Genomic DNA, 57386 nt, shown 5'->3' on the forward strand with positions numbered 1-57386 from the left:
AGCAGCGTCGAGCGGCCGGTGATGAACTGCGGAAGGCTCCCGGGATGCGCCTTCGTGATCTCGATCGAGGCGTCCTGGCCGTCCGAGAAGTGCAGCAGCGTCGAGCGGCCGCCCAGGGCGGCCGACTGCTGGCGGAGCCGGTCGCGCTCGGACTCGGCGACGTGCACCACGGTGACGTCCGGATCGGCGAGACCCAGATCACCCGGGGTCACGTCGTACCCGCGCTCGGCGTCTTCTGAGCCCAGCACGGCGCTCCGTTCTGCTCGCCACACACGTGCCACCCTAAAGGCGGGGACTGCCGGGTACTTGCAATGGACCTGAGTTTCGCGGTATTGGACCCGGCTCCGACCGGACCTCCTCCGCCGGTTCCTCCCCAACACGTGACCGCGCGAGGGTTCCCACAGATCGTCACGAGCACCCGCCGCTGCGTCGGCGCCGCGCGCCAGGATGGTCGCATGACACCCGAGGACTCCCCCCGTTATCGCGTCCACCCGTCGCCGATCGGCGACATCCTCATCGTCACGACCGCCGACGGCATCGTGACCCTCCATCCCTTCGACGGCCCCCTGCACGCCGAGGTCGAGCGCGTCGCGCTGCGGCTGCGCGCGCTGCCGATTCCGGACGAGGAGGTGGATGCCGCGGCTGCCGGCTCTGCGGCCGGTGCAAGCGTCGACGCCACCGGCGTGTTCGACGTGGCGACCGCCCAGCTCGACGAGTACTTCGACGGCGATCGCCACGAGTTCGACCTGCCGCTGGACTGGCGGCTGGTGCGAGGTTTCACGCGAGCGGCACTCGAGGCCGTGTGCGACATCCCGTACGGCGAGACCGCGAGCTACGGCGAGGTGGCGATCTCGGCCGGCATCCCGCGCGCCGCCCGCGCCGTGGGCACCGCGTGCGCGACCACACCGTTCTCGGTGGTGGTCCCGGTGCACCGCGTCGTGCGCGCGGACGGCTCACTCGGCGAGTACGGCGGGCGGCCCGAGATGAAGCGGTTCCTCATCGACCTGGAGCAGGGGCCCAGCTTTCCGCCGGCGCCGAGCTCTGTCGACGCGGCGGAAGCGGGCTCGGTCGGTCCCGGGCGGCCGGTCGACGCCGAGCTGGCGGCGGGCGTGTAGGCCGCCCGCACGCCGCGAGGCCCGGGGAACGCACACCGGGCCTCGCACTCCCCAGTGGTAAAGTCGGGGGCCTACGAATGGCGGCGAGGACGCCGTCACCCCGGAAGCAGGTACTCGTGGGCGCGTCCCTCCCACATCGTTCGCCGAACCCCGATCGCACTCGCGCGGGCGCCGGCCCGGCCGTCGATGCCTTCGGCAGCGACGCCGGCGATATCCGGGCGCTCGACCACGCCGTCGCCGAGCTCGTGCGCCGTACGCGATTCCCCGTCGGGTTCGGCGGACTCGCGCAGGGCGATGCGATCCACATCACCTCGATCCACGGCGCCCACACGCGGGCGCTGGAGGGCCTCGTCGTCGAGGCCTCGCGCGGCCTGGGCGGGCGCGCATTCGTCGAGAAGCGCCCGCGCCTCGCCGTGGACTATGGATCGTCGCGCAGCATCACGCACGACTACGACCGCGCCGTGCTCGGAGAGGGCATCTCCACCCTGTTCGCGGTTCCTGTGATGGTGGGCAATCGCGCGCGCGGCATCATCTACTGCGGATCCTGGGCCGAGTCGCCGGTCGGCGACGTGGTCGCCCGGCCGGCGTTCGCCGTCGCTGAAGAGCTCTCGAGCGAACTGCGCATCCGTGAAGAGGTGCAGCGCCGACTCACCCTCTCGCCCGCACCTGCGGGGCAGGCCGCGATGCCCGCCACCACGCGCGAAGAGCTGCGCGAGACCTATGCCGAGCTGCGCAGCATCGCCGCGGTCGTGGACGACCCTGCGCTGCGCGCACGACTCGCGCGCCTCGAGAAGCGCCTGGCCGCACTCTCGCACGACACGTCGGAGCCGTCCCTCGAGCTCGATGTGCGCCTCTCGCCACGCGAGGTCGACGTGCTCGCGTGCGCAGCGCTCGGCGCCACCAACGCCGAGATCGCGACGACCCTCGACCTGAAAGAGGGCACCGTCAAGTCGTACCTGCAGTCGGCGATGGCGAAATTGGATGCCTCGACCCGCCACGCCGCCGTCGTCACCGCCCGTCGCGCCGGCCTCCTCCCCTGAACGACCTCGCCCCCCCGGTCGCCTCTGCTGTCCGGTCGTTGAGCGAAGGGCGCCCCCGCGCCCGAGACGAAACGCCCCGAGTGTCCGAGAAGGCTCAAGGCGTTTCGTCTCGCTCGTTCCTCGCTCGCTCAACGACCGGGACCACTCTGCTGTCCGGTCGTTGAGCGAAGGGCCCTCTGGCGCCCGAGACGAAACGGCCCCGGACCAGCGCAAATCGTGCGAATTCGACGGCCCTTTGGAATTATGCGAGGCCGGCATTTCTCCGCATAGCTGAATTCTCGAATGGTCGACGGCGACAATTCGGGTTATTGTTCCAGCATGGCCCGAAGAATCGTTCACCAGCTCGTCGATGACATCGACGGTACCCTTTTGGAAGTCGGCGAAGGCGAGACAGTGCTGTTCTCTCTCGACGGCGTCGCATACGAGATCGACCTCACCGACGAGAATGCCGCGGCACTGCGCAGCAGTCTCGAGCGGTACACCAAGGCGGCCCGCTCCGTCTCCTCATCCCGCGCGACATCCAGCGCCGCGTCGGCCGGCCGCAAACGCCGCCGCAGCGGGCAGCAGGATTTCAGCGCCGTCCGCGAATGGGCGAAGCAGAACGGCTATCAGGTTTCGGAGCGGGGCCGGGTTCCGGCATCCGTTCTCGAAGCCTACGAGGCGGCGCACTGACGCACGCCGCCTCGCGGCTTTTCACGACGACTCAGCGCAGTTCTGACGTGCGTGAGAGCTGGAAGAGAATCTCGTCCACTTTCTCTTTCGCATCTCCGAACAGCATCTGAGTATTGTCGCGGTAGAAGAGCGGATTCTGCACGCCCGCATACCCGGATGCCATCGACCTCTTGAAGACGATGACATTCTGGGCTTCCCAGACCCGCAGCACCGGCATTCCGGCAATCGGGCTGCTCGGATCCTCCGCCGCGGCCGGATTGACCGTGTCGTTCGCCCCGATGACGAGCACGACGTCGGCGGCCGAGAGGTCGTCGTTGATCTCGTCCATCTCGAGGACGATGTCGTAGGGCACCTTTGCCTCCGCGAGGAGCACGTTCATGTGCCCCGGAAGACGGCCGGCGACCGGATGGATGCCGAACCGCACGTCGACGCCGCGCTCGCGCAGCCGCTGCACCAGGTCGGCGACGCCGTGTTGGGCCTGCGCGACGGCCATGCCGTAGCCCGGCGTGATCACGACGGTCGAGGCGCCGGCGAGCATGTCGGCCGCGCTCTCGGCGTCGATCTCGCGGTGCTCGCCGTAGTCCTCGTCGCTCGAGCGCGGCGCCTCGATGCCGAAGCCGCCGGCGATCACCGACAGGAACGAGCGGTTCATCGCCTTGCACATGATGTAGCTCAGGTAGGCACCCGAAGATCCGACGAGCGCACCCGTGACGATGAGCAGGTCGTTGTTCAGCAGGAAGCCCGCGGCCGCTGCGGCCCAGCCGGAGTAGCTGTTGAGCATCGAGACGACGACAGGCATGTCGCCGCCGCCGATCGAGGCGACGAGGTGCCAGCCGAGCGCCAGCGCCAGCAGCGTCACCGCGATGAGGAGCCACAGCTCGGGCGTGATGACGAACCAGACGGTCAGAACAAGGAATGCGACGAGCGCGCCGATGTTGAGCGCGTTCTTGCCGGGCAGCATGAGCGGCTTCGACGAGATACGCGCCGACAGTTTCAGGAACGCGACGATCGATCCGGTGAAGGTGACGCCGCCGATGAACACGCCGATGAACACCTCGGCGTGGTGGATGTCGGCGAGCGCGCCTTCCAGACCGGTGTCGTACAGCGCGCCGTTCCAGCCGACGAGCACGGCGGCGAGACCCACGAAGGAGTGCAGCAGGGCGATGAGCTCCGGCATCCCGGTCATCTCCACCACCCGTGCCCGCCAGAGGCCGATCGCACCGCCGACGACCACCGCGACGACGAGCAGCACGAGCCCGGTCGTGGCCTGCACGTCGCCCCACGCGCCCGCGGCCGTGACCCAGACGGTCGCGACCAGCGCGATGGCCATGCCGAGGATGCCGAACGTGACGCCGCGGCGGCTGGTCTCGTGCTTGCTGAGTCCCGCGAGGCTGAGGATGAACAGCAGGGCGGCGACGATGTAGGCGGCGCCTGCCACCTGGCCGGCGACGGCGGTCATCGGGTCTCCCCCTTCTGGAACATCGCGAGCATGCGCCGCGTGACGGCGAACCCGCCGAAGATGTTGATGCTCGCGAGCAGCACCGCGATCGCGGCGAGAATCTGGACGGTCAGATCGGGCAGCGTGATCTGCACCATCGCGCCGACGACGATGATCCCCGAGATCGCGTTCGTGACGCTCATCAGCGGCGTGTGCAGCGCGTGGGCCACGTGGCCGATGACGTAGAAGCCGACCACGATCGCGAGCGTCAGCACGAGGAAGTGCTGCGGCAGCGGAGGCGGCGCGAACGCGCAGATCGCGAACAGCGCCGCGATGCCTGCGATGATGAGTCCGGTGCGAGCGCCTGCCGACATCGGCTTCTTGGCAGGGACCATCGGTGCCGCCGCGGTCGCTGAGCCCGTTCCGGTGCGTGAGTTCGTTCCGGTCCCTGAGCTTGTCGAAGGGCCGGCCGCCGACACCTGAACCGGAGGCGGCGGCCACCTCACGGCGCCGTCCTGTACGACGGTGACCGTGCGCTGCACGACGTCTTCGAAGTCCAGCGTCAGTTCGCCGTCCTTGCCCGGGGTCAGGAGCTTCAGCAGGTTGACGAGATTCGTCGCGAACAGCTGGGATGCCTGCTGGGGCAGCCGGCCGGGCAGATCCGTGTAGCCGAGGATCACGACGCCGTTCTCGGTCACGACCCTCTCCCCCGCGACGGATCCCTCGACGTTGCCGCCCTGCCCCGCGGCCATGTCGACGATCACGCTGCCCGGTCGCATCGAGGCCACGTCGGCGGCGGTGATGAGCCGCGGCGCCAAGCGGCCCGGGATGAGCGCCGTCGTGATGATGATGTCGACGTCGGCGGCCTGCTCCGAGTAGATCTCGGCCGCCCGACGGTCGTAGGCCTCACTGGTCGCCTTGGCGTAGCCGTCGGCCGAGACCTGCTTCGCCTCGTCGGGCACGACGACCTCGAGGAACTGACCGCCGATCGAGGCGACCTGGTCGGCCACCTCCGGCCGCGGGTCGGTCGCACGCACGATCGCGCCGAGGCTCGACGCCGCGCCGATCGCGGCGAGTCCCGCCACACCCGCCCCGGCGACGAGCACCTTCGCCGGCGGCACCTTGCCCGCCGCGGTCACCTGCCCGGTGAAGAACCGGCCGAACTCGTGTGCCGCCTCGACCACGGCGCGATAGCCGGCGATGTTGGCCATGGAGCTCAGCACGTCCATCGACTGTGCGCGCGAGATCCGCGGCACCGCATCGAGGGCGATCGCGGTGATCCCGCGCGTGGCGAGCGCCTCGACGAGGTCGGGACGCAGCGCCGGGCTCAGCGTCGCGATGATCGTCGCTCCGTCGGCGAGCCGCTCGATCTCGTCCGGCGTCGGCGCGACGACCTTGAGCACGATCGGTGACGCCCAGGCGGTGGCGCCGTCGACCACGGTTGCTCCGGCCTGCGCGAACGCGGCGTCGGGGAACGACGACGCGGCTCCGGCTCCGGCTTCGACGACCACGTCGTAGCCGAGGGCGATGAGTTTGGGGACGGTGATCGGAGTCGCCGACACCCGGTTCTCTCCGGGCGCTTCGGCGACGATGCCAATGCGGGTCATGCGTTCCTCTGGGTCGTGTGGCAGCGCGCTGCTGCCGAGGCAAGGGGCTCGCGAGCACCACGTTCCGCGCTCGCGACGACGCCTCCACCATGTCAGACCGTCGCGCGGTTCCACCTCACGTTGCGCCCGACACGATGTCAAGAATCACAGATCTTGCTCTCCGCGCACCACATCCATCGTTCTTCCGCGGCAGTCGCACCGCCGGCTTCCTCGCCCCATCTCTCGCCCGAACCGCGCGCGCAGTTCGGGCGAGGCATCCGCCTCCAACCCAACGTGGGAACTCCCTCCGAATGCGCGGCTCTCGGCGCGTAGGGGTTGCATCCGCGGTGGGATCTCGGAATCGTGGCCGACTCGGAACCGCACGAGGAAAGGAAAAGCATGCTTACGCTGACCCAGACCGCCGCCGAGGCCGTCGAAGAACTCATCGCCCGCGTCCCGCTCGCCGAAGACGGAGGTGTGCGTATCCGCGACACGGGAAGCTCCGAAGGATTCGAACTGAGTGTCGTACCGGCTCCCGAGGCGACCGACACCGTCGTGCGAGAAGGTGGCGCCCGCGTCTTCCTCGACGAGACGGCGGCTGCGATCCTCGAGAACCGTGTTCTCGACGCCGAGCTGTCGAACGACGGCGCCGTGCGCTTCGCCCTCGGCGACAAGGGCTGACGATCTGACGAAAGGCCCCGGCATCCGTTCCTGGATGCCGGGGCCCTTCGCCTGTCATCCCGGCTCGGGCCTGCTGTTGCGCGGCGTACAGCGGTGAGCGCTCTCAGCGGACATCGCGGGGTGAGGGTACACAGCGCACCCAGCGGGGCTAGGTAGACTCGACAGGCCAGCCTCTGTAGCTCAATGGAAGAGCAGTTCCGTCCTAAGGAAACGGTTGGGGGTTCGAGTCCCTCCAGGGGCACAGTCTTTTTTTGCCTCTGACCAGGTTTTTCTTCTGTGGTCAGACCACTCAGAATGCGTTTTTGGCCGCTTTTTGGCCGCATTTGAGAAAGCTATGAGCCGAAACCGACGCAGATTCGACGCCCTTCACGGAGCCTCGTTCGATGCCTCAGAACGACGAAATCGAGCATTTCTGGCGTCCCGAGCCTCGTCGAAAAGTTGAGCAGTCTGCTCTCCGGCGTTACGTCGGTCGGGCGTAGCGGGTCTGCGGACCCGCCGGCAGCGCCACGAGCGGCATGGCCTCGTTGAGGCGCGATGCGACGGCATCCAGATCGTCGTCGAAGAGGTCGGCGTAGGTGTCGAGCGTCATGGCCGCCGACGCGTGCCCCAGCATCCGCTGCACGGCCTTCACGTTGGCGCCGGAGCTGATCGCGAGCGATGCGGCGGTGTGGCGGAGGTCGTGAGGCGTCAGCCGCGGGATCGATGGGTCCACAGCCTGCGCGCGGCGGACCGCGTTCGCGAACCACCCCTGTGCGCCTGAGTTGCGCATGTGGTTGACGCCGTCGCCGAACAGCAGCCCTTCCGGGCCCTTGCCAGCGCAGGCCTGTTCGATCATCGGAGCGAGCCGCTCGGGGTAGGGCACCGAGCGCTTCTCGTGCGTCTTGGGCGTGCCGACGTGGATCTCGTAGGCGATCATCACCGCGTTCTCCTCGATCACGAAGCGTCGACGCAGTCGATTCACACTCCGCACGCGCAGCCCGGTCGCCTCGCCCCAACGCAGCCCGGTGTAGGCCAAGGTCAGGACCATTGTCGGATGCGCCGAGCATGCCGCCAACGTCGCCACCTGGTCGTGCGAGAGATAGACGCGGCGCTTGCCTGGTCCGCTCCGAGGGAGATTGCGGATGTGTCGCGCCGGATTGTTCGCAAGGCGACGATCATCGATGGCGACATCGAGGATGCCTGCGAGGACTCCCAGCGCGCGAAGAACGACCGTGCGCGACTTCTCGGTCGCGAGCTCTGAGACCCAGTCCTGAACCTCAGACCGCCGGATCGACCAGATCTCCCTGTCTGCCCAGACGGGAGCGACGTGGTTCTTCCACGCCCGCTCGAGCGTCATGTAGTACGACGGCTTCGACATAGGCGGCTGCTTCGAGCGCAGCCAGCTGTCGGCGAACATCCGGACCGGCACCCGCGACGCCGCGGGATCGATGTACTCCCCCTTCGACTTCGACACGGTGACCATCGACAGGTACAGCTTCGCCTCGCGCATCGTCGTGAAGCCGCGCTTCTGCGCCTCGGTGCGATCAGGCTTGCGGTAGCGCACGCGGTAGCGGCGGCCCTTCGCCGTTTCGTATGGGGTGATCGTGCCCATCTCGACCTCCGCTCATGCCGGTTCGACGGTCAGTATCGGGCCAGTGTCGAACACTGGTCGGATGCCGTCAATGCCGTCGATGACAGATGTGGATAGATGAAGGAAGACGTCGTCAACTGCCGTTTGGGATGAAGGGGCGCCTCCCTCCGACGCCTAGAGTGTAGCGATCGGTCGCACCTCCGTTCTCGTCGCTCACTCCTTGCAGACTCCGCGCTGGCGCGCGTCGCTTAGCAGCCGTTCGACGACGAGCACTCCGCCCCGCCCGATCGCTGGTTTTGCCATCTGTCGAAGGAAGGGCTGCGATGGCGACGAAATTCCGGTGCATCCACCTCACCTCTGTCACGCCCTGGCATAAACCTCAGAGGTCACCCACATCGGTAGTCTGACCGAGTGCCTGCCTGACGCTGACGCTTCGCCCTGACCATCGCATCCATCACCTGCAAAGGAGCCCATCGAGTGAAGACCGAGGTCGTGAAGCCGCAGGACGTGTTCTACAACCCGACACGCTTAACGGTTCCGTTGTTTCAGCGCCCATACGTGTGGTCGCAGCAGGAACAGTGGGAGCCACTCTGGGAGGACATCGTTCGACTGATCGACGTCATTGAGGGCCACAACCAGGATGCGACCCATTTTCTTGGCGCGATTGTGATCCAGCAGGTTCCGTCTCGGCTAGGTGCTTTGCCGTCCTGGAACGTCATCGATGGTCAGCAGCGCCTGACCACGATCCAACTGCTCCTTGATGCTCTACATGCGCAATTGGAACGACGTGGACTTGGCGATTATGCAGACCAGGTGCTCCCGCTCGTCGAGAATCCGAAAAGCTTCCGAAAGGCCGAAGAGGATCGCTTCAAACTCTGGCCGACGAACCGCGACCGGGCGTCGTTTGGCGCTGTCATGTCGGCGCCGGCGCCAATCTCCTATTCGGCCCTTCCGGCATCCCGTCTGCGCGACGCGCACCACTATTTCTCCGAGGCGATCGACGTATGGCTCGGTGAGGATGACGCCGAGCAGAGAGCATCGCTTCTGGTTGGTGCCGTCACCGGCCGGCTGGAGATTGCGAGCATCCGCCTGGACGTCAACGAGGATGCTCAAGCGATCTTCGAGACCCTCAACGCACGCGGCACACCCTTGTCGGCCGCTGACCTCATCAAGAACTTCATCTTCCAGCAGGTTGATGCTGCCGGGGCTGAAAGGGACTACCTCGCCTACTGGGCCGACTTTGAGACGCCTTGGTGGGAGACCGAGGTCACATCGGGTCGCATCAAGAACCCGCGCGCTTCTCTCTTCCTCTGGCAGTGGCTCGTCGCGCGAACACTGACGGACTTCCCAATTCGCGAGGTCTTTACTCAGTTCAAGCACTACGTCAACACGGTCGAGAAAGACGTCTCAGCGCTGCTTCCCCGAATCAAGGTGGCCGCAGACAGGTACCGAGCGATCATCGAGGGTTCCGAGAATCCGAATGGCCCGCTCGATCGAGCGCAGCTATTCAGCTATCGCGTCGGAACACTCGATTCGGAGATCAGCCGTCCACTCCTGATCTGGTTGGATGAGCCGGAGCAGGCTGACGTTTCGGATGCGGACCGCGCGCGGATCCTGGACCTCCTCGAAAGCTGGTTCGTGCGTCGCGCCCTCGTCAAGGCACCCTCACAAGGATCCAATAGGTTCCTCGTCGACATGCTGCGTTTGATCAGCCGTCGATCCAAGAACGAGCTCGCTGATGCCGTCGAGGACTTTCTCGTTTCCAACCACACTGCAGTCGGATACTGGCCAGGTGATGACGAGGTGCGAGTGGCGCTCACTGACGCGAACATCTACGGCCAGTATCGGCGCAGTCGAGTGCGAATGGTATTGGAGGCGCTCGAGGACGCGAAACGCGGGTACCCCGGCGCGAACCCGCTAGCCATGGGGCCGATCGTGCGCAACAAAGCGACGATCGAGCATCTTATGCCGCAGAAGTGGCGAGCCCACTGGGCCGCCGAGCTTAGCGAGGATGAAGAGCGTGACCGGGACCGGCGAGTGCAGCAACTCGGCAATCTGACGATCGTCACTCAGGCCCTCAATAGCCGAGTATCGAACGGTGCCTGGGCGCAGAAACGCGCCCACTTCCTGGCATCGGATGACGTCCTCATCACGAAACAAGCGCTGGCGCTCGCAGTCGATCGCACATGGGACGAGCGGGTGATCGCGACGCGTACGAAGCAGATGATCGGGCAGATCCTCACAGTGTGGCCAGCGCCGCCCGGCCACGTGGGGATGGAGGTCGCACCCCCGCCGCCCGTCACACGGGCAAGTGTCGACATCGCACAGCTCGTGGATGCTGGCTGGTTGACGACCGGAACTGAGTTGGTCCCTCGGCCGCAGGCCCATGCTGGAATGAGCGCGGTGATCTCGAAAGACGGACGTCTCTACATTGGCGACACGGCCTACGACACGCCTTCAGCTGCAGCCGGTGTCGTGTATTCGGGCAAGGGAGCGGTTAACGGGTGGTGGTTTTGGGGCGTCGCGGGCACGGATCGCCGCCTGACGGACGTGCGTGCTGACTATCTAGCGAGCCTCGGAGACGACCAAGAGAATGTGGACGCCGACGAGACCGTTGGGGACCAGAGTCAGCATCCGTGATGCAGGCTCATAGCTGAACCCTGGCGCGCCCCAAGGCGTGTCCGCTAGTGATTGGAGACTGATGGCACGTGTAGAGCGAATCGAACTTGGTGATCTCGACTCCCGAGTGCATCCCACTCGAGTTGTGTGCTCAGCGCAACTTGTCGAGGACGGAGAGGGCTCCTATCTGGTGCAGCTCGCGTCATTTGGATCGACCGATTCGGTGTCGAGTGGAAATCGCCACGTTACCCAGACCTATCAGTTCGACCGGGAAACCGCCGCGGAGCTCGTCACTTATTTCGTTCGTGCCTTCGGGGGGGAGCTCTTCAGCTCGATCCCTTGATCGTGCCGGCGACACCCTTGGGGGCGTGCGAACAGGCGCCAATCGTTCGGACCGATGTCCGATCAGGTTGCCACGGAGGGAGCTCATGGGCCCGATTACGACCGGGAGGCCGATGGCGTTGTCACGTCGAAAGGAGCGCGCGTCAGTGGAATTGATTGACAGCCGGGTGCTTTGTTTCCTAGGTCGCCATCAGTAGTACTCGCGGATGTACTGGTAAGCCTTCTGGTACACGTCCTCGTCGCGCATTTGGTAAGTCAGCCACAGGATCTTGCGAAGCGCCTGGCGGACGTCGCGGTCGCCAGAGGCGGTGGTCTGCCAGCCCGGGAACCGCACGACAGTCACGACCTCGTCGATATCGGCGACCACGCGCGACACGATGATCGGTGTCGCCTCTGATCGCACCGATTCAAACAGCTCAGTGAGCGCTGCCCTACCGCGCTCTTCGCGCGGAATGAGCTGTGCATCACGCTCAGCCTGCAGCGTGTCGCGAGCGACAGCGAGCAGGCTCCGCAGGAACTCAAGGGACTCTAGCTGTCCCGCGGCGTATCGGTCGCGCAGCTCTTGAAGCCGCTCAGACAGGGCGACGAAGACAGGATCGTTGCCGTGTCGAGCGAGGCGTGCCGTGATGATCTTCACGATATCTTGCGGTTTCCAGGTCGGATCGGGATCCTTCGAGAGATCCTCGATGACGTCGGCGTCGAGCACGATCGTCTCGAGATCGGAGCGGGGCACCTCGACGGCGATGTGCTCGTTGATGATGTCGAGCGTCTTCGCGCCCAGTGCGTGCCAGACGAGCCGCCCGGTGTGGTCCACGGGCTTGATCGACTGATACACGGCCGTGAGCCACTGGAAGTCCGCCAGGTGCGCATGAAGGAGCGGGTCGGGCGAAAGCGCCTCCCACAGCTGTGCAACGATCGAGTATGCGGCTCCGAATGCATCTTTCGTCGGCTCGTCCGGAAGCCGGTTCTGGGCGGCTAGCAACCCTTCCCACCCGCCGACCGTGCGGTCGACTCCGTTGAAGAAAGAAATTGCCGCCGCGACAGCTGCCGGCAGCTGCGCCGCGAGCTCGGCGATATTCGTGATCACGGTCTTGACGACCTCTTCGTCGAACGCGAGCGAGCGTGCGATGTCGTCGAAGATCCCGAGATAGTCGACGATCAGGCCGTGCGTCTTGCCCGCGTACGTGCGGTTCGTGCGGCAGATCGCCTGCAGCAGCGTGTGGTTGCGCAGCGGCTTGTCGAGGTACTGGGTCTGCAAGATGGGTGCGTCGAACCCAGTGAGCAGCTTTGCGGTGACAATGAGGATCTTCAGCGGATCAGCCGGGTCGCGGAAGCGGTCGAGCAGCTTGGCCTCCGCATCCCGGTCGAGCGCGAAGCGCTCCTTCCAGTCCTGCGGGTCGTCGCGTGACATCGACATGACGACAGCGGATGCCTCGGGTCCGAGGTGCACATCGAGCGCGTCCTTATAGGCGACGCACGCGGCCTTGTCGTAGACGACGACCTGCGCCTTGAACCCCGACGGCTCGACCTTCTCGCGGAAGTGCTGGGCGATGTCGGCCGATACCTTCTGGACGCGCTCGGGACTCTTGATGAGGTACTCGATCGAGGCGGCCTTCTGCGACAGGTTGGACCGCTGCCGGTCGGTGAGCGCGCCTCGCTCGACCATCGCGTCGAACGCCGCATCGAGACCCGCCTCGTCGAGGCTGATCTCGGAGAGCCGCGGCTCGAAGTGCAGCCGCAGGGTGGCGCCGTCGCGGATGGAGTCCTGGAACGAGTACTTCGACAGGTATCCGCCGGCATCCTTATCGGAGCCGAACGCCCAGAACGTGTTGCGGTCGACCTGGTTGATCGGGGTGCCGGTCATGCCGAACAGGAAAGCGTTCGGCAGAGCCTCGCGCATCTTGCGGCCGTAGTCGCCCTCCTGGGAGCGGTGAGCTTCGTCGACGAGCGCGATGATGTTGGCGCGCTCGTCGAGCACACCCGGCGCTTCGGCGAACTTGTGCACCGTCGTGATGATGACCTTGCGCGCGCCGTCAAGCAGCAGCTGCTGCAGCTCGGCGCGCGACTCGGTCGAGACGAGGTTCGGCACATCGGCGGCCGAGAAGGTGCCGGTGATCTGCGTGTCGAGGTCGATGCGGTCGACGACGATGAGCACGGTCGGCGACGCGAGCTCGGGCGCCACGCGCAGCATCTGTGCGGCGAACACCATGAGCAGTGACTTCCCGGAGCCCTGGAAGTGCCAGATGAGGCCTTTCTTGTCCTCACCGGTCAAGACCCGGTGCAGGATCGCGCGTGCTGCCTGCACCTGCTGATAGCGCGCCACGACCTTGATCTTGCGGTGCTTCGCGTCGGTCGCGTAGAGCGTGAACCACCGGAGGAAGTCGAGAACGGATGCCGGTGACGACACGCCCAGCGCGGCCTCGCCCACGCGCTGCAGGCCCAGCGCGGTCCCGCCCTCGTTACGCCACGGCCCCCACATGTTCGCCGGCATCCCGACGGACCCGTAGCGCAAGTCTTTGCCCTCGGTGGCGTACACGAGCACGTTCGGCACGAAGAACTGCCGAACATTGACTACGTAATCGTCGTTCACCTGCACGGCGCCGTCGAGCCACGAGATCGCAGGCCGCAGCGGTGTCTTGGCTTCACCGACGACGAGCGGGATGCCGTTGCACCACAGCACGAGATCGAACCGCCGCGCGACCTTGCCCTGCCGAAATGTGACCTCGGTCGATTGGATCCAGTCGTTCGCGTCGGGCGCGGGGTCGTCGAAGTTGATGAGTCGGACCGTCGTGTGGGATCCGCCGGCGCCGAAGGGCATCGAGCGATCGCCCTTGAGCCACGCGGCGAACTCCTCGTTCGCAGGCACGAGGCCGGAGGTGTGCGCCGACAGCACGATCGCTCGGAGGCGATGAATGACTTCGTCCGCGCGCGACGGCTCCTCCTCGATCTCGGGGTTCAGGCGGATGAGTGCTTCGCGGAGGCGTGACTCCAGGAGCACCTGGTCGATGGTGCGGTCGAGGTTGGGACCGTGGATCATCTGCACCGCCCAGCCGCCGATCGTGTCGCGCACGAAGTCGCGGACCGAGTTGCCCTCGTTGAAAGCGGGAGCGTTCATCCGAAGACCTCCTCGAGGATCGCGTTCGAAACCCGCCGGGACTGGTCGAGACTTTCGGTCGAAGTCTCGCGCGAGCGTGTCACGCGCTGCCATTCGGCTACGCGACGGCGCTGCTCCGTTTCGTCTGGAACTGCCACCTCGATGTTCATCAGTTCGCTGATCCGAAGATTCGAGATGTTCGTGGTCTTTCCGGTGACCGACGCAAAGCCACCAGTCAGCCAAAGCCCTCGCAGGATCAAGAAGAGGTACTCACTCATGACCACGCTCGTGTTCGTTTGAATCCGAACGCAGAAGTTGCTGCAGATGCTGGGCTCCGTGTCGTCTAGTACGAGACCTACCTTGCCAACGGGCTGGGTCGGGCTTCCACCCGACTTCTCGAGAACGATGTCGCCCGCAGAGAGCACTCGACTCGACAGTTCGCGGTCCGAGACAGACCGCGTAGGAGCAGAGGAGAGGTGCGGCACCCCAAACTCGTCGATGTCCGTGCCACGGAGCACCTTGATGTCGTTTGTGTTCTCGCCACGCGCAACCCCCCACAAGCCGCCCACCTGGCCCGCGACCAGCGCCTTGAGTGGGTGTCGCCGCTCCGACTGCCCAATCCATGTGCGGAGCAATACCCGTTCTACTTCAGCCGTAGCCTCCAGAGTCTGACGGAGCGCGCGGCGGTGATGCTCGGCGGCCCAGAGGAGCTCGTCAAGGCGTTGCTGCTCGGCGAGGGGTGGCAGGGCGAACTCGAACCTCGCAAGGTCCGAGAAGTTGATATATGGGTTGACGGAGCCTTTCGACTCCTGAATTGCGAACGCGTGGAACGACTCAGCGCTCATGATCCACGGCAGAAAGTCCTGAAGGAGCGTGGAATTATCTCGGGTTTCGAGCACGAACGTCGTGTTCGCGGTGACGCCATCGAACTCCGCGACGGCAACCTTACGCAGATAGGTGCGGCGGGAGCCGTATAGGACCTGTCCGGCGACGAACTTGCGATGGAACGCCGGGCCGAGATATCCATCGCCGACGGCACCCCATCCGCGAATCTGCAGGTCATCGGTCTCCATGTGCTCTCCGGCAACATAACGCTCGACGCTGCCGTCGGTCGGATCGACCGTTGCCTTCGACGCTGCGACTATAGCGCCGAAGCGCACCCGCGGCCACGTCGACCTATCGAGGTCGAGGTTCACTTTGCGACCTCCGCGCGCAGGAGGGCGAGCACCGACGCTATCGATTCGTCGGCGGCGGACGCGGCATCACGCCATGAAGTCACCACAGACGCGACAGTCGTCTCTTCGTTTCGCTGTGCTCGCGTCGCGACCGACTCCACATACAGCGGGATCGCGAGCGACCAATCCTTCCCCTCGATCTCGGCGAGCGTGGCGACCGCTGCGAAGCCGGGCTCAGCATTCCACGACTCGTACGCGCGCAGAATGCGCTGCTGGTGTGAGTCGCGCAAGAACGACTGGGCCTGCTCGCGCGCGTACTCGGTCACCGCGTTTATGAAGAGCACCGATCCACAATGACCATCGGGCTTGCGCGTGCGCAGCGTGACAACGACTGCTTCCATTGGCGAGTTATAGAACAGGCCAGGGCCGAGTCCGATGACCGCCTCGATGAGGTCGGATTTCACGAGCGCCTCGCGGAGCGTCTTCTCTTCCTTGCGAAACAGTACCCCGTGCGGGAAGAGAATCGCCGCACGACCCGTGACCGGGTCGAGCGAGGCGGCGATGTGCTGGAAGAAGGCGTAGTCGGCCCGACCCTGCGGCGGCACTCCCCACGCGTTGCGGCCGTACGGGTCGGCGGCAAACGCGTTGCGGTTCCAGGACTTGATCGAGTACGGCGGGTTGGCGAGCACGATGTCGAACTTCTTGAGCTTGCCCTGGTCGAGGAAGGCGGGGTCGCTGAGCGTCGAGGTGCCACCCGCGATATGCCCATCCTCGATACCGTGCAGCACGAGGTTCATGCGCGCGATCGCGGACGTGCCGTGGTTGAGCTCCTGACCGTACAGCTTGAGGCCTCGGAACTCCTTGCCCTGGCGCTTGATCTCTGCCGCCGTCGAGATCAGCATGCCGCCCGTGCCGCACGTCGGGTCGTACACCGACTCCCCCGGCTCGGGCTTGAGCATCAGGGTCATGAGGTGCACGAGCGTGCGGTTGGTGTAGAACTCCTGCGCGGTGTGCCCGGAATCGTCGGCGAACTTCTTGATGAGGAACTCGTAGCCGTTGCCGAGCTCGTCTTCGGGGAGCGCCTTGGTGGTCAGGGTGCGGCTCGAGAAATGCTCGACGAGGTCGCGGAGCGTGGCATCCGGGAGGAAGTCTTTGTTGCCCCAATCGCCCTCGCCGAACACGCCGTACAAAGTGTCCTGATTAGCCGACTCGATCGACCGCATTGCTTGCAGGATCTTCGCGCCGACGTTCGTCGACGTCGCGCGCAAGTCCTCCCAGTGCCCGCCGTCGGGGATGACGAAGCGGTGGTTCTCCGGGAGGTCGGCGCCCGCTTCGCCGAACAGCGCAGCGGCATCCGCGTGCTCTTCGTCGTAAACGTCGGACAGGCGCTTGAGGAACAGGAGCGGGAAGATGAACTGCTTGTAGTCGCCCGCGTCTATGAGGCCGCGCAGCAACATCGCCGCGCCCCACAGGTAGGACTCCAGCTCATGCTGGGTGATTTTCTTCGTCGTCATGCGCTGAGGCCCCACTGCGCTAGCTCTTGTTCGAGCGCATGTTGTGTCGTTCTAGCGCGTGTGTGCGCCTTCTCGAGGCGGTTGAGCGCCTCAGTGAGCGTCGGCTCCGCGGCATCCTGAATCGCTGCGACATAAAGAGGGATGTTGAGGTTGAAACCGTTCGCCTCGACCTCCGCGCGGTCAGCCACATGCGCGAGGCCCTCGATGTCTTCGAAGCGCTCGAAGGCATCGAGAATGGCCCGTGCGTGCTCGGGCTCGAGGGTGTTCTGGTTGCGCCCCCTACGAAAGAGCCAGCTTCCGTCGACGAACAGCACCTTGCCGCTGCGTTCGTCGCTCTTGCGGCGGCGTAGGACGACGATGGATGCCGCGAGCCCCGTGCCATAGAAGAGGTTCGGGCTGAGGCCGATCACCGCCTCGATCGCGTCGTGGTTCAAGAAATTGGTGCGTATGCGACCCTCTGCGGCGCCTCGGAAGAGTGCGCCCTGGGGTAGCACGACCGCGACCCGACCCGTCACGGGCATGGCCGACGTCCACATGTGCTCGACCCACGCCCAGTCGGCGTAACTCGCGGGAGGGACGCCGAACGTGTGCCGCCCGTAGCGATCCGTCGCCCAGTCGACCTCGCCCCACTTCTTGAGACTGAACGGCGGGTTGGCGATTACGCAATCGAACGCGGCGAGCCTGTCGCCCGAGAAGAATGCCGGGCTGCGCAACGTGTCTTCACGGACCACGGTGAAGTCCTCGATGCCGTGCAGCAGCAGGTTCATCCGTGCGATCGCTGACGTTGCGAGCACCTTCTCCTGACCGAAGAGCTTCCCGTAGAGCAGCTCAGGGCGCTCGCCAGCCGCCTTCACATGCTCGATCACCTCGATGAGCATGCCGCCCGTGCCGCAGGCAGGGTCGTAGACCGATTCACCGGCTTGCGGATCGAGGATGTTCACCATCAGTCGCACGACGGAACGCGGCGTGTAGTACTCGCCCGCCTTCTTATTGGACTGGTCGGCGAACCGCTTGATGAGGTACTCGTAGGCGTTGCCGAAGACATCGGGTGCGACGGCGGAGTTCGTCAGCGGCCTGCGGCTGAACTGCTCGATGAGGTCGAGCAGCTTACGGTCCGGCAGCTTCTCTTTGTTAGTCCACGGGGCGTTACCGAAAATGCCATACAGCGTGTCAGGGTTTGACTGCTCGATGCCACGGAACGCCGTCACCAGCGCCTGACCGACGTTTTCCGTGCGCTCGCGCACGTCGTGCCACAGTGCGCCGTCGGGAATCGTGAAGCGGTGGTTCTCGGCAAAGGCAGCAAACTCGTGGTCGCCACCTGACTCGTCGAGTGCCCGTGCGTACTCTTCGAGATACACGTCGCTGATCCGCTTGAAGAACATCAGCGGAAAAATGAACTGCTTGAAATCGGCCTGGTCGATCGAACCGCGGAGTAGGTCGGCAGCCTTCCCGAGGTGTTGCTCGAGCTCGGACAGCGTCATCGCCGAGGTGTTCGCTGCAGCGAGCGCGCGCGCGGCAGCGCGCGCTTCATCTTCGGTCATGCGCCATACCGCCCTGTAGTGAGTTTCGTCGTCCCCAGTCAGTCCCCACCCTATTGGCCACGACGGACATCGTGAGCGCGAGCACTTCGGCGAGCCGCGGTTGCCGCCTTGATTACGGCGCGTGCACATCCGAGCCAAGCCAGAATAAAGGCAATGCACGCAGGCACCGTGGGTGAGCGACACCCTTTAGAACCACTCCCCTACAGTTACCTGCAACGCAGAAAAAACCCTGGATAAGGGCAAAAACCTAGCTTACTCTGGCACCATGCGGGGAGGCCTCGAGCGATGGAAGCGAGGTGTCGAATCCCGAGGGGTTCGACAGGCGATCGGTTACGCGCTTGAGGGCACCTGCGATGCTCACCTGCAGCACTCCCCCGGCGTTGAGGCCCTCGAAGCGTACGGTGCCGCATCCGATTCGAGCGTCTCACGATTCATCGTGGCGAACGGCGTCATCACCTCCGACGAGCTCACCGCGGGGGGCCTTCGTGTCTGGCTCACAGGACACGACCCGGTCACCGGGGAAGAGCGTGGCCATCAGCGGCTGAGCCCCGACGCGGACCTACTGCTCGACGGGACGCTCAACCACCCGAAGTCGTACAGCATCGCCGCGCTGCTGCATCCCGAACTCGCCGCCGAGTTCGAGGCTCTCCAGGACCGGCTACGTGACCGCATCCTGCTCACATGGCAGACGGAGCTCAACGCGCGGCGCGGGCATGGAGGGCTCATCCGCGAGGAGATCACCCGCATCGAGGTGGTCGAGTTGCAGCATCGGCGCTCGCGCGCGCTCGACCCGCACATCCACCGTCATCTGTGGCTGAACATCAAGGTGCTCGGCGCCGACGACAAGTGGTCGAACCTCGACTCGCGCATCGCGATGAAACTGCACACCGTCGTCAACGCCGAGGGCGAGCTCGCCGCCCGCACCGATCCCGCCTGGATCACCGCGCTCGCCCGACACGGCTACACACTCGACGACACTGGCGAGATCGCCGAACTCGCCGGCGCCGTCCGACCCCTCTCGCGTCGGTCGGCGCAGATCGAAGGCAACCGCGCGCGCCTGATCGCGGAGTGGTCAGCGGCGCACGGAGGATCTGCGCCGAGCGTGGAGGTGCTGCAGCAGATCGATCGGCGCGCGTGGGCGGTGTCACGTCCGAACAAGCCAGCCGATCTCGATGAGGCGTCGTGGGAGGCGCGCATCCGTGACGAGATCGCAGCGATCGATCCGAGTCTGACGACCCCGCGCGCATCCATTCCAGTTGCCGCGACCGACCTGCATGTCGTCGACCTCGATCTGCTTGCCGCACAGGCGATCGTCGATGCGGACGAGCGGTCCACCTCATGCGGCGGGCGGTTCAGCATCTTCGACATCCGCGCGGGCGCAATCCGCGCGCTCTCGCGCACGGGCGTCGTTGCAGAACGCGATCGGCTCGATGGCGTGATCGCCGAGATCACGGAGCGTGCCACGCGTTCCGTCTATCGGCTCGTTGCCGAGCCGCCAGCGCACGTCAAGGCGTTCATGGCGACCGAAACCGTACGCGCCAAGGTGCGTCTCGCCGGCCGCTTGGACGTGCTCGCCCAACCGGGCCGCTCCCTCTTGCCGGGCGAGCTGCACAGGCTCGCACCGCACCACGATCTGTCGGCACTGGATGCGTCGCAAAGCGTTGCCGCGTGCGCCATCGCCGGCACGGACGGGCTCGTGACGGTGGCTGGCCCCGCCGGGACGGGCAAGACGACGATGCTGCGCGCTACGTTCGCGGCGCTCACGTCGCAACGGCGGCGGATGCTCGTTGTTGCTCCCACGCGAAAGGCGGCATCGGTGGCGGCTCGCGAGGTCGGGGCCGCGGCATCCAGTATTCATGCCCTGCTCTCGGATCACGGCTATCGATGGGGCACCGATGAGGCCGGCGCGAAGGTGTGGACCAGGCTTCGAGTGGGAGAAGTGGATCCCAGCACGGGCGCCGTCTACGGCGGACCAACGCAGTACGCATTGCGTTCTCGCGATCGGATCGTCGTCGACGAAGCCGGCATGGTCGACCTGCAGACGGCGAACGTGCTCGTCGAGCTCGTGCTCGAGCAGGGTGTCGGGCTGGCCTTCGTGGGTGACACGCATCAGGCATTGCCGGTCGGACATGCGGGCGCGATGGGCTCCGCGATCCGGCACGCGAACGCTGCGGTCGAGCTCGACACGGTGCACCGGTTCCGCGATCCCGACTACGCGGCGCTCACACTGCGGCTCCGGGATGCGGGTGATCGCGAGCGTGCACTGGTGGTGGCGGGCGAGCTTGCCGAACACGGTCACGTCGACCGTGTCGATCATCACGACGCGGCGCGTGGGCGGATGATCGACGCTTACTTCGAGTGGCACGCGCGCGGCAAGCGGGTGACGCTAGTATCCGGGACGAATGCTGAGGCGGATGCGATCAACGACGCCATCCAGCAGCGGCGAGTCGATCAGGGCGAGCTTGACGCCCGCGTCGTCGCGTGGGGAATGGAAGAGCAGCGGATCCTCGTCGGCGACACCGTCCAGACCCGTCGCAACGACCGGCTTACGGGGGTCGAGAATCGCGCGCAGTGGATCGTGCGCGGCATCCGCGACGAGTACCTGTCTCTTGTGTCCGTGGGCGACAGCGGCGAGGTGAGGCGTGTGTCCACCGAGTATGCGCGCGAGCACCTGCAGCTCGCGTACGCGTCCACCGTTCACGGTGTGCAGGGCGACACCGCCGACGCGTCGGTGGTCGGGCCCGATGCGGATGCGGCAGGGATCTATGTTGGCCTCACGCGCGGTCGGCTGAGCAACGTCGCGATCGTCATCGCGCGGACGGATGCCGCGGCCCGCGAGTGTCTCGCCGAGTCGATGCTGCGAGGCACACCGGAGTTGACGATGCAGGATGCTGCGCGCGCGGCCCAGGCGGAGATGCGACGGGCGGCGCGGAACCGCGAGGCGGCGTCGGCGCCGATGGTTGCGGCGCCGAGTGCGGGGCGCGGGATGGGGATGTAGAGCCCACCTAGTGCGACGGAGCGTCCCCGATCGTTCGGCCAAGTGTTAGTTGTGTGGCTCTCGCCACCGCTCTCGCCTCAAACACTGATCAACAAAAGTGTTGGCATCAGCGACCGCCGCTCGGGCCGGTGTAACAAGTCAGTTCATCGGCTGCACAACTGCTCGCTCTCTCGATAGTCGGCGTCTAATTGCGTCGGCGCCCACGAACGGGCTGATCTCTTCCCAGGCATCAGCGTCCTCCACGGCCCACCGCCTGCCGAACTCGTCGTGAAATCGCACGACGTTCTCCGCGATTTCGGTCACATTCCACGACAGAGCCTCAGCAGCGTCCCGTCGCGACCTGCCCCGGGTAGCTGCGCCCCACCGGGACATAGGGCTGTCGAGCTCGTTCGAGGGGAGTAGGTACGTGCGAAACACATTGCGAGACCGCTGCAAAGCCCATATCAGGGCGAAGTATGCAGCGATGGCATCGAGTCGAGACGGAAGGTCTCTCCTGTGCGATGAATACAGCAACGTGCCTATAGTGTTTCGCGCCGCAGCGGTCTCCCCGCTTGTGAGGGACACATGGAGATCCGTCAACGCCTGCCGGCGTTCGCGGCGGCGTAGCCCAACGAAGACGACTGCCGCGATGACGGCTGTCACGAGAGAGAGCAAGACTCCAGCCCACGTTGCGAGGTCGCCAAGCTCGAGACCCATCCCCCCGTCAATTGCATACATGTGGTTCAAGTTATCTGACTCGCCTATCGCGATCCCAGATCGGGTGTGCGTTGACCGACCGGTCTGCCCGCGATCGGGCCTGGTCGGCTATGGTCCTGGCCGGGAGCCACTTTGTTGTCACCGGCATATCCGGGACGGGGCAAGTCGCCGGCGTCGTTTTACACGGATGTGCTCGGCTTCGAGGAGGTGTGCGGCAAAACGGCGAACGTTCCGCGGGGCGCGGATGCGGGGAGGGGGCACTCAGGTGTTGCTGTCCACCTCGGCAAGCACAAGAACGACCCAGACGTGTCACCACCACATGCTCTTTTCCACCGGGCCAGTTCTTCGCCGACTGCAGGATCCCCGACGAGTGACGTGTCGAATTTGGAGCAGCGGCGCACCTCCGGTGGCCCTGGCGGCGGTAATGCTCCAAGGCACGATCCAGGAGTGCAGGCTGTGGCGCGCTAGATTGCCCCCATGCCGCCGACGCCAAGCCCAACGCCAATCTTGATCCAGGTAGTAGGAGGAGGAGGCGACGCAGCGCCGTGGTACGGCGTCCCGCTCATAGCCGGAGTCTTCCTGGTTGTCGGCGCCGTGCTTGGCTTCCTGTTCAACTGGCTCGCGGATCGCAGGAAAGCTCGCCGCGAGGACATTCGCAAGTGGGATGACCGGGTTCTTGAGCTCTCCGCGAAGGTGATCGCACTGGCCGCGCAGGTTGAGAGCGAGATCGTCACCGATCCTACGAAGCAAGACGAGGCGCAGCCCCTTATCCAGTGGGACGAGACCGGCGAAATGACCGTCACGATGCCCCAGGCGTGGATAACGTTCCAGATGCTTACCCAAGATTGCGCTGCGCTCGGGATGGTCGCACCACAGAACGTGAAGGACGCCGCGGACACGCTTCACTCGGCAACGAAGTCGCTACTCTTCGGGTCAAAGAAACACCTCGGGTTTGGCCGAGCGCAAGCGGTCTTCGACGCATCTGATGCACTGCGGCAAGCCATCCGAACGAGCTTCGGACTAGAAGAGCGCCCCTCTCGGAGCGCTCAATCTAATAGGCCTTGAAGTGACGAGCTCTTCGCTGGCTTGGCGAGACATCACGGGTCGGGCACACCCGCCAGCCGGTTCGTCGCGGTGATGTGCATTGATCAAGCACCGGCGTCGGCTTGGGACCGTTTGCGTTTTGGTACCTGATCTGTGGACACCGCGAGGTGGGCGGCCGCTTCCGTCGGACTGAGCGAGATGAGCATCTCGTCGCCTAGCTCCATGCGACCGCGATCACTCGATCGCGGTTGAGCGCCGATCGCGGCGAGAAGCGATTCAGCGGCGGCTCGCGCCAGGAGCGGCGGGACCGCGTTTCCGATCTGGCGGTGAGCGTGCCAATTGGTGGTGTGAAACCTAAACCAGTCAGGGAATGAGTGAAGCCGCGCTGCTTCGCGCACGGTTATCACGCGCGGTGATGTCGGGTGAAGGGGCCGTGCCGCACTAAATGCGCCGCGTTCGCGTCCGGTCCCGGCGCGCAGGGTCAGCGCCTGAGTGTCGAGAGAGAGCCTGTAGTAGCGGCTAACTGGCTCCTTGTTACCCGGCTTGGTGGCGTCGAATCGGTCGGTCGACATCTTGGAGTGTCGAGTCCTCCGGCATCCCGTGAGGATGGTGTGGTCGACGACGCGAGCGTGTCCACGATGGTCGCCGCCGTCAGCAAGGATGCCGGCAACGCGCACGTAATCGCCGGCAGCAGACCTTCGTCGCGTCTGCGCGGTTGACGTCAGTCTGATGACATCGGTGGTGTCGAGGCTCGGGTACCGCCACAAATCTGGCAGGCCTTCGAAGGCATCGGCAACCGTGAACGCGGCCCCGGGTAGCTTCGCCGGCGCGGCCGGGGGGAGCTCAGCATCGAGGACGCCCAGAATGACGACGCGGCGACGCTTCTGAGGCACACCGTAGTCCTCGGCCTTCAGAACGACGTCTTGGCCGCTGACCTTGTAACCTGCCTGGCGGAGCTCACCGAGCGCTCGGCTGCGGATTCGGTCGAAGCGCGCGTCGAGGAGGCCGGGAACATTCTCCATGCAGAAAGCGCGGGGCCTGATTTCGCAGACAAGGCGAACGAACTCATGAATAAGTTGATTCCGTTCGTCGTCTGCGTCTTGGTTGCCCATCGTCGAGAAGCCTTGGCAAGATGGACCGCCAATGATCGCATCGACCACCCCGTCCCATTCGACCCCTGGATAGTGTGCCTCCCAGCCACGGCGAGCAGACGCCAACAGGTCCTCCTTTGAGACACTGGTGACATCGGCGCACAGGACATCGGTGAGAGGGAAGTTGTACAGGTGTGTGGCTGCGTGGACGGGATCGTACTCGACGGCCGACAGCACATCGAATCCGGCGGACTCGAAACCTAGGCTAAGTCCGCCAGCGCCCGAAAAGAGGTCGATGGCCACGGGCCGTCGGGGGGAGGTGAACGACGTTTCGTCGTCGACGACGCGGTCCGGGCCGGTGTCTCCGTCGAAGGGCCTCACTTGAGTATCGGGGCTTGCCACAAGAGAACGATCGCAGATGGAGGGCGCCTGGACAAACTTGACATGCCGAAGGTCGCATTGGCCAGAGCGACGTCTGTGGTCTGTTTGGACGCGTGCGCGTCAAGCCTCGAACGCGCACGAGGCTTACCGGATCCAGGCTTCACCGTCTCAGTGTCCTTGCAACCCACGACATCGAGATGTTCGAGCGGGTGTGCCCGTTGGTCCGTCCAGGTTCGATACGTGCGGAGGCCGTCGGCGCCCGTGCTAGTCGCGCGCCTCGGGATCGACGGACCTTCGCAGGCCGTCATCCCTGCAAACCGGCGTGGTGGAAGTACCGATAGACCCTCCGATAGGCCTCAAGCTCCTGCGGCGGAATACCCCTCAGCTTGAGGGGTTGCTTCGACAGCTTCGGCAACTGCAGATCGAGCGCGGCCCGTTCGCGCGGCGTGATCACAGGCACTCTGAGGTCGAAGACGTCGGCACCCGCCGAATAGAAGTCCATGCCAGAGAACCAGCCGGTGACATCGGCCGCTTTTGTAGCCGGAGGCGCAAGCAGCCCGCCGATTGTTTGCATCGGCGCGTTGTCACGGTACTTGAAGTTGACGAGCTGGAACCATGCGGCAGGGTCACGGCGCTCGTCGGCTGCACTCCGGATGACCGAGTCCACGATCCGCCATTGCTCGCTCCGCAGTCCGTCGCCGCCGAGGCGGGCGTCGGTCAGCCCACTGCTCAACTGATTCCGACCCACGGCGTCAGCTAGACGGTCAACGCGACCCTCGAGTAATCCGGGATGGCAGTTGATGGTCACGAAGAACAGGCTTGGAGCGTGCAGGTTGCGAGCGACATCCTTCAAGTCCGACACGATCGACTCGCTGAGTGCCGCCGTGTAGTCGAACCACATGATCGTCGGCCGGGTCATGTCGATCTCGTTGCGCTGAAGCGCCTCCGTCGTTGAGGCGTGAACGATCCTGATCGTCTTGAACGGCTTGTTGAATTCGAAGCGCGTCGGGTCCGACTTTTCGATCGAGTACATTTTCGTCACGTTGAGGGAACGGTGCATCAATTCGAAGTCGAGGAACTCGAGCGCCCCCATTCCCACGTATTGCGGCCGCTTCCGGTTTGGGTATGCGTGCACGAACCGTTGGGCTACCTCCAGAATGAGGTGACGTTCAATGTTCTTGGAGGGGCGATGCCGGTAGTCGAATCCACCGGTCACGGCGTGGCTTCGCTTTCCAGGAAGTAGTCGAACGTCTTCCGCCCTATATCCACTGCCTTGGTAGTTCCCAGAATTTCGGATGCCGCGACAAAGTCCGGAACTGGCACCGTGTACGAGATCCGCTTGCCTTCGACCTCGCGGGACAACTCAGGATTCGGCGTCACGTAGGAAAGCGCTCGCGGCTTCTCATTGCGGAGGCTGGTCGTCGACACCGATGACGCAGACGAAAGCGTCGACGTGATCGGCACGTTGGGACGTTTCGGGTCTTCCATCTGGACGCCGTTCACGGCTCGGCGCTCGAGCTTCAAGTGATTGAGGAGAGTGATCACCTGCCTGCCAGCCTTGATCATCTCGCCGCGAACACTGGTCCACACGGGGTCGGAGCTTTCCACGCCGGTCTTCGTGGTGTTCCAGGGCAGCGCAATCGAGTCCTCGGCCGTCATGTAAACGTAGCCTCGGAACCGGTCGTACTGTGGGTGGAATCGAGGCAGATTGCCCTTTCCGCCCCACCCCGTTAGCAGCGTTTGATCCGCGGCCAGGAGTAAGCGCTCGTTGCCAAACACGTACCAGCCCGCATCCTCGGAGCCGGTGGAGACGTCTTCCGGCTCCGCATCCTCGTTTGTCTCGGCTTTTTTGCTAACTCCGGCATAGATTTCGACGTCGATCGGTTTGCCATCCGCGCTCTGCAACTGAAATTTTTGGATGAGCGGATACATTCTTTTCTCGTCCGACGCATCGACCGCGAGCATCGTCGGAGTGCGTTCGAGGGAATCTCCGTTTAGCGAGATAACAAGCCCGCGCTCGATCGAGACCCGGTGCTTGGACTTAAGTTCGTCGCGTAGTTGACCGATACGTCCGCTGTCGGCAAAGAACTTCTTTACGTCGTCGCTGAGGTCGGTGACCCGGATACGTGTGCCGGCTGGAGGAAACCTGCCTTCAGAAGCGGCATGGTTGACCAGGGGGATGGTCCAGTCGTTCGCTTCCTTCGCCCAAGCCTTCACATCAAGCTGCACGCTGAAGTGCGAGTCTGAAGTTGAGGAATCTACCTCGAAAGCTCCACCAAGCTTGAAGAGGGCTCGCTTGAGCCCGACCCCGAACTGACCGATCGACGTTGGTGACGATTCGACTTCGTCGGGGCGACCCAGCCGGAACGCGTACTCGCGCGCGGCCTTGAGCGTGATGCCCTTGCAATTGTCTACGATTGTGAATTCGCCGTTCCGCGTCGAGATCTCGATGCGCAGTCCATCCAACGGCTGGTTGGGTCGGAGCTCGTTCGCGCTGTCCACCGCGTTATCCACGAGATCGAGTATCGCCGCGACAATCTCGATGTCCCGCGTCAGGATGCTGATGAAGAACCGTTTCACCGGCGAGACGTTGATCGTCTCGACTTCGGGGTCGACTGTCGTGCCGGCCATGAGGTGCCTCCCTGTTTGTCCTGTTTCACACTAGGGCTGGACGCGTGCAGTGAGCGTCATCCGCGCGCTCAGCTAGCTCAGAGACCTGCGGACTACCGTCCCGTGTGTGGGCGAGGTGTGGGAGACGAGCGATAAGGTGCGGACGCGGATGGCCGCGACCCGATCGAGCGGGACTCGGCTCGAGCTCCGCATGCGGCGAGAACTTACCGATCTTGGCGTCAGATATCGGCTTCAAACCCGACCCGTTCCTGAGTTGCGGCACCGCGCCGACTTCGTATTTGCCGGTGCTCGGGTCGTCGTCGATCTTCGGGGCTGCTACTGGCACGCTTGCGAGGTTCATTGCGTCCGCCCGAAGACCAACGTGGATCGGTGGGCCGAGAAGTTCGCGCAGAACAAGGAACGGGATCGGCGCGTTGTTGACGAATTGACAGCTCGAGGCTGGACCGTCGTGGTCGTGTGGGAGCACGACGATCTCAAGCAGAAAGCCGCGGAGATCGCCGGTCTTCTGCGTTCACGTAGGTGATCCGGTCGGCCCGTACGTCGGCCGATTGGGTGTGGCCGCGCGCCGTGTTGTCACCGTCGCGCCGTTGTCAGGCGTCGACGCCGAAGGCGCGAAGCAGCGGCACGCGAGGGATCATCCTGCGCGGGCCGAGCTGGATCGTGGGGATCGTCCCGCTCTCGATGCCGAGCTTGATCGTGCGGTAGTCGACGCCGACGAGCTTGGCGGCATCCTTCATCGTCAGTGCGAGCGAGTTCGCGGACCTGTTCATTGCCTTCTCCTTCCCATGAGCAATGCGTGACATTGCTTGCGCACACCGTACTCCCTCCGTGAGCAAAGCGCGACATGAATTGCTCACCACGCCCTAATCGTGCGACACTCGCTGGTGTGAGCGAGCTCTTCCTCGAAGCGATCGACCCCGAACGGATCCATGTCGGAGACGGCGTCCACATGCCGTTAAGATGGGATGCCGTCGCGACCGGCGAGCCCGACAACCTGGGTGCGATCCGTGTGGGCGTGGTCTACGACCAGCAGCTACGACGGTCGGTCGCTGCATCCGTCCGCGTGGATCGACTGGGCGAGGGCGAGGAAGTCACCGCCGCCTTGTTGCGGGATGTGAGCGTGCTTCAGATCGTCCAGCGGTCTGCACTCCGCGTGGTCACGGTGCAACGGAGCGAAGGGGAGCCGATGTTCCTGAGCGACTACTTCGCCGGCGTGCGGGCTCAAGCACCCAATCGAGAGTTCGGCGACACGGTCCTCGAGGCCGTGAGGCTATACCGGATCGCGACAACGGTGAACATCGCGCCGCTCAAGCTCGTCTCGGACCAGCTCGGCGTGAGCGTCAGCACGGCCACGCGGATGATGGCGCGGGCTCGCGGTGCCGGTCTCGCGGAGGACCTCATCACCCGCGAGACGTACAACCGAATGCGCGCCGACGAGGAGCAGCGGACCCGCCCGCACCAGCTCCCGGGCTCTCCGTCTGGCCCCTCGCTAGGGCGCTGACGTCAACGAACCGCATCAAGCTACATCTGTGCACATTGCCAAGCAAGTCGTGTTCGTGCGCGCAAATCGCGCAAAATCGCCCCCTTCACGGCATGGCCAATACGGTCTTGCCCGCATTCGTTTCTGGCATGGGTCGGAGAGCCGCTCCACGACTGGCAACTCTTGCCCGCATTTTGGCCGCATTCCATTCGCCGCTGGCTGTTTTCGGACGTCGCTGGATGTCGCAGCCGACTCGAAAATCCGCGTAATTCCGCGGAAGTTGTCGTTCCATGTTGCTATGCAGAATGCCCAAAACGTGTTCGAGTCCCTCCAGGGGGCACCGCACTTTTTCGGAGTATGACGTGGAACTTATCCTGAGACTTCGGGCGTCCTATCCGCCCCCGTTTGGCTGCCCCCGGCGTAGTCCATTCCCTCGAGCAAGGACACGAGCCGGCGCGTTCCGCGGGCATCAGCCCACTGACAATCCGCAGAGGATCGGAACCCATCAGGGTGACTGATCTCTGTCGGAGCAGGGTGCACAACGTGCCGCCGGGCTCTGGAATCCACACAAGCTGACTGCTGTCGCCATGTACCTGTCGTCATTCGGAGGGGCGGGTTCATCATGGATGCTGTGATCGCGTTGTCGATGTTCGCGAGCCTGATGCTCGTCGGGCTGGTCGCTGGAATCCTGCTCGCGACTCAGCTAGGCCAAGTCCGTGTGCAGAAGCAGCTGGGCGCACGGGACTTCACTCTTGTGAAGCACAGCTTCGAGATCGCCCTCGGCCGGGTGATGCCCATCCTCGTCGTCGCGGCTGGCGTGTCGATCGTCCCGCTGCTCCTTCTACTCGCTCCGCGCGGCTCGGTCCCGTTCATCGCGGCGCTCGTGGCGCTGCTGCTGTGGGCGGGGGTCATCATCGTGACGCTGATATTCAATCGACCGGTCAACGCCCTCGCCCGCCACTGGGACCCAGAGACGCCCCCGGACGAGTGGGAGGAACTCCGCGGCAAATGGCATCTCGGGCAGACCATCCGGACGCCTCTCGCCGTAGCGGCCTTCGCCGGAGTGACCCTCGCTTGCGTCTTCCCCGTGGTGTGAGCTGCCTGGAACTCGCTCCGTGGCCGGGGCACGGGCGCGTCGCTGCTTCGCCCCGGTGCCGCTCCACCGCTCCAAGGCTCCAAGAGCGGCCGACCCCTACCGTGGGACAACGGCTTGCCGACTCCCCACCCCGGCGACAACCCAGAAATCGTGAAGGATGCTCGACACTCCACGGCGACCAGCCCCTGGTCAACGCGGAACAGCTCGTGGAGCCCCGGACATAGAGAGTGGAGCCCCGGACATAGAGAGGGGCGCAGCCTCGCGGCTGCGCCCCTCTCGCGATTGGGTCAAAGTCCGACGGTGTCATCCGTCTCGCGCGTGACGCGGTGGGTCACAACCGGATCGGCCGGCCGCGCGACCACGGGATCGGCTACCGTGCGCGTGATCGTGTCAGTCCGACGACGTCGGAACAGCAGGACGATACCCGTCAGGAAGACAACTGCGCCGGCGATCATGAGGATGTACCCGACCACGTCAAGGCTCACCCACCCGATGTCGACGTTGACAGCGAACGCCAGGATGGCGCCGATCGCGAAGAGCGCGATTCCAGCTCCGATACTCATTGGTGTTCCTTTCCGGGCAGGACGACCCGCCCTCCCCTTGTCGGGCATTCCGCCCGCTGGCGATCATGACGCACTCCGCGGCGAGGCGTGGGGGGTTGACACTGCTGTCGCGCCTGCGGTAGCCGACCCCGAGTGGCTCCGGCTCACCTGACGCGACGGCTGTCGGCCTCCCTGCACCGGCACGGACCGCGGGCTACGTTCTCGCCTCACCGACCTCGTTCGCGGGGCCGGGCTAGGTGTGCTGTCCAGGCAGGTTGGTCAATCTGCTGATGGGTGGGTGGCCGCCGATCGCGGTGTGGGGCCTGTGGTGATTGTAGGAGTGCAGCCAGGTCGGGAGCGCGTTGCGGCGGGCTGACTCGGAGTTGTAGTGCCGTGAGTAGGCCCAGCCGTCGGCGAGCGTGCGGTGGAATCGTTCGATCTTCCCGTTCGTCTGTGGCCGGTAGGGGCGTGTGCGTTTCGGTCGAATGCTGAGTTCGGCGCAGGCGTCCCGCCAAGCGAAGGAGCGGTACGCGGAGCCGTTGTCGGAGAGGACGCGCTCGACGGTGACGCCGCGGGCAGCGAACCAGCCGACCGCGCGTCGCAGAACAGCGACGGCTGTGGCTGCGGTCTCGTCGTCGTGGATCTCGGCGTAGGCGACGCGGGAGTGGTCGTCGATGACGGTGTGGATGAACGCTGTCCCGGTGACCATGTCGCCGGCGATGCCACGTCTTCCGGTCCGTTTGGCGGTGACCGCTCGGTTGCGGTCGCCTTGGAACCGGCCGACGTAGCGCCACCCGCCGCCGTCGGGGATGTTGCCGAGCTTCTTCACGTCGACGTGGATCAACGAGCCGGGATGCTCGTGCTCGTAGCGGCGGGCGGGCTCGCCGGTGCGAACGTCGACGTGGCTGAGCCGATTCACCCGGCAACGCGTCAGGATCGCATGGACGGTCGACGCCGGCATCCCCAGCTGAGCGCCGATTCCGACCGGACCGAGCCGCTTCTTCCACCGCAGATGCACGACCTTCCGCACCACCGGCCGGGGCGTCCTGTTCGGACTCGAGTGCGGCCTGGAGGAGCGGTCCTGCATCCCCGCCTCACCCATCTCGACATAGCGGCGCGCCCACCGTTCCGCGGTCCGCCACGACACCCGGAAGTAGCTCGCAGCCGCAGCGACGGACCAGCCGTCATCGACGACCTGTCGGGCGAGCCGGAGGCGTTGGCGAGGGGTCAGCGCAGCGTTAGCGTGGGTCACGAGGACCTCCTTGGTCTCGAGTGCGGGAACTAGACAGCTCCACTCTCGACCGGGAGGTCCTCACCCGTCTATCGCGTCACACCTCAACCAACGTCCCTGGGCAGCACAGCTAGGCGATGCGCGGATGATCGGTGGGCACAGCGGAGAGGCCCGCCTCGCCGAAGCGGTGTGGTTCGCGCTGCAGCATCCGCTCGAAGAGGGCGACGTAGTTCTGCGCCATCTGGGCGGCCGTGAACCTCTCTTCGACGCTCGCGCGGCACGTCGCGCGGTCGAGTGAGCTCGCGCGCTGCAGGGACGCTGCCAGCCCGTCCGGCTCGGCGTCGATGAAGCCGTTCCGGCCGTGCTGCACGATCTCGGGCACGGATCCGCGGGGCGTTGCGACGACGGGAGTCCCCGTCGCGAGCGCCTCGATCATCACCAGGCCGAAGGGCTCGTCCCACTGGATGGGGTTGATCATCGCGCACGATGAGCCGAGCAGCGCAAACTTCTCCTCCGTGGAGAGCTCGCCGACGTAATCGGCGTTCGAGCCGAGCGCCGGGCACACGACATCGTCGAAATATGTGCGCTCGTGCGGCTCACGCATCTTCGCCGCGATCCGCAGCGGGATGCCCGCGAGCTCGGCGACGTGAATGGCCTCCAGCAGCCCCTTGTCCGGATGCATCCGTCCCAGGAAGCACGCCTCGCTTCCGCCCGGCCCGACGGGCACGTCCTCGACGCGGATGCCATGATGGATGACCTCGGTGACCCGGATGTCGCACGAGGTCGAGGCCTGGTGGTGCGAAATGGCGACGAAGGCCATGTCGGGCGCGGCGGCGCCGTAGAGCTCGAGCACGATGTCCTCGAACGGGCTGTGCACGATGGTGACGACGGGTCGACGTGCCGCACAGCGCGCGAGCACCGGGCCGCCGAGCGTGTTGTCGACGATCACGTCGACGTCGGCGAGCGCCTCGTATGCGCGGAGCAGATGACGCAACTCCGGCGCCGTGCACCCGATCACGCTGTGGTCCGAAGGCGGAAAGCCGGGCACCCGTTCGACCGCGCAGGTGCTGTCGCCGGATGCCGCGAGCACCACCTCGTGGCCGGCTGCGGCGAGTTCGAGCGCCAGTACGTCGATGAAGGACTCGATCCCGCCGTACGCCGGCGGCGGGATCGGGATCCACGGCGGGGCGATGATGCCGATCCTCATCGCGCTGACCTTCGGATCGGGGCGGTCGACGCGCCGAGCGGGGTGCGATGCACCGTGAGATGCGACGGCAGCCCGACGATCGAGGCCTCGCCTGCCGCGACGTCGACTGAGATCCGCGAACCGGCGAACGGGATGTTGCGCACGTGGATGTCGCCGAACTCGGGTGGCAGAGCCGGGGCGATCCACACCTCGTCGGTGGGCACCGACGGGTCGAAGCGGAGGATCGTGCGCAGCAGCGACAGCGGTGCCGCCGCCGCCCATGCTTGCGGCGAGCAGGAGGCCGGGTACACGACGGGCTGCGGGTACTCGTTCTGGTCGAATCCGCAGAACAGCTCCGGCAGCCGGCCGCCGTATCGATTCGCGGCCTCGAACAGCCCCACGGCGATGCGCTGCGCCTCCTCGACGAACCCGTAGCGCATCAGGCCGGCTGCCACGATCGCGTTGTCGTGCGGCCACACCGAGCCGTTGTGGTAGCTCGCCGGGTTGTACGCGCCCATGTCGGATGCGAGGGTGCGCACGCCCCATCCCGTGAACATCTGCGGCGACATCAGGGCCTCGGCGACCTGCGGCGCCTTGTCGTCGTCGACGATGCCGCTCCAGAGGCAGTGGCCCATGTTCGAGGCGCACCCGTCGACCTGACGCTTGTCGCGATCGAGGGCGATGGCGAAGCAGCCTCGGTCGGGCATCCAGAAGCGCTCGTTGAACCTGGCCTTGAGGTCCTCCGCCTTGGCCGTCCACGCCCGGGCGCCCTCGTCGTCGTCGCGCATCGAGGCGAGGAGGGCGCGCGCGAGGTAGGCCGCGTAGACGTATCCCTGCACCTCGCACAGGGCGATGGGCGGCTCGGCGAGCGCGCCGGTGGCGAAGTTCACGCCGTCCCACGAGTCCTTCCACCCCTGGTTCACGAGTCCGAAGTCGTTGAGGCGCGCATACTCGACGAACCCGTCGCCGTCCCGATCGCCGTCGCGCTCGATCCACTCCAGGGCGCGGTCGGCGGCATCCAGCAGGTCGTCGGCGTCGTCGGGAAGCCCGCCCCACCGGGCGAGCTCGCCGAGGACGACCACGAACAGCGGCGTCGCGTCGACGGTGCCGTAGTAGACCGACTCGCCACCGAGTGCGAGGTTGGCGGTGGCGCCGAGCCGGACTTCGTGCAGGATGCGGCCGGGCTGCTCCTCCGACGCCGCGTCGCTCGTCATGCCCTGCAGATCGGCCAGCGTCCTGAGCGTGCCGAGCGCGAGCGTCGGATCCAGCGGCAGCGCCATGTAGGCGGTGAGCAGCGAGTCACGCCCGAAAAGGGCCATGAACCAGGGGACGCCGGCGGCCACGACCGCCCGATCGGCGTGGTTCGGGTCGAAGATGCGCAGCGATCCCAGGTCGCGCTGGCTCTGGCGGACCACCCGTTCCAGCGAGTCGTCGCCCATCGAGGCGACCGGCACCCCGGACTGCCAGGCGAGCAGCCGGCGCACCGGCTCCTCAAGCGGCGTCGGACCCTCGGTGGCGGGTCCGAGCGCGACCTGCTCGCCGTTGACCGTGGGTGAGACGACGAGCAGCTGGGTCCATGTGCCGCGCGGCGGCAGTACGACGCGGAAGGCGATCCGGTCTCTCGCCACGCTCGCCTCGGGAGCATGGACGACGAGTCCGAGCGGATCGACCATTCCCACGGCGTCGATCCGGAAGCGACCCGACTCGTCGCGCGTCGTGGGGCGCGGGATGCCGCGAGCCCGGCCCTCCTTGACTTCGAAGATGTCGGCGAAGTCGGCCTCCAGCAGCACCTCGACCCGGAAGGACATCGGATCGCTCGAGTAGCTGCGGATGGTGACGCGCTCCCGCAGGCCGCCGTTGACGCGGCGGTCGCGCTCCACCGTCAGCGGGGTGTCGGCGCGCCCGGGCAGATGTCCCGCCCGTCCGACGAACACCGCATGGTAGGGCTCGGGGGTCAACGACGACAGCGACTCGATGGGTGCGCCGTCGACGAGAAGGGTCCACCGCGACACGATCCGGGTGTCACGGAAGAAGAGGCCGTGGGGAAGCTCCGGGACGATGTCGCCGTTCGCGCTGGATGTGCAGAACGACGCCCCCTCGAGAATCGTGACCGATCCGGCGCCCACGGGTGGGGCGAGTGTGTCCGCATTCCAGCCTGTCATCGATCCTGAACCTCTCGGGTGAGGGGGCGGCGCTCGACGCGCAGCGCCCGTTTTCGGATTCGGTGACGTTAGGCGCGTCCACCGCGGAGACACACGGGGATTGACCCCGCCGCTTCGCCGGTGTAGTCGACTGCGCGGGCGGCGCGCCGTTCCGGTCTGCTCACACCACCGCTTCGCCGACGATCACCGGATGCACGAGGTGCGGCATCCCGCGCCAGATGAGGCGATCGACGGTGGTGATCCGCATGTGCGACGAGATCGTATCGAGCGTCTCGCGGTTGCAGCGGCAGCCGTCGGCGACCGCGGCCCACGCGTCTGCGAGCCGGTCCTGCCATCGCGAGAGGCGCGGGCTGTCGGAGCGGACGTGCTCGCAGAACAAGAGCCGACCGCCTGGCCGAAGCACTCGCCGCACTTCCGCCAGCGCGGCGTCGGGATCACGGACCGTGCACAGCACCAGTGTCGAGACGACGGTGTCGAACGACCCGTCTCCGAAGGGCAGGGCCTCGGCCGGGGCGGCGACGATGTGGGCGCGGCGACCGAGCCTCGCGCGGCGCGCTTCGAGCCGGTCAGCCATCGGAGCGGATGGTTCCCCGAGAACCAACTCATCGATCGCCTCGGGATAGTGACTGAGGTTCAATCCGGTGCCGGCGCCGATCTCGAGGACCCGTCCACGCGCGCCCGCGAGCAGGCCACGGCGCGTGGCCCGCATCCCGCGATGCTCGCCGAGGGTCAGGAACGCGTCGTAGATTCCCGCGGTGAATCGGCTGCCCGCAACCTCGAACGCGGGCGCCGCGAGATGCGGCCGGGGCCCTTCGGACGACGTTGCTGCCGAGGCGCCCCGCTCCCCCGCTGCGGCGGGACGTGCCTGCTGATCTGTCATGTTGTCCTCCATGTTGCGGTGGTGTCGTCAGCCGAGTCGGCTGACGAGCTGTGTGAGCCACTGGTGCTTGAGCTCGATCCAGACGGCGCGAGCGGACGCGACCACGTCGCCGTTCTCGTCCAGGAGCGCGCTGGCGGTGTCGGTCGCTCGACCGTGCCGGTGGACGGTCCACCCGACGACGACGAGTCGCTCCCCGAGAAACACATCGCGGTTGCGGTGCGCCGCCATGGTGCCGAGGAGACCGACGCGACGGTCGAGCAGCGCCGACGCCGGGTAGCTGGGACAGTCCAGCGCGCCCCACACTGCGGCAGGATCCACGACGCCGCCGACGGTGTCACGCTCGTGCGGGACGAAGGGGGCGGTGAGCACGTCGCGGCGATTCTTCAGGGGCCCCGGGGTCACGCCCAGTCCATCGAGACGCTGAGCGCCGCACACCACGCAGTTCGACAGCAGGTGGCGCGCACCGTGGAGCGGGCTCGCCGCCCGTGCTTCCTCCGCATCGGCGAACCGGGGGGTGACCGGAGGGATCATCGTGAAGGGATCGAGCTTCGTCGCCGTCGCCAGGATCCGGTGGCTCGAGTCCGTGACTTCGGCGGACTGCCCGTCGTCGTCGACGAGGACCTCGATCCGCTCCTCGAGGGGGACGGGACGGATGAGTCGGACACTCGCGGTGCCACCCAGTGTCTCTGCGATCGCGCCGGAGGCGAAGCCCCCGTTGACGCTGCGAGGTGGGCCGTTGAAGCGAGCGTCGAAACGCAGGGTGTCGGTCGTGGTTCTCATGCCCCTAGCGAACCGCCACTGCAGCCTTCGGCTCATCGCTCGAATCAGCCAATCGCTCTGGCCGGATCGGGCCATGCCAGCGGCTGAGGATGCCTCGTCGGAAGGCGGTCCCGCGAGGCGACGGGGCATCCGCGAGAGCATCCGCTCGCTCGCCGGATCACCCTAGAATCCGGGTATGGCCACGCAGGAGCAGGTGGTGCGCCACGCGCGGGTCGGTGATCGTACCGTCGCCTGGTCGGCAGTCGGGTCGGGACCGACGCTCGTCGTCGGCGGGTGGTGGGCCAGCCACCTGGCGTTGAACTGGGAGGATCGCGCCTTTCAGAAGTTCGTGAACGAACTGGCCCGCCGGCACACGGTCATCCGCTACGACCGCCCGGGCACCGGCCTGTCGGATCGCACCGGACCGGCTCCAGCCAGCGTCGAGGATGAGCTCGCTACTCTGGCCGGCCTCATCGACAGCATCGGTCTTTCCCGCGTCTCGGTGATGGGTGCGTCGGCGGGATGCGCGGTGGCCTCGGCCTATGCAGCCGAGAATCCGGAACGGGTCGACCGGCTGGTCCTCTACGGCAGCTTCTCCCACGGCGCCGACATCGCTTCTCCGTCGGCGCGGGATCTGATGCTGTCGGTGATCGAAGGACACTGGGGGCTCGGTTCGCGCGTCCTCGCGGATGTGTTCCTCCCGAACGCGACGGCCGATGACCGTGAAGAGTTCGCCCGGTTCCAGCGGCGATCCGCTTCGCGGGAGACGGCGTCGGCGGCGCTGCGCGCGGTGTACGAGATGGACTCCAGCGACTACCTGTCCCGTGTGCGGGTGCCCACACTGGTCCTTCATCGGCGAGACGATCGCGCCATCCCGTTCGCACTCGGCCGCGAGGTGGCCGACACCGTGCCCGGTGCGACCTTCGTCCCACTGGACGGCGAAGACCACTTTCCCTGGCTCGGTGACACCGCCGCCGTGGTCGAGGCGATCGAACGCTTTCTCGATGGGATGCCGCAGCGCGCCGCATCGCGCCCGAACACGCCGGCCGCCCTCACCGCTCGGGAACGCGAAGTGCTGCAGCTGGTCGCCCAAGGCCTGACCGATGCACAGATCGCCGGCCGACTGAAGCTCAGCGCACACACGGTGCATCGGCACGTCGCCAACGCCCGCACGAAGCTCGGCGTCCCTTCGCGCGCGGCCGCGGCGGCCTGGGTGTCGACGCACCGCCAGTGAGCCGGGCAGAGGTGCAAGCGGCCCCGCGGCGGGGCAGCCACCGCCGGTGGGCGTCCGCTTGCGCGCGGGAGCGTATCGTCAGCGGACTGCGGCTCGTGGCGACCAGCTCGACACGGTTCGCGAAGCGCGCGTCGGTGAACCGGGATCGCGTCAGGACGCGGTCCAGCCGATGGCCCGCAGTACCTCGCGCGCCGCGTCCTCCTCGCTCCGGTCATGCGTGGAGACCAGAACGTCGCGGATCTGCTCCAGATCGGTGCGAGCAGCATGGTGGTCGACCCAGGCGCGAAGTGACGCCCGCCACTCGTCCGTCGGTTCCCGCTCGGTGACCCTCGCTTTGAGCACGTCGATGGGAGCAGTCAACTCGCAGACGACGAAGGACGCTGCCGGCACCGCCGCGCGGAGCTGTTCGAGTCGCACAGCGTCGGCGATGACGGTGGGGATGATCACGCGGATGCCGGGCACCTGCGCGTAGTTCGGCCAGATCGCCGCGAGGTTGGCGAGCCAGAAGTCTCGGCGGGGCGACGGGAAGATGAGGTTCAGCTCGTCGACATCGATCACCGCGTGTGGGACGCCGTCGGCCCGAAGCTGCTCGGAGATCGTCCGAGCCAGCGTCGTCTTCCCTGAGCCCGGTGAGCCGTGCAGGATCAGGACGTTCGCGGAGCTCACGCGGCGACGATACCAATCTCGCAGCGAAGAGCTCCTGCCGTTGAAAGCATCGCGGGTGGTCGCCGCCCGTCGGCGGTATCGTCGAGCGGTGCGAGCCGTCCCGTCATCACTCGATACGACCGTCGTCGGCGAGATCGACCGTCGCCTGTCGTCGGTCTCCGAGGAACACGAAGTCCGCATCCCGCGGGCCATCGAGAGCGGCAGCCGTGCGTGGGGGTTTTCGTCGCCCGACAGCGACTACGACTGCCGCTTCCTGTTCATCCGACCTCGGGAGCAGTACCTCTCCCTCTGGCCGGCGCGAGACGTGATCGAGACGCCCCTCGACAACACCTACGACGTCAACGGATGGGATCTCGCGAAGACCGTCGAACTCGCCGTGAAGGGCAACGCGACCGCTGAGCTCCACTGAGCCCCTCCCCCCGCTGACCCACTCACGAATGAGCGAGTCGGCCTGTCCCCCACCGAAGGAATCATGCGAAGAGCCGCCCTCGACCTCACCCTGTCCGCACACGAGGGACGTGGATCACGGTGACCTTCGACATCCGTCACTATCGCGACGCCGGCGACCTCGAACTCCTCCTCACGCTGCCGTACACGCTGAACCACGAGGTCGCTGACGATCTCGAGCAGGGTCGGCGGCGCCCGGAGTGGACCTGGCTGGCGGTCCGGGATGGGCGACTCGTCGGTCGTCTGGCACTGTGGGCGCCCGTCGGTGGGACTGAGCCCACCCAGCTCGACATCTTCGACACGGATGCCTCGTTGCCCGAGGCCGCACAGCGCGAGGTCGGCGCGGCACTGCTCGACGCCGCGCACACCGAACTGCTCTCCGGGCTGACCACCCCTCCGGAATACGCGCGCTACCTCGCCGCGGACTGGCGGGACGATGCGCACTCCCGCCGCGCGACGGAAGTGCTGCTCGAGCTGATGGAGAACGCCGGCGCCCGATTCGTCGTGGAGCGGCTGCGCCTGGAGTGGCGCGAGGGCACGCCGATCTCCGCACCTGACCCGCGGCTGACGTTCCGCCCGTTCGACTCCGACGACGAACTCATCGATCTCACCACTCGCGCCCTGGCCGGCACCCTGGACGCCCACAGCGTCGAGGAACTCGCGACCGCCGACGCGAGAGCCGTCGCCGAGTCCCAGTACGCGGACGAGTTCTCGCACTACGCGAGCCCTCGCGAGTGGTGGCGGGTCGCCACGCTCGAGACGGGAGAGGCCGTCGGGTTCGTCTTCCCCGCCCGCAACTCGTACCGACACATCATCGGCTACATCGGCGTGCTGCCCGAGCACCGCGGGAACGGCTACATCGACGGCATCCTCGCCGAAGGCACCCGCGTGCTCGCCTCCGCCGGCGCGGACTACATCCGCGCCTCCACCGACCTCGGAAACGAGCCGATGGCGAAGGCCTTCTCGCGCCAGGGCTACATCACGTTCGAACGGCTCATCAACATGGCGTGGGAGTGAAGGCCGACCGTCACCACACGACGCCTGCTCGCCCCTCGGGCGGCCCACACCGCGCGGCAGCGAGCCGCCGTCCTCAGAAGGACTCGGGAAGGTCGTAGTCGACGTACGGCGGCTCTTGCGCGTCCACGCTGACTGGTCGCGTGATCGCGTCGATCCGCTCCTTCATGTCCTGCACGGCCTCGGAGTTGTCCGGCGCTTCCATCTCGGAGTTCGTGGACTCGACCATCAGGATCGTGCTGGCATCCAACAGGAACGACGCATCCACCGTGTTGCCGTCCGGGCTGACCGCCCTCAGTGTCACCGTGTCGGCGCGCGCGTTGTCGGCCACCAGACGCGCGTACTCCAGCAGCGTGTCTGCTGCTTCGTCGCCCATGAGAAGAGGCTTGTCGGCATAGCTCACATGCTTCATGCGTGCACAGTAGGCGGCCCCTATCCAGCTTGTCTCGGGCATTGACAACTCCCCGCGGAGGTGTCGTCAATGGCACGTGCACGGCATCCGGAACCTGGGTAGCCCCGCGGATCGCGCTCGTCAACCCCCTCGGCGGAAGCGCCGGGCATCACCGACGCTGAACGCACTTCGCCGCTCGAACGCCGCTCACGCAACGAGGCAGAAGCATGACCACGATCGATCACCTCCCTACCCGCCGGCGCAGGCGGGACACGACGCTCATCGATACCGAGCAGCGCGAAGATCGGCATCGTGTGGAACTCACCTGGGTCGGCAACGGCGCCTGGCGCGCCCTCGACGTCACCGTCCCGCGGAACGACGCCCGCTGCCTCCTCGCCTATCTCGAGTGCCGCGGCGACCGGGTGGAGGTGACGTGGGTCCGGCCCTTCCGCCCACGTTCGGTATTCGCCTCGCCGCGGGACGCGTACCTTGCCGTGAATCTGTCGGCAGAGGAAGCATCCGCCGGCTGACACGCGGACACGGGACCCACCCGTGGATGCCGAGCATGCACCGCTGACAGCGGCGCCCCGGTCACGCGAGCCGCATGGTGGCCTCGGCTCGCTCCGCCATGGTCGAAGCGATCCGGGCGATCGTCTGCTGCATGACCTCTGCCGCCGGCGTCGGTGCGATGTCGGCGACTCGGGCGATGCTGATCGTGCGGGTCAGCGTGGGCTCCGCCAGACGCACCGCACGCAGCCCTTTGCGTTCGATCATGACCATCGCAGGGACGATGGCGACGCCGATCCCTCGTTCCACGAAACGGAGCACGGCATCCATCTCCGCACCCTCGACGACCGCGCGCGGCGACAGTCCGGCCTCTTCGAAAGCGGCATCGGTGGTGCCGCGGAGGTCGTACGTCGAACTGAACACGATCTGCGGCAGCTCGGCCACCTCGGCGAGCCGGATGCTCTTGCCCGCGGTGAGCGGCGGGACGTCACTGGACGAGACGACGACGAGCTCCTCGACGAGGAGCGGAGTCACCGTGAACTTCTCAGCGGATGCCTCACCCGACGTCGTGATCAGCGCGAGGTCGAGCTCACCGCCGCCGAGGGCTTCGAGCAGCGCGCGGGATCCCCGTTCGGTGATGTGCAGTTCGATGGCCGGATGTGCGGCGTGGAAGGCGCTCAGCACTTCTGCGACGAGGCTGACGCAGAGGGTGGGGGTGGCGCCCAGGCGCACGCGTCCGCGCCGGAGCCCTGCCAGCGCGTCGAGTTCGCGCCGAACGGATGCCGCGTCAGCCAGCATGCGGCGCGCCAGCGGCAGCAGCGACTCACCCGCGGCGGTGAGTACGCTGCCCGTGCGCGCCCGGGTGAACAGCTCCCCGCCGAGATCCTGCTCGAGCGCTGCGATCTGCCGACTCAGCGACGGCTGCGCGAGATGCAGCTGCTCGGCTGCGCGCGTGAAGTTGCCCACCTGCGCGACGGTCACGAAGGCACGCAGCTGTTCCAGGTTCACGGCTGCTCCAGATGCACATCGATAGCTTACCCGTATCGTTTTCAGTCAAAAGATGCATTGGAGTAATGCGACCGTTCTGCCTACCGTGGAGGGCGTGAGCATTTCAGAGCGCCAGCTTTCCACCACCGTCCTCGTGATCGGCACCGGTGGGTCGGGCCTTCGCGCAGCCATCGAACTCGCCGAGGCGGGCGTCGACGTCATCGCCCTCGGCAAGCGTCCGAAATCGGACGCGCACACCTCGCTGGCTGCCGGCGGCATCAACGCCGCCCTCTCGACGATGGACGCCGAAGACAGCTGGCAGCAGCACGCGGCCGACACGCTCAAAGAGAGCTACCTCCTCGCCAACCCGCACACCGTCGAGATCGTCACCTCGGGAGCCGCTCGCGGCATCGAAGACCTGGAGCGGTACGGCATGCCGTTCGCCCGCGAGGAAGACGGCCGCATCTCGCAGCGGTTCTTCGGCGCACACACCTATCGCCGTACCGCCTTCGCGGGCGACTACACCGGCCTCGAGATCCAGCGCACCCTGATCAACCGCGCGGCCCAGCTGGAGGTGCCCATCCTCGACACGATCTATGTCACGCGCATCCTCGTCAACGACGACGGCGCGGTCTTCGGCGCGTATGGCTTCGATCTCGAAGACGGCACCCGCTACCTGATCCACGCGGATGCCGTGATCCTCGCCGCCGGAGGGCACAACCGCATCTGGCGCCGCACCTCGTCGCGACGCGACGAGAACACCGGCGACTCGTTCCGGCTCGCCGTCGAAGCCGGCGGCCGCCTGCGCGACCCGGAGCTCGTCCAGTTCCACCCGAGCGGCATCATCGAACCCGAGAACGCCGCCGGCACCCTCATCTCAGAGGCGGCCCGAGGCGAGGGCGGCATCCTGCGCAACGGCCTCGACGAGCGCTTCATGCACAAGTACGACCCGGAGCGGCTCGAGCTCTCCACGCGCGACCGCGTCGCACTGGCCTGCTACACCGAGATCAAAGAGGGCCGCGGCACCCCCAACGGCGGCGTCTGGCTGGATGTCTCGCACCTGCCGCGCGAGACGATCATGACGCGCCTCCCCCGCGTGTACCAGACGATGCTCGAGCTGCAGATGCTCGACATCACCAAGGAGCCCATCGAGATCGCGCCGACCGCGCACTACTCGATGGGCGGCGTCTGGGTGCGCTCCTCGGACCACGCCACGGACGTGCCCGGCCTCTACGCCATCGGCGAGGCGTCGTCCGGCCTGCACGGCGCGAACCGGCTCGGCGGCAACTCGCTGATCGAGCTGCTCGTGTTCGGGCGCATCGTCGGGCAAGCGGCCGCCGAGTATTCGGCGTCGCTGCCGGCGCAGAAGCGATCGGCCTCGGCCGTCGCCACTGCTCGAGGCGAGATCGACGGCCTGCTGGCGGCATCCGGAACCGAGAACGTGCGGGCGCTGCAGCGCGCCATCCGCGACACGATGACCGAGCACGCAGGAGTGGTGCGCGACGAACAGGGCCTTCTCGCCGGCCTCGCCGAGCTCGACGCCATCGAGGCGCGCATGGCCGACATCGGCGTGCACCCCGACATCGCGGGCTACCACGACCTCGCGCACGCGTTCGACCTGAAGTCGGCGGCTCTCGCCGCCCGCGCGACTCTCGAAGCAGCGCTCGAGCGCCGCGAGACCCGCGGCTGCCACAACCGCAGCGACTACCCCGAGACCGACCCCGAGCTGCAGGTGAACCTCGTCTGGTCGCCGGCCACCGGCGTCGTGCGCGAGGCGATTCCGCCGATTCCCGCCGAGATCGCCGCCCTGATGCGGGAGGTGTCGGTCGCCGGCAAGCTCGTCGAGTAGGCCGTCTCGCGACCAGCGCAGGGCCTTCCCCGTCACACGACTGCGCGTCGACGACACCTTCCGTCGCGTGTAGCCCGTTCGCCGACATGCTGCAACCCCTAGAGGTGTTAGAGGGGCATGCGGGTAAGAAAGAGAGGGTGAAGAGAGTGACGTACGCGGGAAGCGAATTCGTGACCGGGGATGACATCGCGTCGGCACTGCTCAGCTGCGGTCGGGCGCTGGCCGAGGCCGGCGAGGCCGAGGCGGTGACAGTTCCATCCTGGGAGCAGGACGGCACGATCACCGGGGTGATGATACTCATCGGCCCGGCGAGCCAGATCGTCGTCCAAGACGCCCACGTCGATGCAGATGAGCTCATCGACGTCACAGCCATCGCCCGGCTGCAGGCGATCGAGCGCCGCCTCCGACCGGTGGCCGCCGTCGACGTCGAGAACAGAGCCCGGGAAGAGTGGGACGTCGACAGCCGGAATCAGGCGTGGGACGGCGAGATGTGACCGGCAGCTGTGACGGACCGCTTGTGTGACCGGCCGATGTGACGGACGGGCGGGTGTGAGGAACGGGCACGCTGCCGCGGCATCCTGTTCCCGCACATGAGCGGTGAGCGATAGCGCAAGCGCGGCGACCCGCTATTGCAGGCAGAACTCGTGGCCCTCCGGGTCCCTCATCTGGAAGTAGGTCTCGGGCCAGGGACCCCACGACTGGTCGACGAGGCGGACGACCTCTGCTCCGAGCGAGACGAGACGATCCTTCTCGGCTTCGAGCTCTTCGCGGGACGGCGGCCGTCCGGGTGTGGCGCTGATGTCGAGATGCAACCGATTGCGCCCGTCCTTCTTCTCGGAGGCGTGGTGGAAGAACAGCCTCGGCCCGACCCCCTCAGGATCCTCGGCGAGTCCGCGGTTGGAGAGATCCGCCTCGCTCAGCCCGGAGGCGAGCAGCTCGCGCTTCAGCGGCTCGTCCCACGTCGCCTCCGGATAGCCGAACACCGCAGCCCAGAAACGGGCCAGCGCCGGAGGATCGTCGGCGTAGAACGTGATGTTGCCGAGCTTGCCCGTCATGACGACCACCTTCTCTCCCACGGCGTCGATGCCGCGACACCGCCACCCTAGAGCTTTCTCCCGGGCGTCTCAGCGGAAGTCCCTCGCGCGGTGCTGCACGCCCACCCGGAGGTCTTCGAACCGGTCGGCGATGAGGTTCGTCACTCCCTCGGCCGAACGCTCCAGGATGCCGCGGGCGATGAGAGCGGGCGAGTCGCGCACGACCCGGCGGTACCTGTTCCAGACGCCGAGCGAGCACACCACGTTCACGAGTCCGTGCTCGTCCTCGAGATTCAGGAAGGTGATTCCGGATGCCGTGGCCGGCCGCTGCCGGTGGGTCACGAGTCCGCCGACCTCCACGCGGCGCCCCACCTCGTGGCTGCGCAGTTCGCGAGACGTCAGGACGCCGCGCGCATCGAGCCCGGAGCGGTAGTGGCTCAGCGGATGGTCGTCGGTCGAGATGCCGGTGGCCCAGAGGTCGGCGGCGAGGCGCTCGTAGCTGGTGGGATCGGCGAACAGCGGCGGCTGCACGGCGATGAGCGAGTCGGGCAGGAACTCGGGGCGATCCTGCGCCGCCGACCCGGCCAGCCAGATCGCCTCCCGCCGGCTGAGACCGAGGCACTCGAATGCCCCGGCGGTGGCGAGCGCCTCGACCTGCGCCGCGGTGATGCTGGTGCGCCGCACCAGATCTCGCTGGTCGCGGAACAGACCTCCGGCCTCGCGTGCGGCGACGATGCGCTGGGCCACGGCCGCGCCGATTCCCTTCACCCCGGCAAGGCCCAGCCGCACCGCGGACGCGCCGTCGCGCCGATGCGCCGCGGACTCGTCGGGAGCGTCGAGGTCGAAGAGCCCGACCGGTGGCTGGTCGCGCTCGAGGCAGGAGTCCAGGCCGCTCCCGGTCGCTGAGCTTGCCGAAGCGCCGTCCACCCGCTCGAGCACGGCCTCGACGCCCGACAGGTGCAGGTCGGGGCGACGCACCTCGACGCCGTGATGGCGCGCGTCGCTCACGAGGGTCGCCGGAGAGTAGAAGCCCATCGGCTGCGCCCGCAGCAGCCCCGCGAGGAACGCCGCCGGGTAGTGCAGCTTGATCCACGAACTCGCATAGACGAGCAGAGCGAACGACAGCGAGTGCGACTCCGCGAACCCGAAGTTCGCGAACGCCTGGATCTTGGCGTAGATCGCGTCGGCCTCCTCCCCCACGAGCCCGTTCTCGGCCATGCCGGCGTACAGCTTCTCTTTCAGAGAGTCGATGCGCTCCACTCCGCGCTTGGACCCCATCGCCCGTCGCAGCAGATCGGCGTCCTCGCCGGTGAGCCCGCCGACGGCCATGCCCATCTGCATGAGCTGCTCCTGGAACACCGGAATCCCGAGCGTCCGCTCGAGCACCGGCACCAGCTTGGGGTGGGCGTACGTGACCTTCTTCTGCCCGAGCTTGCGCTTGACGAACGGGTGCACGGCGCCGCCCTGGATGGGTCCGGGGCGGATCAGCGCGATCTCGATCACGAGGTCGTAGAAGCGCCGGGGCTGCAGGCGCGGCAGCAGGCCCATCTGCGCCCGCGACTCGACCTGGAAGACGCCGATCGAATCCGCCCGGCACAGCATGTCGTAGACCGCCTTCTCCTCCTTCGGGATCGTCGACAGCTCCCAGTCGTCCCCCGTCGAGGCGCGGATCATGTCGAAGCAGTACTGCAGGGCCGCCAGCATTCCGAGTCCCAGCAGGTCGAACTTGACCAGCCCCATCCAGGCGGCGTCGTCCTTGTCCCACTGGATCACCGTGCGGTTCTCCATGCGGGCGTGCTCGATCGGCACGACCTCGCCCACCGGCCGGTCGGTGAGCACCATGCCGCCGGAGTGGATGCCGAGATGCCGCGGCGCCTTGAGCAGCTCGGACGCGAACTCGAGCACCTGGTCGGGGATGTCGTGGCCGGCGCCCGTCTCGAGCAGAGCCCCCCACCCTTCGATCTGCTTGGACCAGGCATCCTGCTGCCCCGGCGAATGCCCCAGCGCCTTGGCCATGTCGCGGACGGCGTTCTTGGGCCGGTACTGGATGACGTTCGCGACCTGCGCCGCGCGATCGCGTCCGTACTCCTGGTAGACCCACTGGATGATCTCTTCCCGACGATCGGAGTCGAAGTCGACGTCGATGTCGGGCTCCTCTTCGCGCAGGCTCGACAGAAACCGCTCGAACGGCAGGTCGTAACCGATCGCATCGACAGCCGTGATGTCGAGCAGATAGCAGATGGCGCTGTTGGCGGCGGACCCGCGACCTTGACACAGGATGCCGCGGCGCCGTGCCTCTTGCACGATGCCGTGGACGATCAGGAAGTAGCCCGGAAAGTCCTTCAGCTCGATGACGCCGAGCTCCTTCTCGATGCGCGCCCGGTTCTCGTCGGTCAGGTGCGGGTACTTGCGCGGCACCGCATCCCACACCAGCTTGCGCAGCCACGACATCGGCGTGTGCCCCTCGGGCACCTTCTGCTTCGGCAGCGCGGGCTTGGCCTTGCGCAGCGGAAAGGCGAGCTCGTCGGCGAGCGTCACGGTGCGGGCCACGGCATCCGGGAACCTCACGAACCGCTCCGCCATCTCAGCCCCCGACCGCAGGTGCGCCCCGGCGTGCACAGGCAGCCAGCCGTCGAGTTCGTCGAGCCCGCGGTTGGCCCGCACGGCGGCGACCGCCGCGGCGAGCAGCTGCCGCTGCGGCACGGCGTAGTGGACGTTGTTCGTCGCGAGGAGGGGCAGGCCACGCTCGCGCGCGAGCCCGGCGAGCACGTCGTTCTCGCGCGTGTCGAGCGGATTGCCGTGGTCGATGAGCTCGACGTGCACGGCATCGCGCCCGAACAGCGTCACGAGGCGGTCGAGCTCGTGGGCGGCGGCATCCGCTCCCGCCTTTCCCGGCGCCGAGGCGAGCGCCCGGCGCACGGCGCCCTTGCGGCACCCGGTGAGCACCGTCCACTCCCCCGCGGCCTGCGCGGCGAGCTCGTCGAGGTCGTAGACCGGTCGCCCCTTCTCGGCCCCCTGCAGCTGGGCATGGGTGATCGCGCCGGCCAGCCGGTGATAGCCCTCCTCGCCGCGGGCGAGCACGAGCAGATGCGCGCCGACCGGGTCGGCCTCGCCGTTCTGCGGCTTCGGCAGCTCGAGCGACAGCTCGGCGCCGAACACCGTCTTCAGCTGCAGCGCCTCGGCGGCCTCGGCGAAGCGGACGATGCCGTAGAAGCCGTCGTGGTCGGTGACCGCGAGGGCGTGCAGTCCCAGGCGCTCGGCCTCTTCGGCGAGCTCCTCCGGCGACGAGGCACCGTCGAGGAACGAGTACGACGAGTGGGCGTGCAGCTCGGCGTACGGGATGGCGTCGGCCGGACGCTCGATCTCGGGTGCGACGTACGGCCCCCGCTTGCGCGACCACGCCGGGCTGTCGCCGCCGTCCGCACCGACCGGCGGCGCCTCGGGCCTGCGGCGACCGCTCAGCACGCGCTCCATCTCGGACCACGGCACGCCCGGGTTGTTGAAGCCCATCAGCCCTCACCCCGATCCCGGTCGTTGAGCGAGCGCAGCGAGACGAAACGCACCGCACCGACGCCGTTCGTCGGCCCGGGGCGTTTCGTCTCTGCGTTTCGACTCGCAAGCTCGCTCAACGACCACGTTCCTCGCTCGCTCAACGACCGGGAGCCAAGCTCCCTAGTCATAGGTGGCCTCCGCGGTCCAGGCGTCGCCGTCGCACACCAGCAGCCACGCCGACCCGTCGGCGTCGACGACCTGGAACCGGTACGCGCGCCGCGAGCGCACGGCATCCCATCCCCGCTCGATCACGGGCCACGGGCCCGCCCACGCCTCGATCGCCCGCCGGCGCCCGCTCTCGATGAAGAACGCGGGCACGGCCGCGACGTTGCCCCGCTCGTCGACATCGACGAGCTCGCCCCCGAGCGCACGCACGTCGACCGGCACCGGATCGGCGAACACCGTCGTCGGCAGCGGCTCGGGCAGACTCCCCGGCCACGGTCGCGCACGCTGCGCCGCGAGGCCGCCGACCCCTGTCGCCTGCCGGTCGCGCTCGTCCCGGTCTCCCCACGGCACGAGCACCTGACGCTCGGCCAGCCACCGCCCGCCGCCGATCGCGGGCGTCAGCACACCGCGATGCCCCAGCATGGCCTGCACCCGCGACAGTGCGTGGTGCACCCGCTCCTCGGGTCCGCCGCCGAACAGCGCCGGAGCGTGATGGGATGCCGCATCCACCGCCTCGGGCGAGATCCGCACCAGGGTCACCCCGCTGCGCAGGCCGCGCCGCCCGGCTGCATCCCCACCGGAGGGATCGGCGCCGACGTCTTCGGCGAGCTGCCACCGCACACGGTCGACGACCGCCGCCGCATCGAACGAGCCGGGGTGCAGCCACACCCGCTCGCTGCGCTCCCCGCGGTCGCCGACGAGCTCGACCCGCAGCTCGGTGCAGACGAGATCCATCGCACCCAGCCCGCCGATGAAGTCGTCGGCGGTGACGCGCATCGCGAACGCCACCTGGTCGGCGATCTCGAGCGGCGGCTCGAACGCGACCTCGCGCTCGAGCTCGGGTGGCGGCGTGCGCGGCTGCACCGGCCGCGAGTCGTGCCCCGCGGCGAGGGAATGCAGCCGGACGCCCCGCTCGCCGAACCGCTCCCGCACCCGATCGGGTTCCATCCCAGCGAAACCGCCGAGCGTCTGCACGCCCAGCCGGGCGAGGAGTCCCACGAGGTCGGCCGCGTCCTTCGTTCCGGCCGCGCCCGCGCCGATCATCGCCGATGCGTCGAGCACCGCGACCGACAGCGGCGCGAGGAACCCCGCCGCCCCACCGGCGGGCACGACGAAGACCGGATCCTCGGCGCTCGTTCCCCCGCGCGCCGCCTGCTCGGCCGTGAACGGCCCGTCGGCGATCCCAGCCCTGACCCCGTCGATCCCGGCCTCGCGCAGCGTGCCGATCAGCATGCGGGCGGCCTCGGTCTCGCCGCCGTAGTACCGCGCAGGGCCGCGGGCGCGCAGCGCGCACAGCCCCGGCCGCACCAGCTGCACCCCGGGCGCCCGCTCTTCGATCAGCGACACGATCGGCGCGAACGCGCGGTGATCGCGCGCGGCGTCCGCATTCACCAGCGTCAGCCCCGGGCACCGCGCCTGCGCGTCGCGCCGGCGCTGCCCGCGACGCACCCCCTCGGCGCGCGCGGCCGCCGAGCACGCCACCACGAGGTTGCGCTCGACGACGGCGATCCGATCTGCCGCAGCCGCAGCCGCCTCCCGCTCGAGAGCCGTGACCGGCCAGTCGGGAAACCACAGCACGAGGCTCCGAACGGGCGTTCCCGGCGTCATGTCACCCCACCGCCCTGATCCGGTGACCGAGCGAGACGTCGAGCGACGAGGAGGCCGACGCAGTGGGATGCAGCGATTCGACGGGGCGCATCCGCTCCGGCACGGCGGAGACATGGCCCGCGGCATCCGGAAGCATCACCCGAGCGCGCCGGGATCGCGGCCAGCGACGGCTCGACGAGGTGAGCGTCACCTCGCGGCCGGAGAGATAGCCGTGCCCGCGCCCGACGCCCTCCCATGCCGGCTCGCCGACCTCGATCACGGCCTCGGCCTGCGGCCACGGCCCCTGCACGAGCAGCACGGCGCCGCGATCACGAAGCCGCGCCGCCAGCCGGGAGACCTCGCCGTCGGCGGCTCGCCCGGACGGACGCACCGCGACCACCGGCAGCACCTCGGCGACCGTCGAGGTCACCGCGAGCCAGCGGGCACCGGGATCGGGGATGAGCACGAGGCGCGACAGATCGACCCCCAGCCCCTCGGCCGCCTCGGCGCCGAGCCGCGGCATCCCGATCACTCCGCACCACGACCCGGCCTGCGACGGCTGGGCGAGCAGCGCCAGCAGCACCGACGTCGACCGCGGGAGGGAATAGGCCGCCCCGGGACGCAGGCCGCCCCCGGGAAGCAGCGAGGCGAGGGCGGGATGCACCGGCAGCACCGGCGCGTCGAGCCGTCGCCCCTGCACCCGCTCGAGCTGCGCCCGCAGCTGAGCGACGGTGTGCGCCGACCCTGTGCCGGCCGATCCTGGGCTGGCAGGCCGGGCGGCCGTCGGCTCCTGGCCGACGGCTTCGTGCACGTGCTGTGCCGTGAGCTGCACGATCGCCCCCATTCCCACATGCTAGAACAGATGTTCTAGTCCTTCAACCGCTGGGAACGAGCGTACCTCCGGCTTCCGACAGTTATGTTCGAGAAATCGGTACCTTCCGAGACGAACGCCATCCCGCCGAGCGCCTTCCGGGGCCGCCGCGCAACCACTACCGTATGGACCACCGTGGGCTCACTCCACGCATCCCGTGAGGAGCCGCCGTGGACGGCGCCATCCACCCGACCCTGCTCGAATCGATCTCAGCGTGGGTGCTGATCGTCTCGTTCACCCTGTCGCTGCTCTACGAACTCTGGAGAGCGACCGCCAGGGCGGGGGTGTCGCGCCACGACTCGATGCGGGCCTTCGTCCGCGAAGTGTGGCTGTACGTGGTCGCCGCCATCGTCATCGTGCTGCTGCTCGCGGGCGTGCCGTTCGCCGCGTGGATCGGACTCGCCTTCTCGGCGCTCGTCATCCTCGTGTCGATCTTCTACTACAACCCCAGGATGATGATCGAGCGCCGACCCGGGCTGTTCGACTGGTTCGAGGACCTCGTGTACACCGGGCTGGCGTTCGTCGTCGCGGCGCTGCTCACCCTCGAGGTCTCGGGCCTCGAGCTCTCCTGACGGGACCGACACCTCACGCCGCGAGCGCGAGATACGGCTCCCACCGCGGATCGGTGCGCTCGGTGCCCCGGACGGTCCACTGCCCCCCGCGCGGCGGGCGAGGCAGGAAGCGCAGCTCCCAGTTCATCTCCTGCGGGGTGCGGTCGCCCTTCACGTTGTTGCAGCGCAGGCAGCAGGCGACGAGGTTCTCCCACGAGTCCGCACCGCCGCGCGAGCGTGGCAGCACGTGATCGATCGTCGACGCCGCCTTGCCGCAGTACCCGCAGCGGTGGTTGTCGCGCCGCAGCACGCCCCGCCGCGTCACCGGCACGTGGCGACCACCCGGGACCCGCACGTAGCGGGTCAGGATGATCACGGCGGGGCGCTCGTACGCGCGTCTCGTGCCCCACACCGGATCGGTCTCGGTGTGTTCCACCACGGTGGCCTTCTCGTTCATCACGAGCACGAGAGCCCGTTTGAACGACACGACGGCGAGCGGCTCATAGCCCGCGTTGAGCACCAGAGTGCGCATTGATCATCCTCTCGAATGGCCGGGACGGCTTCTCGGTTATTCGACTTGCGCGACGATCAAGGGCGCAGGGGCATGAAAAAAGGCGCTGTCTTATAGACAGCGCCTTGGCGCCACGGCAATGCCGCGGCATCCACTCGTGCAATGCCGAAGGACGAGGCGTCCAAGCGCATCCATGGTTCGGATGCGTGGTGTGCAGCCCATCGGCTCCCTCCGCTCTCTCAGCGTCGGGATTCAGGCTAACGCACCCAGCCGACACCGGGGCGGTGAACTCGGTGAACGCACGGGGGCGTGTCGGACAACGGATGCCCGCGTGTCGAACGACGGATGCCCGCCGCCCGGCCGGGCGACGGGCATCCGTCGTGATTCTGGGAGCCGATCCGGCTCAGCTCGCGTTGGCCTGCAGCCACGCCCACGGATCGACGACGGAGCCGTTGATGTGGACCTCGAAGTGCAGATGGCACGCGGTCGAGCTTCCGGTGCTGCCGACGAGGCCGATGAGCTGACCTGCTGACACCGACTGGCCGACCGAGACCTGGCGACTGCCGTACGTCATGTGCCCGTAGAGCGTGTTGACCTGCTGGCCGCCGATGACGTGGTCGATGGAGACACCGACGCCATAGCCGCCGTAGCTCTCCTGCGACACCTTGACCACGCCGGCTGCTGCGGCATAGAGCGGCGTGCCACACGACGACAGCAGATCGACGCCCTGGTGGTAGCCCGAGTCCCAGAGGCCGCGGCCCTTGGTGAAGTTGAGGATCGGCCAGCGCACCTCGCCGGTTCCGGGCGAGGTGAGGGCGATGTTGACCGGGACGGAAGACGACCGCGTCGCCGCCGCCGCCGCGGCCGCTTTAGCGACCTGGCGGGCGCGTTCGGCAGCCGCCTCTTCGGCCTTCTTCTTCTCGATCTCTTCAGCCGTGGTGGCCGCGTAGCTTCCGCGCGAGAGCTCGCTGGCATTGGCATCGGATGCCGCCACGAACGTCTGCGCGTCGTCGACGGCCATCTGCTGGATCGTGCGGGCCTCTTCGGTGCCCACGCCGGCGGTCGCGGCGAACGCCGGGATCGCGACGGTGGCGACGAGTCCGCCGACCATGGTCAGCACGACCAGGCTGCGCAGCGGCTTGAGCACGCGCCCCTTGGTCGACGAAGCGGAAGACGAGGACGGGGCGCTCGCGCGCACAGTCTTCGTCTTCGACTTGGCGGGCGGCACGGCTCGGGTCTGTCGCACGGGGGTCTGCCGGGTGCGCGCTCGACGGGTCGGGTCGGTCGCCGCGTGCTCGGGCACGATCGCGTGCGAATCTGTCTCTTCAGCCAAACTTTTCCTCCGGCGCCTCTGCGCCGGGGCGCTGGCTCGTCAGCATTCGATGTCGGGGCACGATATGCGGGCTTCACCACATGTGGACGACGAGCCGGTGAGGCAATCCACGTGGGGTCCGGTCGGCGGGCTTCTCGCCTGGTGGACTTCTCGAGGCTACCCGAAGGTCACGTTTATGTCACGCTCCACGCCTGGCAATCTCCGCACAGTGCCACGACGGATGCTGCGGCAGCACGCAGCGCGCACATCACGAGCACCCGGGAAGCGGCATCCTGTCGCCGTCCCGAGGGGTCCTTCGGGCGTCAGCGGGTCTCGTCGACCAGGAAGATGTGCGACGCGATCTCGACCGGGAGCTCGAGGCCCTCGTCGCTGCCCTGCATCTGCACGAGCACGTAGCCCTCGTTGTAGCGGTAGTCGCCGAAGGCGCCCGGCACGACGCCGGCGCCCTTCAGCTGCTGCAGCAGCTCGGGGTCGACCTGGGCGGGCTCGGCGAGCCGGCGCACCGTGCCGGTGATGGGCTCGCCGGCGTCGTTGAGACGGCGGACCAGACCCACGACGCCCTGCTCGAAGCCGTTCGTGGGCACGTCGCCCAGCTGGTCGAGCCCGGGGATGGGGTTGCCGTACGGCGACTCCGTGGGGTGGCCGAGCAGCTCGACGAGACGGCGCTCGACCTGCTCGCTCATCACGTGCTCCCAGCGGCAGGCCTCTTCGTGGACGTAGGCCCAGTCCAGGCCGATGACGTCCGACAGCAGGCGCTCGGCGAGCCGGTGCTTGCGCATGACGTCGACGGCCTTCTGGCGGCCGGCGGCGGTGAGCTCGAGCGAGCGGTCTTCGGAGACGACGACGAGTCCGTCACGCTCCATGCGCCCGATGGTCTGCGACACCGTGGGACCCGAGTGTCCGAGGCGCTCCGAGATCCGCGCCCGCAGCGGCACGATGTTCTCCTCCTCGAGCTCGAGGATCGTGCGCAGGTACATCTCAGTGGTGTCGATCAGATCTGTCATGTCGCGGCGTCCTCGATGTCTGGAGTGTAAGGACAGCCTATCTTCTGGCGCAGACACCCAGGCGGGGCCGGCCCCACGGCGCCCGCCTGGGCTCCAACAGGTCAACCGCACCTCCACAGGAGGTTGGAAGGATTCAACCTCCTGTCGAAGGCCGGTTGACCTGTCGCGCAGACCGGCGCAGGGCGACAAGCATCCGACGGAGCGACCAGCTGCGAAGGGCGGGCCGACCACCGGCGACCGGCGATCGGCGACCGGGGACGCAGAGAATCAGCGCGGTCGGTGGAGGCCCTGTGCAATCGCTCGCATGATGAGCTCCTGAACCTCGTGCCAACGGTCGATGACCTGGGTATAGGTCACACGGATCACGTGGTAGCCGAGCAGCATCAGCGCCGCATCATGCGCGACGTCTTCGGCGCGCTGGAGTCCGACATGGTGACCGCCGTCGACTTGGACCACGAGTCGCTCTCCGATCAGGAAGTCGACACGATGCTCGAGTATCCAGATCTGCGCCCGGATCGGAAGCCGCAGCCACTTCAGCCGGATCGCGAAGATCGTCTCGAGCCCGGAATCCGAGAACGGGGTCGCGGCCTCGAGCACCCGCCTGGCGCCCGGCCGCAGCGGCAGCCGGGCGAGCTCCAGCTTCGTGACCAGTCCACGATTGAGCGCTGAGTCCCACACGGCCAACGCCGCCTCGTACGGCTGGCAGCCGGCGACGATCACGAGCGTGTTCAGGACACCGTCTTCCAAAGCACCGAACTCCCGCGGCTGGACGGGGATCGACCAGTGCACCGTCGTCTTCGGATTCTGCAGATCCAGGCGCGAAGCTGACGGCGGCGCTCCGACATGTGGCGCCTCTTCGTCGAGGACCCACAGCCCCAGCCTCTTGGCCTGGGTGACGCAGGTCAGCACGACGCCCGCCCTCGCCGCGGCCACGAGGTACGGATCAGCATCGACCGCCGCGACCCAACCACGGCGAGGAACAATGAAGAGGCCCTCCGCGACCGCGCCAGCGACCGTCAAGCGGCTGAAGCCTGCGTCGAGAAGCGCCCGCACGCGTACGACGCCGCCGTGACGGGTCACCGCGTCGATCAGTCCGGTCATCTTCGAACCATCGCCGACCACGCGACCTGTGGTTCACGTCTCCCCCGCCAGGGTAAAGAACTCGCGCACGCGGCATCCGTTCGCCCTCCTGTGGAGGAGGAACCCGACAGGTCAACCGCGGCTCTACAGGACGCTGGAAGGTTCCATCCTCCTACGGAGGCCCGGTTGACCTGTTGGCGACGGATGCCGGGGCGCAGCGCGGCGCGCGACACGAACTGAGCCGTGCGGCAACGAACTCGACGCGGCTCAACAGGTCAACCGCGCCTCTACAGGAGCTTGGAAGGTTCCAACGTCCTGTGGAAGCCCGGTTGACCTGTTGACGACGGATGCTGCGACCCGCAGTCACCGCCGCGCGGGGCCTCGCGCGCGTCACAGGCTGTCACGGGGGCGGGGCTGCAGGGCGGGCCTCTCTAGAATCGACGCATGGCCCACGTCCTCCTGCCCCGTGAGATCCTTCCCGCCGATGGACGCTTCGGGTGCGGCCCGTCGAAGATCGCGCCCGCCCACCTCGAGGCGCTCGCAGGACCAGGCTCGGCGCTGCTGGGCACGTCGCACCGCCAGGCGCCCGTCAAGAACCTGGTGGGCCAGGTGCGCGCCGAGCTGAACCAGCTGTTCCGCCTGCCGAACGGATACGAGGTGATCCTCGGCAACGGCGGCTCGACCGCATTCTGGGACGCCGCGGCGTTCGGCCTGATCGAGAAGCGCAGCCAGAACCTCGTGTTCGGCGAGTTCGGCGGGAAGTTCGCCGCCGCGGCGAAGACGCCCTGGCTCGAGGCTCCCGACGTCCGCAAGGCCGAGCCGGGCACCAGCACGGTCGCCGAAGCGGTCGAGGGCATCGACGTCTACGCCTGGCCGCACAACGAGACCTCCACCGGCGTCTCCACCGCGGTCACGCGCGTGCACGGCGACGAGGGCGCCCTCACCGTCATCGACGCGACGAGTGCGGCGGGCGGCATCGACTTCTCGGTGCACGAGGCCGACGTCTACTACTTCGCACCCCAGAAGAACCTCGGCTCGGACGGCGGCCTGTGGTTCGCGCTCGTCTCGCCGGCGGCGATCGAGCGCATCGAGCGCATCGCGGCGTCGGGTCGCTACATCCCCGAGTTCCTGAGCCTCAAGAACGCCCTCGACAACTCGCGACTCAACCAGACCCTCAACACCCCGGCGCTCGCGACGCTGTTCCTCCTCGACAAGCAGCTCGACTGGATCCTCTCGTCGGGCGGCCTGCAGTGGGCCGACGCCCGCACCCGCGAGTCGTCGCAGGCGCTGTACGACTGGGCCGAGGCATCCGCGTTCGCCACGCCGTTCGTCGCCGACGCGGCCGACCGCTCCCCCGTCGTCGTGACCATCGACTTCGACGAGACGGTGGATGCCGCAGCCGTCGCCAAGAGCCTCCGCGAGAACGGCATCGTCGACACCGAGCCGTACCGCAAGCTCGGCCGCAACCAGCTGCGCGTCGCGACGTTCGTGTCGATCGAGCCCGAAGACGTGCGTCAGCTCACCCGCTGCATCGACTACACGGTCGAGCGACTGGGCTGAACGGCGGAATCCGGACGGATGCCGCTGCCCGCGGCATCCGTCCGGATCGGGTCCGTGTCGCCGGCGCCGTCTGCCAGCGGTGACGGCGATGGGGACAGCACCGCCGAGACGATCGCCTCGATGGCGAACTCGGACGCGCGTGCGAGGTCGACCGCATCAGGGGCGAGGAGCCACTGCACCTGCAGACCGTCCATGACGGCCAGGATGCTGGCCGAGGCCAGCCCGACCGTCGCAGGCTCGGTGACGCCCCGCTCGGCGCAGACCACCTCGAAGGCGTGCGCGACCTCGGACCGCAGTGTGCGGTACCGCTTCTCGAAGAACTCGCGGCCGGGGTGGCCGTCGGTCACCGACTCGGCCGACAACACCGCGTAGGCCTGGACGATCCCGGCGCGATGGGCGTTGACGAAGGCCGTGCGCACGAGGTGGCGGAACAACGGCATTCCGTCGGGGATGTGCTGCTCTTCGAGGTCGGCCACGTC

General features: G+C 67.2%; 49 protein-coding genes and 1 tRNA gene (2 of these 50 only partly in view). 19 read left to right on the top strand and 31 right to left on the bottom strand.

The window, feature by feature from the left end:
- Window positions 1-245: the beginning of an AAA family ATPase gene (locus tag ABG085_RS13040; RefSeq protein ID WP_347979192.1), read on the bottom strand. Its footprint begins 3526 nt before the window's first position; 245 of the gene's 3771 nt are visible here — the first part of the coding sequence; the start codon lies at window positions 243-245; the stop codon falls past the left edge of the window.
- Between the two features lie 210 nt (window positions 246-455).
- On the opposite strand from ABG085_RS13040, the gene ABG085_RS13045 reads away from it, so the two are divergent.
- From ABG085_RS13045 to ABG085_RS13055, 3 genes are all read left to right on the top strand, one after another.
- Window positions 456-1115, top strand: a complete 660-nt coding sequence (locus tag ABG085_RS13045) for a methylated-DNA--[protein]-cysteine S-methyltransferase (RefSeq protein WP_347976164.1) — start codon at window positions 456-458, stop codon at window positions 1113-1115.
- 116 nt (window positions 1116-1231) lie between these two features.
- Window positions 1232-2155, top strand: coding sequence for a LuxR C-terminal-related transcriptional regulator (locus ABG085_RS13050; RefSeq protein WP_347976165.1), 924 nt, complete (start codon window positions 1232-1234; stop codon window positions 2153-2155).
- Window positions 2156-2473: 318 nt separating this feature from the next.
- Window positions 2474-2827, top strand: coding sequence for an Lsr2 family protein (locus ABG085_RS13055; protein WP_347979193.1), 354 nt, complete (start codon window positions 2474-2476; stop codon window positions 2825-2827).
- Window positions 2828-2858: 31 nt separating this feature from the next.
- Here ABG085_RS13055 and pntB read toward each other — a convergent pair whose 3' ends face one another.
- Window positions 2859-4286: a Re/Si-specific NAD(P)(+) transhydrogenase subunit beta gene (gene pntB / locus ABG085_RS13060; RefSeq protein ID WP_347976167.1), complete on the bottom strand. Its 1428-nt coding sequence runs from the start codon at window positions 4284-4286 to the stop codon at window positions 2859-2861.
- Window positions 4283-5872 carry a Re/Si-specific NAD(P)(+) transhydrogenase subunit alpha gene (locus tag ABG085_RS13065; protein ID WP_347976168.1) on the bottom strand — a complete coding sequence of 530 codons (1590 nt, stop codon included), beginning with the start codon at window positions 5870-5872 and terminating at the stop codon, window positions 4283-4285. Before ABG085_RS13065 ends, pntB begins: the two co-directional genes overlap by 4 nt.
- Window positions 5873-6250: 378 nt before the next feature.
- Between ABG085_RS13065 and ABG085_RS13070 the strand changes: the two genes are divergently transcribed.
- On the top strand, window positions 6251-6532 hold the full coding sequence (locus ABG085_RS13070) for a Fe-S cluster assembly protein HesB (RefSeq protein WP_347976169.1): 282 nt from the start codon (window positions 6251-6253) through the stop codon (window positions 6530-6532).
- A gap of 169 nt (window positions 6533-6701) precedes the next feature.
- Window positions 6702-6773: transfer RNA gene (locus ABG085_RS13075), tRNA-Arg, on the top strand.
- A gap of 219 nt (window positions 6774-6992) precedes the next feature.
- Here ABG085_RS13075 and ABG085_RS13080 read toward each other — a convergent pair.
- On the bottom strand, window positions 6993-8123 hold the full coding sequence (locus tag ABG085_RS13080) for a tyrosine-type recombinase/integrase (protein WP_347976170.1): 1131 nt from the start codon (window positions 8121-8123) through the stop codon (window positions 6993-6995).
- A gap of 456 nt (window positions 8124-8579) precedes the next feature.
- On the opposite strand from ABG085_RS13080, the gene ABG085_RS13085 reads away from it, so the two are divergent.
- Window positions 8580-10742, top strand: coding sequence for a DUF262 domain-containing protein (locus ABG085_RS13085; RefSeq protein WP_347976171.1), 2163 nt, complete (start codon window positions 8580-8582; stop codon window positions 10740-10742).
- A 511-nt stretch (window positions 10743-11253) separates the two neighbouring features.
- On the opposite strand, the gene ABG085_RS13090 is transcribed toward ABG085_RS13085, so the two are convergent.
- The 4 genes from ABG085_RS13090 to ABG085_RS13105 are packed head-to-tail and all read right to left on the bottom strand — an operon-like array spanning window position 11254 to window position 18387.
- Window positions 11254-14178 (bottom strand): type I restriction endonuclease subunit R, encoded by a 2925-nt coding sequence (locus ABG085_RS13090; protein ID WP_347976172.1) that lies wholly within the window; start codon window positions 14176-14178, stop codon window positions 11254-11256.
- Window positions 14175-15353: a restriction endonuclease subunit S gene (locus ABG085_RS13095; RefSeq protein WP_347976173.1), complete on the bottom strand. Its 1179-nt coding sequence runs from the start codon at window positions 15351-15353 to the stop codon at window positions 14175-14177. Before ABG085_RS13095 ends, ABG085_RS13090 begins: the two co-directional genes overlap by 4 nt.
- A complete protein-coding gene (locus ABG085_RS13100; protein ID WP_347976174.1) occupies window positions 15350-16846 on the bottom strand; it encodes a class I SAM-dependent DNA methyltransferase in 1497 nt (498 codons plus the stop codon). Before ABG085_RS13100 ends, ABG085_RS13095 begins: the two co-directional genes overlap by 4 nt.
- Window positions 16843-18387 (bottom strand): class I SAM-dependent DNA methyltransferase, encoded by a 1545-nt coding sequence (locus ABG085_RS13105; protein WP_347976175.1) that lies wholly within the window; start codon window positions 18385-18387, stop codon window positions 16843-16845. Before ABG085_RS13105 ends, ABG085_RS13100 begins: the two co-directional genes overlap by 4 nt.
- Before the next feature lie 265 nt (window positions 18388-18652).
- Between ABG085_RS13105 and ABG085_RS13110 the strand changes: the two genes are divergently transcribed.
- Window positions 18653-21385 carry an AAA family ATPase gene (locus tag ABG085_RS13110; protein WP_347976176.1) on the top strand — a complete coding sequence of 911 codons (2733 nt, stop codon included), beginning with the start codon at window positions 18653-18655 and terminating at the stop codon, window positions 21383-21385.
- A 138-nt stretch (window positions 21386-21523) separates the two neighbouring features.
- Here the strand turns inward: ABG085_RS13110 and ABG085_RS13115 are convergent, their stop codons facing one another.
- On the bottom strand, window positions 21524-22102 hold the full coding sequence (locus ABG085_RS13115; RefSeq protein ID WP_347976177.1) for a hypothetical protein: 579 nt from the start codon (window positions 22100-22102) through the stop codon (window positions 21524-21526).
- Window positions 22103-22558: 456 nt separating this feature from the next.
- On the opposite strand from ABG085_RS13115, the gene ABG085_RS13120 reads away from it, so the two are divergent.
- Window positions 22559-23146, top strand: coding sequence for a hypothetical protein (locus ABG085_RS13120; protein WP_347976178.1), 588 nt, complete (start codon window positions 22559-22561; stop codon window positions 23144-23146).
- Window positions 23147-23229: 83 nt separating this feature from the next.
- Here ABG085_RS13120 and ABG085_RS13125 read toward each other — a convergent pair whose 3' ends face one another.
- The 3 genes from ABG085_RS13125 to ABG085_RS13135 all read right to left on the bottom strand — a co-directional run bounded on the left by ABG085_RS13125 (window position 23230) and on the right by ABG085_RS13135 (window position 27228).
- Window positions 23230-24618: a DNA cytosine methyltransferase gene (locus ABG085_RS13125; protein ID WP_347976179.1), complete on the bottom strand. Its 1389-nt coding sequence runs from the start codon at window positions 24616-24618 to the stop codon at window positions 23230-23232.
- A gap of 283 nt (window positions 24619-24901) precedes the next feature.
- A complete protein-coding gene (locus ABG085_RS13130) occupies window positions 24902-25813 on the bottom strand; it encodes an O-methyltransferase (RefSeq protein WP_347976181.1) in 912 nt (303 codons plus the stop codon).
- Window positions 25810-27228 (bottom strand): ATP-binding protein, encoded by a 1419-nt coding sequence (locus tag ABG085_RS13135; protein WP_347976183.1) that lies wholly within the window; start codon window positions 27226-27228, stop codon window positions 25810-25812. Before ABG085_RS13135 ends, ABG085_RS13130 begins: the two co-directional genes overlap by 4 nt.
- A gap of 106 nt (window positions 27229-27334) precedes the next feature.
- Here ABG085_RS13135 and vsr point away from each other — a divergent pair, with 106 nt between their 5' ends.
- Complete coding sequence (gene vsr / locus ABG085_RS13140; protein WP_347976184.1) at window positions 27335-27751, top strand: DNA mismatch endonuclease Vsr; 417 nt, start codon at window positions 27335-27337, stop codon at window positions 27749-27751.
- A 67-nt stretch (window positions 27752-27818) separates the two neighbouring features.
- Here the strand turns inward: vsr and ABG085_RS13145 are convergent, their stop codons facing one another.
- A complete protein-coding gene (locus tag ABG085_RS13145) occupies window positions 27819-27998 on the bottom strand; it encodes a helix-turn-helix domain-containing protein (RefSeq protein ID WP_347976185.1) in 180 nt (59 codons plus the stop codon).
- Between the two features lie 116 nt (window positions 27999-28114).
- Here ABG085_RS13145 and ABG085_RS13150 point away from each other — a divergent pair, with 116 nt between their 5' ends.
- Window positions 28115-28729 (top strand): hypothetical protein, encoded by a 615-nt coding sequence (locus ABG085_RS13150; RefSeq protein ID WP_347976186.1) that lies wholly within the window; start codon window positions 28115-28117, stop codon window positions 28727-28729.
- A gap of 601 nt (window positions 28730-29330) precedes the next feature.
- Complete coding sequence (locus ABG085_RS13155; RefSeq protein WP_347976187.1) at window positions 29331-29804, top strand: anthrone oxygenase family protein; 474 nt, start codon at window positions 29331-29333, stop codon at window positions 29802-29804.
- A 287-nt stretch (window positions 29805-30091) separates the two neighbouring features.
- Here ABG085_RS13155 and ABG085_RS13160 read toward each other — a convergent pair whose 3' ends face one another.
- The 6 genes from ABG085_RS13160 to ABG085_RS13185 form a co-directional block, all read right to left on the bottom strand.
- The gene (locus ABG085_RS13160; RefSeq protein ID WP_347976188.1) at window positions 30092-30367 is read right to left on the bottom strand and encodes a DUF6458 family protein; all 276 of its coding nucleotides are present in this window, start codon (window positions 30365-30367) and stop codon (window positions 30092-30094) included.
- Between the two features lie 232 nt (window positions 30368-30599).
- Window positions 30600-31598 (bottom strand): IS481 family transposase, encoded by a 999-nt coding sequence (locus tag ABG085_RS13165; RefSeq protein ID WP_347976189.1) that lies wholly within the window; start codon window positions 31596-31598, stop codon window positions 30600-30602.
- 109 nt (window positions 31599-31707) lie between these two features.
- Window positions 31708-32784, bottom strand: coding sequence for a glycosyltransferase family 4 protein (locus ABG085_RS13170; protein ID WP_347976190.1), 1077 nt, complete (start codon window positions 32782-32784; stop codon window positions 31708-31710).
- The gene (locus tag ABG085_RS13175) at window positions 32781-34925 is read right to left on the bottom strand and encodes a glycogen debranching N-terminal domain-containing protein (protein WP_347976191.1); all 2145 of its coding nucleotides are present in this window, start codon (window positions 34923-34925) and stop codon (window positions 32781-32783) included. The genes ABG085_RS13170 and ABG085_RS13175 overlap by 4 nt, the downstream gene beginning before the upstream one ends.
- Before the next feature lie 160 nt (window positions 34926-35085).
- Window positions 35086-35805 carry a class I SAM-dependent methyltransferase gene (locus tag ABG085_RS13180; RefSeq protein WP_347976192.1) on the bottom strand — a complete coding sequence of 240 codons (720 nt, stop codon included), beginning with the start codon at window positions 35803-35805 and terminating at the stop codon, window positions 35086-35088.
- 27 nt (window positions 35806-35832) lie between these two features.
- Complete coding sequence (locus tag ABG085_RS13185) at window positions 35833-36585, bottom strand: hypothetical protein (RefSeq protein WP_347976193.1); 753 nt, start codon at window positions 36583-36585, stop codon at window positions 35833-35835.
- A gap of 175 nt (window positions 36586-36760) precedes the next feature.
- Between ABG085_RS13185 and ABG085_RS13190 the strand changes: the two genes are divergently transcribed.
- Window positions 36761-37798 carry an alpha/beta fold hydrolase gene (locus ABG085_RS13190; RefSeq protein WP_347976195.1) on the top strand — a complete coding sequence of 346 codons (1038 nt, stop codon included), beginning with the start codon at window positions 36761-36763 and terminating at the stop codon, window positions 37796-37798.
- Between the two features lie 150 nt (window positions 37799-37948).
- On the opposite strand, the gene ABG085_RS13195 is transcribed toward ABG085_RS13190, so the two are convergent.
- Window positions 37949-38464 carry an AAA family ATPase gene (locus ABG085_RS13195; protein ID WP_347976196.1) on the bottom strand — a complete coding sequence of 172 codons (516 nt, stop codon included), beginning with the start codon at window positions 38462-38464 and terminating at the stop codon, window positions 37949-37951.
- Between the two features lie 88 nt (window positions 38465-38552).
- Here ABG085_RS13195 and ABG085_RS13200 point away from each other — a divergent pair, with 88 nt between their 5' ends.
- Both ABG085_RS13200 and ABG085_RS13205 read left to right on the top strand, forming a co-directional pair.
- Window positions 38553-38873, top strand: coding sequence for a nucleotidyltransferase domain-containing protein (locus ABG085_RS13200; RefSeq protein ID WP_347976197.1), 321 nt, complete (start codon window positions 38553-38555; stop codon window positions 38871-38873).
- 119 nt (window positions 38874-38992) lie between these two features.
- On the top strand, window positions 38993-39928 hold the full coding sequence (locus ABG085_RS13205; RefSeq protein WP_347976198.1) for a GNAT family N-acetyltransferase: 936 nt from the start codon (window positions 38993-38995) through the stop codon (window positions 39926-39928).
- Between the two features lie 73 nt (window positions 39929-40001).
- On the opposite strand, the gene ABG085_RS13210 is transcribed toward ABG085_RS13205, so the two are convergent.
- Window positions 40002-40337 (bottom strand): hypothetical protein, encoded by a 336-nt coding sequence (locus ABG085_RS13210; RefSeq protein ID WP_347976199.1) that lies wholly within the window; start codon window positions 40335-40337, stop codon window positions 40002-40004.
- Window positions 40338-40543: 206 nt separating this feature from the next.
- Between ABG085_RS13210 and ABG085_RS13215 the strand changes: the two genes are divergently transcribed.
- A complete protein-coding gene (locus tag ABG085_RS13215; protein ID WP_347976200.1) occupies window positions 40544-40846 on the top strand; it encodes a hypothetical protein in 303 nt (100 codons plus the stop codon).
- A gap of 61 nt (window positions 40847-40907) precedes the next feature.
- Here the strand turns inward: ABG085_RS13215 and ABG085_RS13220 are convergent, their stop codons facing one another.
- Window positions 40908-41831 (bottom strand): LysR substrate-binding domain-containing protein, encoded by a 924-nt coding sequence (locus ABG085_RS13220; protein ID WP_347976201.1) that lies wholly within the window; start codon window positions 41829-41831, stop codon window positions 40908-40910.
- 94 nt (window positions 41832-41925) lie between these two features.
- Here ABG085_RS13220 and ABG085_RS13225 point away from each other — a divergent pair, with 94 nt between their 5' ends.
- Together ABG085_RS13225 and ABG085_RS13230 are read left to right on the top strand one after the other, a co-directional pair.
- Window positions 41926-43659 (top strand): FAD-dependent oxidoreductase, encoded by a 1734-nt coding sequence (locus tag ABG085_RS13225; RefSeq protein WP_347976202.1) that lies wholly within the window; start codon window positions 41926-41928, stop codon window positions 43657-43659.
- 86 nt (window positions 43660-43745) lie between these two features.
- Window positions 43746-44153: a hypothetical protein gene (locus ABG085_RS13230; RefSeq protein WP_347976204.1), complete on the top strand. Its 408-nt coding sequence runs from the start codon at window positions 43746-43748 to the stop codon at window positions 44151-44153.
- 132 nt (window positions 44154-44285) lie between these two features.
- On the opposite strand, the gene ABG085_RS13235 is transcribed toward ABG085_RS13230, so the two are convergent.
- From ABG085_RS13235 to ABG085_RS13250, 4 genes are all read right to left on the bottom strand, one after another.
- Window positions 44286-44714 (bottom strand): VOC family protein, encoded by a 429-nt coding sequence (locus ABG085_RS13235; protein ID WP_347976205.1) that lies wholly within the window; start codon window positions 44712-44714, stop codon window positions 44286-44288.
- A 69-nt stretch (window positions 44715-44783) separates the two neighbouring features.
- Entirely contained in the window at window positions 44784-48203 is a 3420-nt protein-coding gene (locus ABG085_RS13240) for an error-prone DNA polymerase (protein WP_347976206.1), read from the bottom strand.
- Between the two features lie 162 nt (window positions 48204-48365).
- Window positions 48366-50018, bottom strand: a complete 1653-nt coding sequence (locus ABG085_RS13245) for a DNA polymerase Y family protein (RefSeq protein WP_347976207.1) — start codon at window positions 50016-50018, stop codon at window positions 48366-48368.
- Between the two features lies 1 nt (window position 50019).
- Complete coding sequence (locus ABG085_RS13250) at window positions 50020-50841, bottom strand: hypothetical protein (RefSeq protein ID WP_347976208.1); 822 nt, start codon at window positions 50839-50841, stop codon at window positions 50020-50022.
- A gap of 197 nt (window positions 50842-51038) precedes the next feature.
- Here ABG085_RS13250 and ABG085_RS13255 point away from each other — a divergent pair, with 197 nt between their 5' ends.
- Complete coding sequence (locus ABG085_RS13255) at window positions 51039-51440, top strand: hypothetical protein (RefSeq protein WP_347976209.1); 402 nt, start codon at window positions 51039-51041, stop codon at window positions 51438-51440.
- Between the two features lie 13 nt (window positions 51441-51453).
- On the opposite strand, the gene ABG085_RS13260 is transcribed toward ABG085_RS13255, so the two are convergent.
- The 4 genes from ABG085_RS13260 to ABG085_RS13275 form a co-directional block, all read right to left on the bottom strand.
- The gene (locus tag ABG085_RS13260) at window positions 51454-51951 is read right to left on the bottom strand and encodes an HNH endonuclease (RefSeq protein WP_347976210.1); all 498 of its coding nucleotides are present in this window, start codon (window positions 51949-51951) and stop codon (window positions 51454-51456) included.
- A 382-nt stretch (window positions 51952-52333) separates the two neighbouring features.
- Window positions 52334-53263 (bottom strand): M23 family metallopeptidase, encoded by a 930-nt coding sequence (locus ABG085_RS13265; RefSeq protein ID WP_347976211.1) that lies wholly within the window; start codon window positions 53261-53263, stop codon window positions 52334-52336.
- 302 nt (window positions 53264-53565) lie between these two features.
- Entirely contained in the window at window positions 53566-54267 is a 702-nt protein-coding gene (locus ABG085_RS13270; RefSeq protein ID WP_163619613.1) for a metal-dependent transcriptional regulator, read from the bottom strand.
- Window positions 54268-54534: 267 nt separating this feature from the next.
- Window positions 54535-55368, bottom strand: coding sequence for a DUF559 domain-containing protein (locus ABG085_RS13275; RefSeq protein WP_347976212.1), 834 nt, complete (start codon window positions 55366-55368; stop codon window positions 54535-54537).
- A gap of 423 nt (window positions 55369-55791) precedes the next feature.
- Here ABG085_RS13275 and serC point away from each other — a divergent pair, with 423 nt between their 5' ends.
- The gene (gene serC, locus ABG085_RS13280; RefSeq protein WP_347976213.1) at window positions 55792-56907 is read left to right on the top strand and encodes a phosphoserine transaminase; all 1116 of its coding nucleotides are present in this window, start codon (window positions 55792-55794) and stop codon (window positions 56905-56907) included.
- Here the strand turns inward: serC and ABG085_RS13285 are convergent.
- Window positions 56883-57386, bottom strand: the 3' portion of a protein-coding gene (locus ABG085_RS13285) for a TetR/AcrR family transcriptional regulator (RefSeq protein WP_347976214.1). It continues 222 nt past the right edge of the window; only the last 504 of its 726 coding nucleotides appear in the window; its start codon lies beyond the right edge, outside the window; its stop codon occupies window positions 56883-56885. The two genes, serC and ABG085_RS13285, sit on opposite strands and share 25 nt — an antisense overlap.

Origin of the sequence: Microbacterium sp. ProA8 (genome assembly GCF_039905635.1) — a bacterium.
Classification (GTDB): Bacteria; Actinomycetota; Actinomycetes; order Actinomycetales; family Microbacteriaceae; genus Microbacterium; species Microbacterium chionoecetis.

What these genes read in the sequence shown, in the direction of transcription:
- ABG085_RS13055 (WP_347979193.1), top strand. Translation starts at nt 2,474, where the DNA reads ATGGCCCGAAGAATCGTTCACCAGCTCGTCGATGACATCGACGGTACC.
- ABG085_RS13155 (WP_347976187.1), top strand. Translation starts at nt 29,331, where the DNA reads ATGGATGCTGTGATCGCGTTGTCGATGTTCGCGAGCCTGATGCTCGTC.
- ABG085_RS13070 (WP_347976169.1), top strand. Translation starts at nt 6,251, where the DNA reads ATGCTTACGCTGACCCAGACCGCCGCCGAGGCCGTCGAAGAACTCATC.
- ABG085_RS13230 (WP_347976204.1), top strand. Translation starts at nt 43,746, where the DNA reads ATGCTGCAACCCCTAGAGGTGTTAGAGGGGCATGCGGGTAAGAAAGAG.
- pntB (WP_347976167.1), bottom strand. Translation starts at nt 4,286, where the DNA reads ATGACCGCCGTCGCCGGCCAGGTGGCAGGCGCCGCCTACATCGTCGCC.
- ABG085_RS13110 (WP_347976176.1), top strand. Translation starts at nt 18,653, where the DNA reads ATGCGGGGAGGCCTCGAGCGATGGAAGCGAGGTGTCGAATCCCGAGGG.
- ABG085_RS13250 (WP_347976208.1), bottom strand. Translation starts at nt 50,841, where the DNA reads ATGGGGGCGATCGTGCAGCTCACGGCACAGCACGTGCACGAAGCCGTC.
- ABG085_RS13185 (WP_347976193.1), bottom strand. Translation starts at nt 36,585, where the DNA reads ATGAGAACCACGACCGACACCCTGCGTTTCGACGCTCGCTTCAACGGC.
- ABG085_RS13170 (WP_347976190.1), bottom strand. Translation starts at nt 32,784, where the DNA reads ATGAGGATCGGCATCATCGCCCCGCCGTGGATCCCGATCCCGCCGCCG.
- ABG085_RS13135 (WP_347976183.1), bottom strand. Translation starts at nt 27,228, where the DNA reads ATGGCCGGCACGACAGTCGACCCCGAAGTCGAGACGATCAACGTCTCG.
- ABG085_RS13245 (WP_347976207.1), bottom strand. Translation starts at nt 50,018, where the DNA reads ATGACGCCGGGAACGCCCGTTCGGAGCCTCGTGCTGTGGTTTCCCGAC.
- ABG085_RS13275 (WP_347976212.1), bottom strand. Translation starts at nt 55,368, where the DNA reads ATGACCGGACTGATCGACGCGGTGACCCGTCACGGCGGCGTCGTACGC.
- ABG085_RS13100 (WP_347976174.1), bottom strand. Translation starts at nt 16,846, where the DNA reads ATGACGACGAAGAAAATCACCCAGCATGAGCTGGAGTCCTACCTGTGG.
- ABG085_RS13105 (WP_347976175.1), bottom strand. Translation starts at nt 18,387, where the DNA reads ATGACCGAAGATGAAGCGCGCGCTGCCGCGCGCGCGCTCGCTGCAGCG.
- ABG085_RS13190 (WP_347976195.1), top strand. Translation starts at nt 36,761, where the DNA reads ATGGCCACGCAGGAGCAGGTGGTGCGCCACGCGCGGGTCGGTGATCGT.
- ABG085_RS13235 (WP_347976205.1), bottom strand. Translation starts at nt 44,714, where the DNA reads ATGACGGGCAAGCTCGGCAACATCACGTTCTACGCCGACGATCCTCCG.
- ABG085_RS13115 (WP_347976177.1), bottom strand. Translation starts at nt 22,102, where the DNA reads ATGTATGCAATTGACGGGGGGATGGGTCTCGAGCTTGGCGACCTCGCA.
- ABG085_RS13080 (WP_347976170.1), bottom strand. Translation starts at nt 8,123, where the DNA reads ATGGGCACGATCACCCCATACGAAACGGCGAAGGGCCGCCGCTACCGC.
- ABG085_RS13160 (WP_347976188.1), bottom strand. Translation starts at nt 30,367, where the DNA reads ATGAGTATCGGAGCTGGAATCGCGCTCTTCGCGATCGGCGCCATCCTG.
- ABG085_RS13120 (WP_347976178.1), top strand. Translation starts at nt 22,559, where the DNA reads ATGCCGCCGACGCCAAGCCCAACGCCAATCTTGATCCAGGTAGTAGGA.
- ABG085_RS13240 (WP_347976206.1), bottom strand. Translation starts at nt 48,203, where the DNA reads ATGGGCTTCAACAACCCGGGCGTGCCGTGGTCCGAGATGGAGCGCGTG.
- ABG085_RS13045 (WP_347976164.1), top strand. Translation starts at nt 456, where the DNA reads ATGACACCCGAGGACTCCCCCCGTTATCGCGTCCACCCGTCGCCGATC.
- ABG085_RS13210 (WP_347976199.1), bottom strand. Translation starts at nt 40,337, where the DNA reads ATGAAGCATGTGAGCTATGCCGACAAGCCTCTTCTCATGGGCGACGAA.
- ABG085_RS13065 (WP_347976168.1), bottom strand. Translation starts at nt 5,872, where the DNA reads ATGACCCGCATTGGCATCGTCGCCGAAGCGCCCGGAGAGAACCGGGTG.
- ABG085_RS13090 (WP_347976172.1), bottom strand. Translation starts at nt 14,178, where the DNA reads ATGAACGCTCCCGCTTTCAACGAGGGCAACTCGGTCCGCGACTTCGTG.
- ABG085_RS13145 (WP_347976185.1), bottom strand. Translation starts at nt 27,998, where the DNA reads ATGAACAGGTCCGCGAACTCGCTCGCACTGACGATGAAGGATGCCGCC.
- serC (WP_347976213.1), top strand. Translation starts at nt 55,792, where the DNA reads ATGGCCCACGTCCTCCTGCCCCGTGAGATCCTTCCCGCCGATGGACGC.
- ABG085_RS13215 (WP_347976200.1), top strand. Translation starts at nt 40,544, where the DNA reads ATGACCACGATCGATCACCTCCCTACCCGCCGGCGCAGGCGGGACACG.
- ABG085_RS13180 (WP_347976192.1), bottom strand. Translation starts at nt 35,805, where the DNA reads ATGACAGATCAGCAGGCACGTCCCGCCGCAGCGGGGGAGCGGGGCGCC.
- ABG085_RS13270 (WP_163619613.1), bottom strand. Translation starts at nt 54,267, where the DNA reads ATGACAGATCTGATCGACACCACTGAGATGTACCTGCGCACGATCCTC.
- ABG085_RS13175 (WP_347976191.1), bottom strand. Translation starts at nt 34,925, where the DNA reads ATGACAGGCTGGAATGCGGACACACTCGCCCCACCCGTGGGCGCCGGA.
- ABG085_RS13260 (WP_347976210.1), bottom strand. Translation starts at nt 51,951, where the DNA reads ATGCGCACTCTGGTGCTCAACGCGGGCTATGAGCCGCTCGCCGTCGTG.